Source organism: Enterococcus sp. AZ079 (assembly GCF_050547255.1).
In the GTDB taxonomy this organism is placed as follows: domain Bacteria; phylum Bacillota; class Bacilli; order Lactobacillales; family Enterococcaceae; genus Enterococcus_D; species Enterococcus_D casseliflavus.
Window position 1 is genome coordinate 1,550,172 of sequence record NZ_CP172955.1, and the last position, 57,671, is coordinate 1,607,842.

A 57,671-nucleotide genomic window follows, 5' to 3' on the forward strand; every position below is an offset into this window, starting at 1 on the left:
CAGTTTTTTTGGTACAACTTTTTTAAACACTGGCGAGGTTGAAAAAAAGGATTTTCTAATCCGCATTTTATGAGGTTATTTTTTAGGACAGCTCTCTTGATTTTTGTGCAAGAAACAGCATCAAATCAAATTACACAAAGTGTCAGTCTGGGGAGGAAGGTTCTCGTGAAATCTCACACAGAGTTGACACATAGGTTTTGTATGAAAGAATTCATTCCGATTTGTAAACGAAAAAACAAGCCGTAAAGGCTTGTTTTTTTAGGCAAAGTAATTGATGCCCATTGCATTTTTGACTTCAGCTAACGTTTGGGCGGCAACTTGTTCTGCTTTTTCACTACCAATTTTTAATAAGTTCATCACTTCACCGGGATCTTTTGCAAAAGCTTCACGGCGTTCACGAATCGGTGCAAATTCGGCTTCTAAAACATCGATCAAATAGCGTTTGATTTTGACATCGCCTAATCCACCACGGGTGTAATGTTCTTTTAATTCAGCAATTTTTTCTTTTTCAGTGCCAAATACATCAAGATACGTAAAGACCATATTGCCTTCAACTTGTCCAGGATCGTTGACATGAATGTGATTTGGGTCCGTGTACATACTCATCACTTTCTTTTGTAATACATCGGCTGGATCAGCTAAGTAAATACCATTGTTCAGTGATTTGCTCATTTTCCCGTTCCCATCGATCCCCGCTAAACGTCCCATGCCTTTTGGCGGTAAAACCGCTTTTGGTTCGACTAATACTTCACTATACGTAGAATTAAAACTATGCACGATTTCTTGCGTTTGTTCCAGCATTGGTTTTTGATCTTCTCCAACGGGGACTAAATTTGCTTTAAAAGCGGTGATATCCGCTGCTTGAGAGACAGGATAGATGAAGAAACCTGAAGGGACGCCTTCACCAAATTTTTTTTGTTCAATTTCGGCTTTAACGGTTGGATTGCGTCGTACTCGAGCAACACTGACTAGATTGAGATAATACATCGTCAATTCAGAGAGCTGAGGGATTTGCGATTGAATAAACATCGTTGTTTTTGCTGGATCCAATCCAACGGCTAAATAATCCAAAGCAACTTCTAGAATATTCGCTGAGACCTTCTCAGGTGTTTTCGCATTATCTGTTAGTGCCTGCATGTCAGCGACCATGATATAAAGCTGATTTTCAGGGTCAGCTTGCATTTCGACCCGTTTTTTTAAAGACCCCACATAATGGCCAAGATGCAATTTGCCAGTTGGGCGGTCGCCAGTTAAAATCGTATTCACTTTTTTTCCACCTTTTCCTTTGTTATATGGTTTATCTTACCTTTTTTTAGCAAAAGAAACAACCGGTTCTCCTTGTGATCTGATGGGGTGAGAAAAATTTTCATGGACAAAAACCTCACATCAAAGTAAAATAGCACTTGTCTTTTCAGAAATAAGGGGGGAACATTGGAAAAGCACCTTTACAAATGAAAAAAGATTGAGCTATAATATGAATCAAATCTTTCCAATTACTCATTTAATTTTAAAAAAAGCTAGGAGTGTGAATCAATGGCAATGATCGAATTTAAGAACGTAGAGAAATATTACGGAAAGTTCCATGCATTAAAAAATATCAACCTTGAATTTGAAAAAGGTGAGGTCGTTGTTGTTATCGGACCTTCAGGATCTGGTAAAAGTACAATGCTCCGTACGATTAATGGTCTAGAAACCATTTCAGGTGGTCAATTATTGGTCAATGGCAAGAACTTGTTTGACAAAGATGTCAAAATGACAGAAATTAGAAAAAACATCGGTATGGTGTTTCAACATTTCAATTTGTATCCAAATAAAACCGTGTTAGAAAACATTACGTTGGCACCGGTTAAAGTATTAAAACAAAATGAGCAAGAAGCCATCAATTTGGCGGAAAAGCTTCTTGATCGGGTAGGGATGTTAGATAAAAAAGATTCCTATCCTTCCATGTTATCCGGCGGACAACAGCAGCGGGTCGCAATTGCCAGAGGGCTTGCGATGAAACCAGAGATGCTGCTTTTTGATGAGCCAACGTCTGCATTGGATCCAGAAATGATTGGTGATGTCTTGGATGTCATGAAAAAAATTGCCAGTGAAGGCATGTCCATGATCGTTGTTACCCATGAAATGAGCTTTGCCCGTGAAGTAGCAGATCGAATCGTCTTTATGGCGGAAGGACAAGTACTAGAGGATCGGCGCGATGTCGATGGATTCTTTGATGCACCAAGAGACGAACGTGCAAAACAATTCTTGAGCAAAGTCAGCAATCATTAAGCAATAGGAGGAACCCTTATGAGAAAGAAAATATTTTCCTTTCTAGTCTTAGCCTTTGCCCTTGTGACTTTCTCAGGTTGTAAAGGACAAAGTGCCGCAGAGATCGATATTTTAGAAAACAGCAAAGAGACGAATCAGATCGTTTGGGGCGTAAAAAACGATACCCGTCTTTTTGGATTAATGGATATCGCGACCAGAGAAGTACGAGGATTCGATATTGATATCGCTCGTGCAATCACTGAGAAAATTTTAGGTCGTGATGGCAATGCCATCTTTGTTGAAGTAACCTCAAAAACTCGGATTCCTCTTTTGAAAAACGGCAACATCGATGCAATTATCGCCACGATGACTATCACGGAAGAACGTAAAAAACAGGTCGATTTTTCCGATGTCTACTTTGATGCAGGCCAATCGTTATTAGTTGCCAAAGACAGCCCTATTCAAGGGATCGAAGATTTGACCGCAGATACCACTGTATTGGTCGTGAAAGGCTCTACTTCCGCTGTGAACATTCGTGAAGCAGCACCAGAAGCGCAAATTTTGGAACTTGAGAATTATGCGGAAGCCTTTACCGCTTTACAATCTGGTCAAGGGGATGCTATGACCACGGATAATGCGATCCTATTAGGGATGGCGAGTGAAAATCCCAATTACCATTTAGTTGGCGAAACTTTTACAGAAGAACCTTATGGTATTGCTATCAATAAAGGACAAAAGCCGTTTCTTGATGCAGTGAATCAAGCGTTGCGGGAAATGCGTGAAGATGGAACCTATGATGAGATTTACAACAAGTGGTTCCCTGAAGACGAATCAGGAAAAGTAGAGTAGGAGGAAACTGAATGGTTGAATTATTTCAAACGTATACCGGTCAGTTTATTGAAGGCTTTAAGTACACAGTCATGGCGAGTTTGATCGCACTGTTTTTTAGTCTTTTGATCGGAACCTTAATGGCAATTTTTCAGTTGTCAGACAATCGCCTCATCAAAGGGATTGCCAAAGCGTATGTTGAGTTTTTTAGAAATATTCCCTTATTGATCATCGTGATGTTCTTTTATGTCGTTGTGCCAATGTATTGGGTTTCTTTTGACGGCTTTCAAGCAGGAACGATCGGCTTAACGATCTATACATCGGCATTTATCGCTGAGACGATCCGTTCAGGGATTCAAACGGTCCCTAAAGGCCAGATGGAAGCTTCCTTGTCTTCTGGTTTTACTTACAGCCAAGCGATGCGCTACATTATTCTGCCACAAGCATTTAAGATCGTCGTACCGCCGTTAGGCAATCAATTTATCAATCTTGTCAAAAATTCATCAATTTTGGCGATGGTCGCAGGATTAGATATTATGTATCAAGGCGATTTGATCGCAAGTGAGACCTTCAATACATTTGATACGTATATCATTGTTGGTCTTTTCTATTTGATCATTACCCTACCATTGTCTTATTTGATGATTTACTTGGAACGGCGTTGGGCTGTCCGCTCATAGAAAGGAGCTAACGAACTATGGACTTTTTTGAAGCTTTTTCAGCGATTAACATTCGCTTCTTGATCGATGGCTTGCGGGTAACAGTTGAAGTGTCGATCCTATCGATTTTATTTAGCTTTATAATCGGAGGGATCGCCGGTATTTTGCGATTCAGCTCGATCCCAGTCTTTTCCAAAGTATTAGGTGTCGTGATCGATGTTATTCGTAACTTGCCTTTGCTCTTGATCATCTTTTTCACTTACTTTGCATTGCCGCAGATCGGTATCCGCTTTAATATTTTTTGGTCAGCGGTTGTGGCGTTGACGATTTTTGAATCAGCGATGCTCTCTGAAATCTTTCGTGCTGGTTTGAATTCTGTGCCAAAAGGGCAGATGGAAGCTGGTTTGTCTACAGGGCTAAGCTATGTCGAAGTATTGCGGAGCATCGTCGTGCCGCAGGCATTTAAAGCGATGCTGCCAGCGATCGTCAGTCAGTTGATCTCTTTGATCAAAGATACGTCATTAGCCGTGATTATTTCTTTACCAGAGCTGACTCATCATGCTCGAATCATTTATGGCCAAAATACAAACTATGTTTTGCCTATGTTTTTGGCAATGACTGTTTTATACTTTTTGGTTTGTTATGCCTTGTCATTGCTTTCTGGCTTTTTGGAAAAACGTCAGTACGATTACTAAAAAGAATAATCGTCAAAAAAATCCCCACGATCGGTCTTACACCCATGCAAGTGCAACTTGTGGGGTGTAAGCCAATCGTTGGGGATTTTTTCTTTTTGACCGTTTCGTGTTTTTGGGGAAAGCTTTTTTAGCAAACGAAAGGAATACTTGAAAAATAGTCAAAAAAAGTCCAAAATGAATAAGAGAGAAAAATGCACCAAACTCTTTCTTTCATGTAAAGGATGGAAACTATGACAAACAACAGACCAATTGGTTTTATCGATTCTGGTGTTGGTGGGTTGACGGTCGTCAAAGAAGCAATCAAGCAATTACCCAACGAATCGATTCTTTATCTGGGAGATACAGCCAGATGCCCGTATGGTCCGAGACCTGCTGAGCAAGTCATCGAGTATACGTGGCAAATGACCCGTTTTTTATTAGAAAAAAACATTAAAATGTTGGTGATCGCTTGTAATACAGCGACAGCGGTCGCCCTTGAAGAAATCAAAGAACAACTAGCGATCCCAGTGATCGGCGTGATCCTGCCTGGCAGTCGAGCAGCAGTCAAAGCAAGCAAAAACCAACGCATCGGTGTCATCGGGACAAACGGAACGATCAAAAGTGACTCTTACAAGCGCGCGCTTCATGGCAAAGCGCCCCATGCGTCCGTCGTCAGTTTGGCTTGCCCGAAGTTTGTGCCGATCGTAGAAAGCAAACAATACCATAGCTCGGTCGCCAAGAAAATCGTGGCAGAAACGTTGCGTCCATTGAAAAACAAACGGCTAGATACAGTGATTTTGGGTTGTACCCATTATCCTTTATTGCGTCCTTTGATTCAAAATGAATTGGGCGCTCATATCCAGCTGATTGATTCAGGGGCAGAAACGGTGGGGGAAGTCAGTACCTTGTTGGACTATTTTTCCATTGCTGCAACGAGTCAGGACGATCCGCATCCGCAACATGCATTTTTTACTACTGGTTCACCGAAAATGTTTGATGAGATTGCCAATGATTGGCTTGATTTAGACACGATCTCATCGATTCACACTGATTTAGGAGGCTTTTAAATGCGACATGATGGCAGAAAAGAAACAATGTTAAGACCAGTTAAAATTCAAACCAACGTCTACAAACACCCCGAAGGATCGGTTGTGATCTCTTTTGGTGACACAACCGTGATCTGTTCGGCAACGATTGAAGATCGGGTCCCTCCGTTTTTACGAGATACGGGAAAAGGCTGGGTCACAGCCGAATACAGTATGCTCCCACGAGCGACCAACACTCGTAATCGTCGAGAAAGTGCCAAAGGCAAGCTTTCTGGTCGGACGATGGAGATCCAACGGCTGATCGCTCGTTCCTTGCGCGCAGTAGTCGATTTAGAAAAATTAGGGGAGCGCAGTATCGTGGTCGATTGTGATGTCGTTCAAGCAGATGGCGGTACCCGAACAGCTAGTATTACCGGCGCATTTGTCGCGTTGCGTTTAGCTATCGATACCTTGTTGCGTGACAAAGCGTTGACGGAAGATCCAATCAAGGAGCATTTGGCAGCAATTAGTGTCGGGATCTTACCAGATGGCACCTGTGTGACCGATCTTGATTATCAAGAAGATTCTTCAGCTGCTGTTGACATGAATTTGGTGATGACGGAATCTGGTCGATTTGTCGAATTGCAAGGAACTGGGGAAGAAGCGACCTTTGATGGTCAGCAGTTGAATGAGATGCTGATTTACGGAAAAACGGCTATCGAAGAATTGATTGCCTATCAAAAAGAGGCACTGTTTTTACCAGATGAACCCCCTTATGAGATTCCCGAAAAAACGATTGTCATTGCTACAGGCAATCCAGGAAAAGCCAAGGAGTTTAAAGCCGTATTTGGCGCAGCAGGTTACGATGTCCGTACCTTAAAAGACTATCCTTCCTTGCCAGATGTTGAAGAAACCGGCACCACCTTTGAAGAAAATGCCCGCCTTAAAGCCGAAACCATCGCCAGAATTTTGGGAAGACCGGTGTTAGCTGATGACTCAGGACTGAAAGTCGATGCACTAGGGGGGCGACCAGGGGTGTACTCTGCTCGATTTGCTGGTGAGCAAAAAAGTGACGCTGCCAATAATGCAAAATTGCTCTATGAATTGACGGATGTCGAAGATGACAAACGCAGTGCCCAATTTCACTGTACGTTAGTTTTTGCAGCGCCAGGAAAAGAGAGTTTGGTGGTTGAAGCTCAATGGCCGGGGAGAATCGGTCGCATCCCTCGCGGAGAAAATGGGTTCGGCTACGATCCATTGTTTATTCCTGATGGTTCAGAGCAAAGCGCAGCCCAAATGAGTCAAGAAGAAAAGAACCGAGTGAGCCACCGTGGTCTAGCAATCAAAAAACTGCAGGAACAGTGGCAGGAGTGGTTAGAAGGAGAAAATGTATGAAATACTTAGTTGTCAGTGACAATCATTCAGATCGTGAGATTCTTGTTGATCTTAAAAATGAATTCGAAAATCAAGTCGATTTGTTCCTTCACTGTGGGGATTCAGAACTTCCTGAAACGGATCCTTTATGGGAAACATTCCAAGTCGTTTGTGGGAATTGCGATTACGGTGGTGGTTTTCCGAATGAGCGTATCGTTAAAACGCCGCTGGATATCATCTATATGACCCATGGCCATTTGGCGGATGTTCGTTTTGGCGTAACCAAATTAGGCTTAAAAGCGCAACAAGCAGATGCCTCGATCGCTTTGTTTGGTCATACGCATCAAATTGCTTGTGAGAAAGTCGGGAATCGACTTTTCTTGAATCCCGGCAGTATTTCCCAACCGCGAGGGCAAATTCAAATCAAAAGTTTTGCGATTATTGAAAGTACGCCAGAACAATGGGCAATCCAATACTATGATCGTTCCTTTCATAAAGTCCCAGAGCTAGCTTTCGTTTTTACACGTTAAGTAAGCGGAATCAAAAAGTAAAAATTTCATTATAATTTTGCAGGTTTCTACTTTCTATTCTCATTTTCAAGTAAAATAGAAGAGTAGCTGTGAAATGGAGGCAATTAGATTGATAGGACAGACCGTAGAAAAAATATTACTCGAGAATCAAGAAAATTTCTTGGTGCCGGCAGAGAATGTGGCATCGGTATTTTATAACCACCCTTTGAGTCACGCATTGCTTGTTTTATCAAAAGTGGGCTATTCAAAGATCCCAGTACTAGATAGTGAGGACCATTTAGTCGGCTTAATCAGCCTCTCAAACATCGTAGAACGAATGATGGATCTCACTGGCTTCAGTATGGAAAATATTGAAGGGCTGACTGTGGCAGATGTCATGGAAGTCAATGTGAATTGCATCAAAGAAAACGATGAGTTGGAAAGTATGCTGCATCTGTTAGTGGATCAAGCATTCTTGCCGATCGTTGATGATGACAATGTCTTTGTTGGGATTATCACCCGCAAAGAGATTTTAAAATCCGTCAATCATTTGGCGCATGAAATCGAAAGACGCTATTTGCTGATTTCGAAAGAAGATGCCCCAAAGATGACAGATGAACTACATGTGGTATAGAAAAAAGGTTATCCCAGTTTCGGGATAACCTTTTTTTAAATACCGACGATCGGCGCATTGGGGATCGTATAGCCTTTGGCAGTTAATGCATCGATCGATGCGGCCAAAAATTCCTCTTTGATTTTCCATTGCGTACCGTTGGTCACATACATGGTCGTGCGAATTGCAAAGTTGTTGTTTCCTAGATCCACCAGACCGAAGACCGTAGGGGCCGTTTGAATCTCTTCTTCGTGCTGCTGAGCAATCTGTTCATTGACTTCTTCAATGATGGCACGTATTTCATCTAAGCCTTCAGATGGTAAGATACGTACGTCTACCACGACTTGCATATTGGCTCTGGATGTATTACTGATGGTTGTGATGTTACGATTTGGGATATAATGAACGGTTCCATCAACGGATTTTAATTGAACAGTCCGAATACCGACGGCCGTCACTGTACCTTCAAGCGTCAGATTGGTCAAGCGGACGTAATCACCAACGTTGATTTGTTGTTCGGTAATAATAAAGAAGCCAGTAATCAAGTCATTCATAAAGCCTTGGGCACCGAGACCGAGGGCGACACCGACGACTCCGGCACCGGCTAGTAGCGAGCCTACAGGTACACCGATGGTAGAAAGGAGTGCATAGACAAAAAAGAAGCCTAATGTGTAATGAACCGTATTGCGGATCAGAGTATGGATCGTGTTGATTCGACTCACATTGAAGGTGGCTTTTTTTTCATAGGACCGATAGATCCGGTCAATGATCATGTTGCTTATTTTTAATAAAATTCCGAATAAGATACACAAAAAAAGCAGCATCAGTGCTTTTTGGATCAGTAGGCCAATGATCGATTCCCAGTCGATCGATGCCCACCATTTTTGTAATGCATTGAGCTGAGCAGCTGCTGGTTCGGTAATGCTGGAACCACTTGAATCGGTCGTGCTAGCTGCAAGTAGCAGTTGTTTCATAAAATCCCTCCAAGTCTTACTGCATCTATTTTAACGAAGATAAAATAGAAATGCAAAGGAGGTTTTCTGAAATACCTGTTTTTTTCAGAAAAAGCCTGCTTAGCCAACGGGTAGGCAGGCTTTTCTATGACAATCATTGATTAAGATAAATGAACGCCTTTATCAACGAAAATCACTTCGCCGATAATCCCGCTTGATAATGGACTGATCAAGAAGGCACAAGTATTGCCCACTTCTTCAATCGTCACACCAATATGATCAGGTGTTCGATCCTCTGACAATTGGATCAGTTTTTGATAGTCTTTTACACCAGTTACTGCCAGCGTCTTGATGGCACCAGCTGAAATCGCATTGACGCGGATTTTTTGCGGTGAAAGTTCGGCAGCTAAATAGCGAACGCTTGATTCTAAAGCGGCTTTTGCAATCCCCATCATATTGTAGTTCGGTACTGCCCGTTCGGCACCTAAGTAGGAAAGGGTAACGATTCCAGCATTTTCAGCTAAGATTGGTTTGGCATATTTAGTGACGGCAATCAATGAATAACTGCTGATGTCTTGCGCCAAAGCATAACCGTCACGAGAAATATTCAAAATATCGCCAGATAGATCTTCTTTATTGGCATAAGCAACGGCATGGACAACACCATGGATCTCACCTGCATATTCTTTGATCGTTTCAAAGGCGGAAGCAATGCTTTCGTCATTGGCGACGTCACATTCCACTACAAATTCATCAGATTCCAATAAGCGCTCTAAAGGCTTTTTCATGCGGTCGTTTTGATACGTGTAGATCACTTCGGCTCCTTGTGCTTTTAATGCTTGTGCACAGCCCCAAGCGATACTGCGTTTGTTAGCAACGCCCATGACGACAACTTTTTTACCGGTTAAAAAACTCATAATTCCACTCCTTAATAAATTCAACAATAATAAAATACGTATAATGACAAATAGTAAATCAAACTATCTTGATTTCTAATTATTAAGCATAATTGTTTGATTGTCAAACTATTTTTTTCTTAATAAATATTTAGTTGCGAATTTCGCTGAACTATGATACTTTGATAATCAAACTATAATAAATTCTTAAGCAAGGAAGGGAAACCATGAAAAAACTATTGACTGAAACAGAAGTCATGGATTTGATTCCAAATCGCTATCCAATTATATATATTGATTACGTCGATGAAATCGAGTCTGGCAAAAAGATTATCGCAACGAAAAATGTCACCATCAACGAAGACTTTTTCCAAGGACATTTCCCAGGAAATCCAGTAATGCCAGGTGCCTTGATTTTAGAAACATTGGCACAAGCAGGATCGATCCTGATCTTGAAATCCGAGGAATTCCAAGGTAGAACGGCGTATATCGGCGGCATCAACAAAGCCAAATTCCGTCAAAAAGTTGTTCCGGGAGATACCATGAAACTTGTTTTCGAGATCACTAAAATCAAAGGCTCTGTAGGAACTGCTGATGCGGTCGCTACAGTGGACGGCAAAAAAGCTGCGGAATGCGAATTCACCTTTATCGTTGGCGACCAAAAATAAAAGAAAACCGCTGAAATTCCCGAATATCGGAGACTTCAGCGGTTTTTTATTTATTCTTTGGCTTCTTGTAAGACCTTGATCGTTTCGATCTTCACTGGCTCAACCGGTTGAGAATTCTCACCATTGCCAGAGTCTTGGGTTTCTGCTTGTGCAATTTTATCTACGACATCCATGCCTTCAATCACTTGACCAAAAACGGTATAGCTGCCGTCCAATTGTGGTGTTCCACCATTTTTGTAGGCTTCGATGATTTTTTCAGGATAGTGTTGGATCGCTAGACCGTCAGATACATCTTGATCATTTTGAACGATGTAGAATTGACTGCCTTGGCTGTTTGGCGCACTTGATTTTGCCATTGCTAATGCGCCTCGCAAGTGATAAAGCTGGTTCGAGTATTCTTCGCCGAATCCTTCGCCCCAAATGCTTTCTCCGCCAGTGCCATCACCATTAGGGTCGCCCCCTTGGATCATAAACTCTTCTACGACACGATGGAAAGTCAAGCCGTCATAATACCCATCTTTGGCATGGGTCAAAAAGTTTTCGACTGCTTTGGGCGCGATCTCTGGGAAAAGTTTGATTTTGATCGAGCCTTCTTCCGTTACCATTTCAACTAAAGCTTCATTCTCTTGCACATCCGTTGATAATTGCGGCAATTCCAGGGCATTCAAGTCAACAGATTCTGAGGTTGACGTGCTTTCTGCCGAATTGCTTGATGAGGGATCGGTGGTACTTGAACCTGTACAAGCAGCTAGTAATAAAAGGCTAGCAGCTGCTGTCAGTGTGAATAGGATTTTTTTCATTCTTTCATTCCTTCCAGTTTTCTTAATGATAATCATAACAAAAAAGAGACATAGAAGAAAGCGCAGATTTTGTGGAATGAGAAAGAAACAGACGGAAAGGTGTAGACCACTTTTTAGATGTTTGCTATAATGAAAGAGGATTCATTATAATAAACGGATAGAATTTACAGGAGGTTTTTTTGATGGGAAAATTAGGGATATCGATTTATCCAGAGCGCTCAACGTTTGAAAAGGACAAAGCGTATCTAGACTTGGCACACAAATACGGCTTTAAACGGGTATTTACCAGTTTGCTGCAAATCAACGATGATAAAGAAAAAGTCTTGGCAGACTTTAAACAAGTCGTGGATTATGCCAATCAGTTAGGAATGGAAGTCATGGTAGATATCAATCCTGGTTTATTCGAACAGTTAGGTATTTCTTATGATGATTTATCCTTCTTTGATGAGATGGGGGCTTACGGTGTTCGGTTAGATATTGGTTTCACTGGTTCAGAAGAAGCCAAAATGACCCGTAATCCTTACGGGATCAAAATCGAAATCAATATGAGCAGCGGCACGAGCTACGTGGATAACATCATGAGTTATTCACCTAATACTGAAAATTTACTCGGTTCGCATAACTTCTATCCTCATCGCTATTCAGGGTTAGGCTATGACCATTTTGTTTTTTGTTCGGAAAAATTCCGCAAATACAATTTAAATACGATGGCTTTCGTGAATTCTCACGAAGCTGATTTCGGTCCATGGCCAACACAAGATGGTTTGTGCTCTTTGGAAGACCATCGTGATCTGCCACTAGCTACACAAGTCAAACATTTAGTGTTGACTGGTTTGATCGATGATATCTCTATTGGAAATGCCTATGCTTCAGAAGCAGAATTGGCAGCAATGGCTGAAGCGTTTCATGCTGATTATCCGACATTAAGAGTCGATGTCGTTGACGGAATCACTGAAGATGAACGAATTTGTCTCTTCGATAATCTGCACAGCTATCGAGGAGATCGCTCAGAGTACATCTTGCGTTCAACGATGACGCGGATCTATTATAAAGACAAGGAATTTCCACCTCATGATACCCGTGATATGGTAAGAGGGGATGTCTTGATCGATAATGCTGGCTATGGACAATACAAAGGTGAGACGCAAATCGCCTTGAAAGCAATGAAAAATGATGGCCGCGTCAATGTCGTTGGGAAAATCGCTGATGAGGAACTATTCTTATTAGAATTTTTGAAACCTTGGTCAAGTTTTAAATTGGTCGAAAATAACTAATTATCACGAGAAATCAACCATTGCCAACAAAGCGTGTTGGCAATGGTTTTCTTTTTGGGCGCTTGCAATTGACAAACACGAGCAAAAAACGGTAATTTATGTAGGGGGTTCTTTCCATGAAGAACGATGAAACCATAATAATATTATGTAAACTATATAACAAGAGGACGTGACAAGTGTGAAATTGCGCTGGAAGATTGCCATCGGAGTGGCTGTATTAGCAATTGCAGGATTAGGGTATGCAGGAAATTATTTTTACGATTATGCGGTGGTTCCTTCAGAAAAAGATTTTTTGGAAGGAGATACCCCTGGTACGGATGAAAATCAGACAGGAAATGAATCGCAAAATTGGTTTACAGATCCAGCAAATCGTGAGATGTGGCAGCTGACTTCTGAAGACGATTTAAAATTATCCGCCATTTATCTACCGGCAGAGGAGAAGAATCGAGGAAAAACGGCGATCATCGCGCATGGCTACATGGGGAATGCAGAAACGATGGCGGACTATGCTAAGATGTATCATGATTTAGGCTATAATGTCTTGGTTCCAGACGCTCGAGGGCATGGTCAAAGTGAAGGAGATTATATTGGTTTTGGGTGGCACGAACGTAAGGATTATCTGCAATGGATTGATGAAGTACTCGCAAAAAATGGTCCTGAAGAGACGATCACTTTGTATGGCATCAGTATGGGGGCTGCCACGGTAATGATGACCAGTGGGGAAGACTTGCCGAAAAATGTCACTTCTATCATTGAAGATTGTGGGTATACCAACGTCAATGAAGAATTGGGGTATCAACTCGATCAATTGTTTGGTCTACCGGCCTTTCCATTGATGAATGTCACTAGTCTTGTCACAAAAATCCGAGCGGGGTATTTCTTTGGTGAAGCAGATGCAGTCAAACAACTGCAAAAGAATACGCGTCCAATCTTTTTTATCCATGGCGATGCGGATACGTTTGTTCCTTATTCGATGCTGGAAATTTTGTATAACGCGACCGATGCACCAAAAGAAAAGTGGGTTGTTTCAGGTGCCGAGCATGCGAAAAGCTACAAAACAGATCCAGCGCTTTACAAAGAAAAAATCGCGGCTTTCTTGGAAAAATACGATCATCCAGCAAGTGAATAAAAAAAGTGCCGGTTCTTTTTTCAGAACCGGCACTTTTTGCCTACTCATTGACTTACAAACGAGCAAATTCTTCTAGTAAACGAATCATTTGGCAAGTAAAGCCATATTCATTATCATACCAAGCGACGGTTTTCACCAGTTGGAAATCGCCAGCCGTGGTTACTTCTGTTTGTGTCGGATCAAAGATAGAACCTTGGGTGGTACCAATCACATCTCCAGAGACGATCTCACGGTCATCGTAACCGAATGACGGATTATCGACGGTGTGTTTTCTGATCGCTTCATTGACTTCATCGGCGGTTACTTTGGTTTTCAAAATTGAGACTAATTCTGTTAAAGAACCATCGACGACAGGAACCCGTTGGGCGTGTCCTTGTAATTTGCCATTTAATTCTGGGATAACTAGACCGATCGCTTTAGCAGCACCCGTCGAGTGAGGGATCGTGTTATCTGCAGCGGACCGAGCGGCTCTTAAGTTTCCGCCTTTTACCGGACCATCCAATAGCATTTGTGTAGAAGTATAGGCATGTACCGTCGTCATCGTACCAACTTCGATCCCGAATTCCTCATTTAAAAAGTAGGCCATCGGAGCTAAGCAGTTGGTCGTACAAGAACCTGCGGATATTATAGTATCCTCTGGTGTTAACGTGTCGGAGTTGACATTGTAAACGATCGTTTTCATATTACCAGCTGGTGCGGAGATAACGACGCGTTTGACACCCGCATCAAGATGGGCTTGTGCTTTTTCTGCGGAAGTGTAAAAACCCGTGCATTCTAAAACGATATCGACGCCATTTTCTTTTGCCCAAGGGATTTTGCTTGCGTCTGGTTCAGCGTACACACGGGTCTCTTTGCCATCGACAACAATAGCATTATCCGTTGCAGTAACAGTTCCAGGGTACGTGCCGTGGGTCGAGTCAAATTGCAATAAGTGTGCTAACATGACTGGACTCGTTAAATCATTGATTGCCACAACTTCAATATCGGCAGAAACTTCTTTGATCCTACGAAAAGCCAAACGTCCAATTCGTCCAAAACCATTGATTCCAACTTTTACTGTCATTTCTTGTTTCCTCCTTTGATTGTGTCTGGTACACTTAAAAGTTTGCTACGATTTCAAGTGACTGTCAAAGAATAACCCTTAAGAATTCGCGATTTCTTACGGAAACCCATGAGAAAAGATAGACAAAAGACGTTTCGGTCGTTACAATAAAATAGACTTTCTTATTAGAGAAATAGTAACCACTTAAGGTGAGATAACTGATAATCAAAAAGTATAGAAGGTAGTAAAAAAAGAATGGAGGACAAATAATGTCCATGTTTTTAGATCAAGTGACAATCGATGTCAAAGCAGGAAAAGGCGGCGACGGAATGGTTGCTTTTCGCCGAGAGAAATATGTCCCAGACGGCGGACCCGCAGGTGGTGACGGTGGACGTGGTGGTGATGTCATTTTAGTCGTAGACGAGGGTCTGCGTACATTAATGGATTTCCGTTTTAATCGTCATTTTAAAGCGCAACCCGGGGAAAACGGCATGAGTAAAGGAATGCACGGTCGTGGCTCAGATGATACCTACATCAAAGTACCACAGGGAACGACCGTTCGTGACGCTGAAACAGGTGCCTTATTAGGTGATTTGATTGAGCAAGGCCAAACATTAGTGATTGCTAAAGGTGGCCGTGGCGGCCGTGGCAACATTCGGTTTGCCTCTCCGAAAAACCCAGCCCCAGAATTAGCTGAGAATGGAGAACCTGGTCAAGAAAGAAAAATCGAGCTCGAATTGAAAGTTTTAGCAGATGTTGGTCTAGTTGGTTTCCCTTCAGTTGGGAAGTCTACATTACTCTCTGTGATTTCCTCTGCTCGACCAAAAATTGGTGCGTATCATTTTACCACGCTGGTACCAAATTTAGGTATGGTAACAACTACTGATGGCCGTAGTTTTGCGGTCGCTGATCTACCTGGTCTGATCGAAGGAGCCTCACAAGGGGTTGGTTTAGGGACTCAGTTTTTACGCCATATCGAACGGACCCGCGTCATTTTACATGTGATCGATATGAGTGGCATGGAAGGACGCGATCCATACGAGGACTATTTGTCCATCAACAATGAATTGTCGACCCATAACTTGCGCTTACTAGAGCGACCACAAATCATCGTTGCCAATAAGATGGATATGCCGGATGCTGAAGAAAACCTAGCCCTTTTCAAAGAGCAGCTGGCAAAAGAAAAAACGGATGAGTTCGCGGATGAACCAATGATTTTCCCAATCTCTGGTGTCACTCGTAAGGGAATCGATGCCTTGTTGAATGCGACAGCGGATCTATTGGAAGTCACCCCTGAGTTTCTTTTATACGATGAAGAAATGGAAGAAGATGTTGTTCATTATGGCTTCCAATCGGATGAACCAGAGTTCTCAATTGATCGCGATCCTGATGCAACTTGGATCTTGAGCGGTGAAAAAATCGAAAAACTATTCCAGATGACGAATTTTGATCATGATGAGACCGTGATGCGTTTTGCTCGTCAGCTGCGTGGTTTAGGTGTCGATGAAGCATTACGGGCGCGCGGTGCCAAAGACGGCGATATCGTTCGGATCGGCAACTTCGAGTTCGAGTTTGTCGAATAATCGTTTAAAAGAACATCATTTGCCTAAAAAATACCTTTTTAGCTGCAGTGGATTTGACTACCGATCATTGATTTTCACTAAGAAATCAATGATCGGTAGTCTTTTTGGTTTCTTTTTTCATTTAAATGATTTACTGTTAAAATAAAGAAGAGAACAAATAAACCAAAGGGAGCGATTTTTATGTCAAAACGTGTCATTGTAATGAATTTTGATGCCAGTGCCAAAGCGTACCAAGCCTTTTCGGAAGTGAAACGGATGCATATGGAACGGAAGATCAAAGGGGAACAAATGGCAGTTCTTACCCACACCAATGAAGGCGTGCATCAATTTAAAGTCGAGGACTTTCTCGATTTTACTGGGAACAATAAGACATCAACGGGTGGATTGATCGGGATGCTCGTTGGCGTGCTAGGCGGACCTTTAGGAATCATGCTGGGCTGGTTTGGTGGCAGTATGATCGGTGCTACTCGTGATGCAAAAGAGATCCAAAATGCGCAAATGCTTTTTGAACATGTCGGAAACCAAATTGGTGTTGGTGATACGGGGTTATTATTGATCGCAGATGAAGAAGACAATCGTCCTTTGAATCAATTGATCATGAATGAATTAGGCGGTGACATCACGCGCTTTGACTACGATGAAGTGGAAGCAGAGATTGAAACGGCTAAGAAAGTCGAAGAATCCACCAAAGCACGCGTTCAAGAAGACTGGAAAAACTCTCATAACGACGCAGAAGATCGCCAATCTGAGAAATAAAATCCACAAGCTTCAATTGCAACTTGATTTCTTTTCCGCTAAAATTGGAAAGAGATGAAAGGAAAGAAGCTTATGGAATTAGAATTTTTAGGAACAGGCGCGGGTGTGCCTGCGAAACATCGAAACGTGACCAGCATTGCGTTACGACTTTTAGATGAACGGAATGCCGTTTGGCTTTTTGATTGTGGCGAAGGGACGCAAATGCAGATTTTGCATTCTACGATTCGTCCACGAAAGATTGAAAAAATCTTTATCACTCATCTTCATGGTGACCATATCTATGGGTTGCCAGGATTGATCAGCAGCCGCTCCTTTCAAGGAGGCGACACGCCTCTAGAGATTTATGGACCCAAGGGGATCAAAGCATACGTTCAAACCGTTTTGCGGATTTCTCAGACCAAAGTCAGCTACCCCTTACATTTTTTCGAGATTGAAGAAGAAGGGATTCTTTTTAAAGATCAGCAATTTGAAGTATCGTGTCTGCGTCTTGATCATGGCATTGACAGTTTTGGTTATCGGATTGTTGAAGCAAGCCATCAAGGGGAATTGCAAGTGCAGGCTTTACTGGAACTTGGGTTGAAACCTGGGCCGCTCTTCGGTCGTTTGAAAAAAGGTGAAGTAGTTACCCTTGACGATGGACGTCAAATCAATGGGGCTGATTTCTTGGGCCAAGCGAAAAAAGGTCGGATCGTGGCGATATTAGGTGATACGCGTAAATGTCAAAACGCCGTACTGCTAGCAGAAGATGCGGATGTATTGGTGCATGAAAGTACCTTTAACAAAGAAGAAGCCAAGTTGGCTCGCGCTTATTTTCACTCGACGACGCGGCAAGCTGCCGAAGTGGCACAAGAAGCTCAAGCGAAGCGTTTGCTGTTGACCCATATCAGTGCGCGTTACGTTGGCAAAGATATTACAAATTTAGTAAATGAAGCAAAAGAAGTATTTCCGAATACGTTGATCGTCAAAGATTTTGATATTGTCGAGATCCCTTTTGCCGGAGAGGAAGAAACAGATGAATTTAGAGAATAAAGTTGTCGTTGTAACAGGTGGCTCTGCTGGACTTGGAGAACAAATCTGTTATGAAGCCGCAAAACGTGGTGCGATCGTCGTGACTTGTGCCCGAAGAACGAATCTGATTGGGAAAGTCAAAGAACAATGTATGGAATTAAGCGGCAAAGAAGCGTATGCGTTTCAATTGGATGTAGCAAATCCTGAAAGTGTGGAGCGCTTACTAGAAAAAATCAATGAAAAAGTTGGTAAGATCGATGTCTTCGTCAATAATGCTGGCTACGGGATCTTTCAAGAATTTACAGAGATGGACCCGGCGGTCATCCGAAATATGTTCGAAGTCAATGTGCTTGGCATGATGGTTTTGACCCAGCAAGTAGCGATCCAAATGGCTGAACAAAAGCATGGTCATATCATAAATGTTGCTTCGATCGCAGGTAAGATCGCTACGCCAAAAACGGCCGTCTACTCTGCAACAAAATTTGCTGTGCTCGGTTTTTCTAACGCATTACGTTTAGAACTAAAACCATTAGGGATCAACGTAACAACGGTCAATCCTGGACCGATCGAAACGGCATTCTTTGACCAAGCAGACCCAAGCGGTAGTTACTTATCGTCGGTGGGCAGCCTAGTGCTCGAACCGAACAAATTAGCGCAAACGATCGTCAAAGCGATGATCCATCCAAAACGAGAAATCAATCGCCCACATATTTTAGGCGCTGCTGCGAAACTATATACGCTGTTTCCTTCAATCGGCGATTATATGGCGGGAACGATGTTCAACAAAAAATAGGAGTTGAAGCCCATGAAAAATCAATGGCGTGTTATCGTTGGTATTTTACTGATTTTAGTGATCGTTTTATTTGCCGTTGCAAACAATATGACTGTCCCGATCAACTTTGGCTTCACAACGATTCAATCGCCACTGATCTTAGTCATTATTGGTTCTGCTTTGTTAGGCGCATTGATTTTGCTGCTGGTTTCCACAAGCGCAATGTTCCGCCAAAAAAAAGAACTAAAGCAATTGAGAAAAGAGCTCTCAGATTATCGTTCGAATAACGAGAAGGTTCTCCAAGAACAGCGAGAAGCTTTGGAACGGGAATACACGAACAAGCAGGCGGAGTTAGCGGCAAGACAGCAGCAGCTCGATGATCAAGAAGCCCAGCTTTCCTCACGTGCTGCGGGCGCATCCACGCCGCCAACGATCGATGAGGAAATGAAGTCTTTTGAATCGCAAGCCTAAAAGAACGACGTTTCACAAAAAAAGAGTTTGCTAGTGCAAGATTTGCTGCAAGCTCTTTTTTTGTGTTGTAAAACGAGTGCTGTTTCTCTCGTTGTTTTTCTTTTTTGCATAAACTTTGCTATAATATCCTAGTTAGGAGTGATTTGGTGAAACGTGCAAATTTTCATTGGGTGCGTCCGCAAGAAAGCGAAACGACCCCAGTATTTAAAGAGCTGATCCAAGAAAGAAAGATCCCTGAGCGGATCGGCGCGTTGCTATGGCAGCGAAATATTCGAACAGCAGAGGCGCTCGATGCTTTTTTATCAACGGACCTGCAATATCTTCATGATCCGTTTTTGTTTCATGATATGGCTAAAGCCGTGGAACGAATCCATGAAGCGATTTTAAATGGCGAACGAATCTTGATTTATGGTGATTACGATGCGGATGGGATTACGAGCACTACCGTGTTAAAGGAAACGTTGGAATTGCTAGGGGCGGAAGCTGAGTATTATTTGCCTAATCGTTTTACAGATGGATATGGGCCCAATCTAACTGTCTATCAAGATAAAATTGCAGCAGGGACGCAATTGATCATCACCGTCGACAATGGGGTGTCTGGTCATGAGGCGATTGCTTATGCTCAAGGACAAGGAGTTGACGTGATCGTCACAGATCACCATGAACTACCTGCAGAACTACCGGAGGCGTTTGCTATTGTCCATCCCCGTCACCCTCAAGGAAACTATCCTTTTGGTGATTTGGCTGGAGTCGGCGTTGCATTTAAAGTGGCTTGCGCTTTGTTAGAAGAAGTGCCAGTGGAATTGCTTGATCTTGTTGCGATTGGGACGATCGCTGATATGGTTTCTTTAACCGATGAGAATCGGCTATTAGTCAGCAACGGGTTGAAAATGATTCAGCAATCGGATCGCATCGGACTGAATGAGTTGCTGTCAGTCAGCGGTTTAAAAAAACAAACAGTCAACGAAACAGATATTGGCTTCGCCGTTGGACCACGGTTAAATGCGATCGGTCGTTTGGAGGATCCCAATCCGGCTGTTCGCTTGTTGACTACCTTCGATGAAGAAGAGGCAGTAAGCTTAGCGAAAACCTTAGATACAATCAATCAGCAGCGAAAAACCTTTGTTGAAGAAATCATGAAAGAAGCACAAGTAAAAATCGATCCTGCGAACCATGTTCATTTGGTGGTGGGAGATCATTGGCACGAAGGCGTTTTAGGGATCGTGGCAGGGCGAATCATGCAAAGTACAGGACAACCAGTGATCGTTTTGACCAAAAAAGAAAATGGCTTAGCCAAAGGGTCGGGAAGAAGCATTGCTGCGTTGAATCTGTTTGAAATGCTGTCGACGATGAAAGACATGTTTACTAGCTTTGGCGGCCATCATGCAGCAGTTGGATTAAGTATCCCCATCGATCATTTAGATATGCTGCAAGCCCAAATGAATCGTTACGTTGAAGAAAATGCCATTGACCTCAGTCAGGGCATCCCCTTAGCGATCGATGAGGAGCTACCGTTAACAGAAGTTTCGATCAGTTTTATTGAATCATTAAAAGTCTTAGCGCCTTTTGGAACGGACAACCCCTTACCGAAATTTTTATTTTCTAATCTGATGACTCAAAGTGCTCGCCAGATTGGTTCAGAAAATCAGCATTTGAAGTTAGTGATGAGCGATGAGTCTAACACGCAGCTGGATGTCATTGGGTTTGGTTTTGGAAAAGATTTAGTAGCGTTTGAAAACGACCGCTTATCGATCGTTGGTCAGCTTTCCATCAATGAATGGAATGGCAACAAAAAACCGCAGCTCATGTTGGATGATTTTGCAGTGGAAGGGATTCAGCTATTTGATTATCGTTCGAAAAGAAGCCGTCAAGGTGTCTCTCTGGGCAGTCAAACACTAGGCGTTCTTTTCAAGCAGAAACTTCCTCGGGAATTGCAAGGCTTTTGTGGGCAAACCACCATATTTGACTCAGTTACAGCCTTGGAAGATACTTTTCGTGCTGGTCAGTTCCAAGAGATTGCATTTTTAGATTGTCCTGCTGACCCTGCAGTGATCAAAGAGATCGTTCAAGCGCTCCAGGCGTCAAGAGTTGCTTTTGTTTTCTACTCGACAGAAGATGCTTATTTAGATGGGGTAGGGACAAGAGAGCAATACAGTCGTCTCTTTCAACTGATCAAACAGCAGCCTCGTTTGGACATTCGTTACAAACTAAAGATGGTCGCTGACTATCTAAAAATTCCACAAAAATTACTTATTTTCATGATTCAGGTGTTTTCTGAGCTGGAATTTGTTACAATACAAGATGGTGTTTTGAATAAAACTGCTGATCCTGTTTCCCGTCCATTGACGGAGAGTCATTTGTATCAGCAACGACAAAAACTGATCAAAACAGAAGAATTTTTATTAATGAGTGATTTATCAACCCTTCGTCAGTGGTTGACAGTCTAGGAGGAAAGAAAATGGATTTAAAAGAGTATATTGCTAGTATTCCTGATTATCCCCAAGAGGGAATTATTTTTCGGGACATCTCGCCATTGATGGCAGATGGAGAAGCGTATCGGTATGCGACACAACAAATCGTTGAGTATGCACAAGAAAAAGGCATCGATATGGTGGTAGGACCTGAAGCCCGTGGCTTTATCGTTGGTTGTCCAGTTGCCTATCAATTAGGTGTCGGCTTTGCCCCAGTACGTAAAAAAGGCAAATTGCCACGGGAAACGATTGAAGCAGAATATGAAAAAGAGTACGGTGTGGATGTCTTGACGCTGCACGCCGATGCCATCAAACCAGGTCAACGTGTCTTGATCTGTGATGATCTACTAGCAACTGGTGGAACGATCAAAGCAACGATCGAACTCGTAGAAAAACTAGGTGGTATCGTTGTTGGCTGTGCCTTCTTGATCGAACTGATGGATCTACATGGAAGAGACAAGATCCAAGGTGTCGAAATCAAGACGTTAATGGAATACTAAAAAAGCAGAAACAAAAAAGGACTCGCTGGAGTCCTTTTTTGTTTCTGCTGCCTTATGGGCGTATGTAGGGGAAGGATCATGGTTCATAACGATAAAAATCATGATCGTGATAATAATGGCGGTTACGTTTGCGCTCTGCTTGGCGGAATTTCTTTTCATCCCAAAGCATGAACCAAAGCATCATTAGAGGGCAAAAAATCAGAACAGCACTTAAAACGCCAAAATAGCCAATAACAATTCCCATCAATAATACCCACAACATAAAACCAAATCGACGAACTGCTTTCATCTCATTCACTCCTTAAATAATACGAACATATGTTTGTATACTTATTATACGAATGTTTGTTCGCTTTGTAAAGAGGAAAGAAAAAAAATCTTCGTAAAAACGAAGATTTCCTAGTCAGCTCGTTGAGCATCAAAGCAGATGGCGATACAATCCAACAACCAATCCTAAAATCGTTACGTCAGGCAAAATGATTGGTTCTAAATAATCATTTTCTGGTTGTAAACGAATGTAATTCTTTTCTTTATAGAATCGTTTGCACGTAGCTTCGTCTTCATCTGTCATAGCAATCACGATATCGCCATTTTGAGCACTTTGTTGTTTACGAACGATTACTTGATCACCGTCGAGAATGCCAGCATTGATCATACTTTCTCCTCGGATCGTCAACATGAATAAACTTCCTGTGCTATTCGCTAAATCTGGCGGAATCGGAAAGAAATCGGATGCATCTTCCACGGCTAAAATCGGTTCTCCAGCAGTTACGACACCAAGCATCGGAATGGATGCTGGTTGAACATCGATTTTTTCAAGACCGGAAGCAGTTAATTCAATGGCTCTGGGTTTTGTAGGATCTCGTAAGATCAGCCCTTTTTTTTCAAGTCGGGACAAATGGCCATGAACAGTTGAGGTAGAAGATAACTGAACGGCTTCGCCAATTTCGCGAACAGTCGGCGGATAGCCTTTTTCAGTGACACGTGTATGAATGAACTTAAGAATTTCGATTTGTCGATTTTCTGTTCGTTTTGCCAAAACTGACACCTTCTTTCATTTGATAACCTTAGTGTACCATAGCTATATCGATTATTCAAACAAATGTTCGCTTTTTGTGCTATTGTTTTTGCTCGCTAGTTTGTAGTAAAATCAAGAGGGAAAAGGAGGAACAACTATGCTATCTCAAGAAAAATTAGCTCGAATCAATGAACTTGCCAACAAGAAAAAAACAGAAGGCTTGACTGAGGCTGAGACCCACGAACAAAAAGTTCTGCGTGAAGAGTATTTAACCGCCTTTCGTGGAGGGATGCGACACCATATCGAAGGAATGAAAATCGTTGACCCTGAAGGTGCTGATGTAACACCAGAGAAGTTAAAAGAGATTCAAAAGAAAAAAGGTCTCCACGGCAGATAATTGTGAATTCCTTTTCATTGCTATTGAAATAAGCTTCTGAATCACGTATAATGAAAGATGTAATAAAGGTAAAAAAAACCTAAATTAGGAGGAACTACCATTGTTTGATAAAATCGATCAATTAGGAGTGAACACCCTTCGTACATTAAGTATCGAAGCCGTACAAAAAGCCAATTCAGGACATCCAGGATTACCGATGGGGGCAGCACCCATGGCCTATGCCTTGTGGACGAAACACTTGAAAGTCAATCCAACGACTTCTCGCAACTGGGTGGATCGTGACCGCTTTGTTTTGTCTGCTGGACACGGTTCGGCGTTATTGTACAGCTTGTTGCACGTGTCTGGTTACGATGTGACCATTGAGGATCTAAAAAACTTCCGTCAATGGGATAGCCGCACGCCAGGACATCCAGAAGTCGATCACACAGACGGCGTGGAAGCAACCACTGGACCTTTAGGACAAGGGATCGCCATGGCAGTCGGTATGGCAATGGCCGAAGCCCACTTGGCTGCAACCTACAATCGCGACAAGTATCAAGTCATTGATCACTATACCTACGCTTTATGTGGCGATGGCGACTTGATGGAAGGTGTTTCGCAAGAAGCTGCATCCATGGCTGGTCACATGAAATTAGACAAACTGATCGTCTTGTACGATTCAAATGACATCTCCCTAGATGGCCCAACTTCAAAAGCCTTTACAGAAAATGTCGGTGCGCGTTTTGAAGCGTATGGCTGGCAACACATTCTCGTTGAAGACGGCAATGATTTAGAAGCGATCTCGAAAGCGATCGACGAAGCAAAAGCTGAAAGCGACAAACCAACCTTGATCGAAATCAAGACTGTGATCGGATACGGTGCGCCAAATCAAGGCACCTCTGCCGTTCATGGTGCGCCGATCGGTGCCGAAGGCATTTCTGCAGCCAAAGCGATTTATGGTTGGGAATACCCAGAATTTACCGTACCTGAAGAAGTTGCCGCGCGCTTCAAAGAAACCATGATCGATGAAGGGCAAAAAGCTGAAGCAGCTTGGAACGAAACCTTCCTTGCCTATGAAGCAGCCTACCCAGAACTTGCTGCGCAATTCAAACAAGCCTTTGCGGGTGAATTGCCAGCAGATTGGGATGCAGCATTACCAAGCTACGAAGTTGGCAGCTCACAAGCTAGTCGAGTATCTAGCAAAGAGATGATCCAAGCCTTATCCAAAGCCGTCCCTAGTCTCTGGGGTGGATCGGCTGACCTTTCTGGATCCAACAACACGATGGTGGCAGCAGAAAAAGACTTTGAACCTGGCCAATACGAAGGCCGCAACATTTGGTTTGGCGTCCGAGAATTTGCGATGGCGGCAGCGATGAACGGCATCCAATTGCATGGCGGTACGCGAATCTATGGCGGAACCTTCTTCGTCTTCGTTGATTACTTACGTCCAGCGGTGCGCTTGTCTGCGATCCAGCATGCACCTGTGATCTATGTCTTGACGCATGACTCCGTGGCGGTGGGAGAAGATGGACCGACGCATGAGCCAATCGAGCAATTAGCCAGCGTCCGTTGCATGCCAAATGTCCAAGTGATTCGTCCAGCAGACGGCAATGAAACCCGTGCTGCCTGGAAATTGGCCATGACAACAACGGATAAACCTACGGTCTTAGTCTTAAGCCGACAAAATCTACCAGTGATCGAAGGCACGCAAACCGGTGCGGATGAAAATGTCGCAAAAGGTGGCTACGTGATTTCAAAACAAGCTGGTGAAACACCAGCGGGGATTTTGATCGCCACAGGTTCTGAAGTGAATCTTGCGGTCCAAGCACAAGCTAAATTGGCAGAAGAAGGCATCGATGTATCGGTGGTTTCCTTACCAAGCTTTGATCTGTTTGAAGCACAAAGCTCAGAATACAAAGAAAGCGTCTTGCCAAAAGCAGTGAAGAAACGGGTAGCGATCGAAGCAGCTTCCCCATTTGGTTGGGAACGTTACACCGGTTGCCATGGAAAAGTGATCGCGATCGATCATTTCGGTGCATCGGCACCTGGTGACAAAGTCTTAGCGGAATTCGGCTTCAGTGTTGAGAATGTCGTGAATACTTTCAAATCAATCGATTAATTGATCGACAATCAATCAAAAATAGCACGTTCGAGAATCTTTTCGATTTTCGAGCGTGTTTTTTTGTCTGGATTCTTGCCACTTTAAACGTGTTAGAGTGACTTATTTAAAGTAATAGTGGCTAAGATTTCCAAAAAATGGTTGTACCGCAAGGCACAAGCACTTGTGAATAGTAAGAGGGAATCGATAAAATAGCAATCTAACAGTTTTTAAAAAAACTTATCAGTAGTTAGCAATCCAAGCGGGATACCCATACAGTTTTTTAAAAGTCTTTTGTTGTTTGCAAAGTGATCATTGTTTGCACTGTTAGATGTTTTTCCGTATAATAGCTGTATTGATTTATTTGAAAAAACGTACAGTTACTGGAGGAAAAAAATGGGAAGTTATCAAACAAGAAGTGAAAGACATCATCAACCAAAGAAGACGATAAAAAGACCTACTAAAAAGGCGGTGGTCTCTTTGATGGGGGCAGGAATGATGTTAGCGCCAATGACGGTCACTTTCGTTCCTCAACAGGTACAAGCTGCTGAGAATCAATACGCGACGCAGGACATCTCAGGTTTTATTGAGCAAATTGGCTGGTCAGCACAAGATGTTGCTGCCAACAATGATCTCTATGCTTCTGTGATGATTGCTCAAGCGATTTTGGAAAGCGGCTATGGTTCTTCCGCGTTATCCAATGCACCCTATTACAATTTGTTTGGGGTCAAAGGCAGTTACAACGGACAAAGTGTCTATATGCCTACACAAGAGTATTTGAATGGTCAGTGGGTAGAGATGAATGAACCGTTTCGTCAATATAACTCTTACTGGGAATCGTTTCAGGATCATGCGAATGTCTTGCTCAGCACGAGTTTCGCGACAGGAACTGCTCATTACAGTGGTGTTTGGAAAAGCCAAACAACCTCATTTTATGATGCAACGAATTACTTGACGGGGCGCTATGCTACCGATCCAGGGTATGCACAAAAACTGAACTGGTTAATTGAAACGTATCAGCTCACACGCTTTGATACTGGGACAACGCAAAGTACCGCATGGACAAGTACAACGAGCACGACTAGCACGAGTACTACGCAAACTACAACGACGACTCAGGTAAACAGCGGATCTACAGCGCAGAGCTATCACGTTGCTTCAGGCGATACACTTTGGGATATCGCCAATAAATTTGGCACAACGGTCGACGCTCTAATGGCAACAAATGGGTTATCTAGTGAGGTCATTGTTGTTGGCCAAGAATTAATCGTTTAATTATCTGATACCGCCTTAAGAATGATTGCTCTAAATGGCATCATTCTTAAGGTTTTTTTGTAATGGAAAAACAAAATCAAGAAAGTGAATACAAACAAATATAAAAAAATAAGAAAAAACTTGAAATTGCTTACTTTTTATTCGCAACTCGGGGTTATTTTAGGTAGAATGGAAGAATAAGAACGGGAGGGATTTTCAATGACAAAAATCTATCAATCGGTCAATGAGTTAGTTGGGCATACGCCAATCGTCAAATTAAATCACATCGTAGAAGAAGGTTCTGCGGATGTGTATCTGAAATTAGAGTTCTTCAATCCTGGGGGAAGTGTCAAGGACAGAATTGCTTTAGCCATGATTGAAAAAGCAGAAAAAAATGGCTTGTTAAAAGCTGGTGATACCATCATCGAACCAACATCTGGGAATACTGGGATCGGCTTAGCCATGATCGGTACGGCAAAAGGCTATCGTGTCGTGCTGGTTATGCCAGAAACCATGAGTATTGAAAGACGTAAAATTGTTCAAGCTTATGGCGCAGAGTTGATTTTGACCCCTGGGTCTGAAGGAATCACTGGTTCTATCAATAAAGCAAAAGAATTAGCAGAACAAGACGGCTATTATATGCCATTACAATTTGAAAACCCAGCCAATCCAGAAGTCCATGAAAAAACGACAGGGAAAGAAATTGAGGATGCGTTTGAATCTAAAGGGTTAGACGCTTTTGTTGCTGGGATCGGCACAGGTGGCACGATCACTGGTGCGGGGAAGGAATTGAAGCGCGTCTATCCTAATTTGAAGATCGTGGGCGTTGAGCCTGCAGAATCAGCTATTTTAGGAGGTGGCAAACCTGGTCCCCATAAGATCCAAGGGATCGGCACGGGATTTGTTCCTAAAGTACTAGACACTGAGATTTATGATCAGGTCATTGCCATCGCTAGTGAGGATGCCATGGAAACTGCGCGTCAAGTTGGGATGAAAGAAGGAATCTTAGTAGGAATTTCTTCTGGTGCAGCGATCAAAGCGGCATTAGAGGTTGCTAAGGACTTAGGAAAAGGCAAAAAAGTCTTAGCGATCGTACCAGATAATGGTGAACGCTATTTGTCTACGGCACTGTATCAGTTTGAAGACTAACAAAGAGGGGGAAAGCAGGCATTCGTTTGTCTGCTTTTCTTTCTCGAAAAACTGAGGGAAGACGGGCTGGGCAAATGCGTTATTCCTTTAAAAAAACAAGGAAAGCTGTTTGAATTTTTAGGTTTTACATAGTATGATAGGTAAGATAAGAGAAATGGAGGAACTCCTGTGAGTACGATCTACGATGAAGCGATCAAACGATTAAAACATGAAAATATTCGTATTACACCGCAGCGAGTAGCGATATTAGAATTTTTAGCCAGTCACGATGCCCATCCGACCGCTGAAGAGATTTATCGGGCGATCGAAGTTCATTTTCCTGGTATAAGTGTCGCAACGGTATACAATAACTTACGTTTGTTCACAGAAATTGGCTTTGTAAAAGAAATGAATTATGGAGATGCCTCCAGTCGTTTTGATTTTACAACGGAGCCTCATTATCATGCTATCTGCCAAAAGTGTGGAAAGATCGCTGATTTTTACTATCCAGGATTGGAAGATGTCGAAATGGCGGCTTCGAAATTAACTGGGTATCAAATAAATAACCATCGACTAGAAGTTTATGGCCTATGTCCCGAATGCCAAGTGAAAGAGGAGGAAACAAAATGAAGATAATTTCTACAGATCAAGCACCACAAGCAATCGGTCCTTATGTTCAAGCAAAAATCGCAAACGGCTTTTTGTTTGCTTCTGGTCAAGTGCCATTAGATCCTGTTTCGGGGGAAGTTGTCGGTACGACGATTGAAGTACAGACTCAGCAAGTATTGAAAAATATCAACGCGATTCTTGAAGCGGCGGAACTTACGCCAGATGACATCGTTAAGACGACATGTTTTTTAAAAAATATGAATGATTTCGTTCCTTTCAATAATACGTATAGCACATTGTTCAATGAAGCGTTACCTGCACGTTCTGCTGTCGAAGTTGCTCGCTTACCAAAAGATGTTTTGGTTGAAGTTGAGATCATCGCAGCAGTCAAAGAAAAAGCGTAACCAACAAAGAATCGTGGGACGTCCGCATTTGCGTCGTCCCCTTTTTATTGATTCGATCCTGATAGGATGAATCTTTATGTTTCAGATGAGCCAAGGAGAAGAGGATGTAGTATGGTTTCATTAAAGGAATATTTGGCAAAAGGGCAAACGACGATTTCAAATTTGCTTTTAGAGAATTACCATCATCTTGGTTTGACGAATGATGAATTTTTGTTATGGCTGCAACTGTATCGCAGCCATGAGCAAGGCAATGATTTTCCAGATTTACGTGAGATCGCCTCGGTGATGGGCAGCGACCAAAAAGAGATCTATCATTGGTTGAATCAATTGCTGAAAAAAGATGTGCTGCGAATGGGTTCAAAAAAAGACGACGCAGGAAAAATGGTGGATTATTATGATTTCACTGGCATTTATGAACGGCTCGAGTTTCTTTTGAAGCAGCAATCTAAAAAGGAATCCGCTGAAACAAATGAAGAGAAGATACGCGAGTTGTATCGCTTATTTGAAGGAGAATTTGGTCGCCCCTTATCGGCGATCGAATACCAACGGATCGGGCAGTGGTTGGATGAGGACCACTATGATCCCGAGCTGGTCCAGTTTGCTTTGCGAGAAGCGGTCTTGAATCAAGCGTATAGTTTAAACTATATCGATCGTATTTTGCTTTCGTGGGAACGCAAGAATATTACCTCAAAAGCGCAAGTAGAAGAAGAGCAAAAAAGAAGAAAAAAACAGTTTCTTCAAAATGAAACTACGCCACAAGAAGATGGCCCAATGCCCAAAATCCCTATGCATAATTGGTTAGAAGGAGAGTAAGATACAAGGAGTTTAATTCGTCCAATGATCAGTAAAGAAAAAACAATGACTGCGATAGAAATAATGTATGAGATGTTTCCTGATGCACATGGAGAACTAGTGTCAAAAAATGCCTTTGAATTGCTGATTGCTGTCATCCTAAGCGCACAGGCAACGGATGTGTCAGTCAATAAAGTGACACCGGCACTTTTTGAAGCATATCCAACGCCGCAGGCTCTCAGCGAGGCGCCGTTAGAAGACATTATTGAAAAAATCAAATCGATTGGCCTCTATCGAAACAAAGCGAAAAATATCAAAGCTTGTGCCTCTGAATTGTTGCTGCGTTTTGGAGGCGAAGTGCCTCAAACCAGAGAAGACTTAATTTCTTTGCCAGGTGTCGGCAGAAAAACAGCGAACGTCGTTCTTGGCGATGCATTTGGCATTCCAGCAATCGCTGTCGATACGCATGTCGAGCGGGTATCAAAAAGGCTGCGCATCTGTAAACTAGACGCCAACGTATTAGAAGTCGAACAAACATTGATGAAAAAGATTCCAGATACGTTGTGGGTCAAAACGCATCACACGTTAATTTTCTTTGGTCGTTATCATTGCACAGCACGGGCACCTAAGTGTGAGGTTTGTCCATTGTTGACAATGTGCCAAGAAGGAAAACTTCGGATGAAGGGGAAGAAAACCATTTAATGGTGAACATAAACCAAAAGTAACTAGGATCAAGACGCTAAGCGAAATCGCTTAGCGTTTTTTTTGCATAAGTTGATAAAAGAACAGGTGATTAACGTAACAACCTTTGATAAAGCCGTTTCAAGTAACTGGAAAAACATAAGCTTACTGAACTTTTTTGATTACACCACTCAAAAACAGGTGGTTTTTCACAAAGAGCGCGTGTGACGATTGTTGCTCGATACGAGATTAAACCTTCCAATACGCCTTTTTATGAAAGTATTTGTAGGCTTAATATGATGGGATTCTTTCGCAAAAATTTTAACTTCTCTTTTTTATAAAATCCTATTTTTGGTCAATAATAAGTAACGTTAATAAGAAAATTCACCTATTGGTGAAAAATAGTATTTCAAATCTGTGGAAATCATCAGTATAGTGAACTTTGTCAAAGGTTATAAGTCTTTCTCTGCTATTTTGCTAATGACAGAAAAAGCGTTGCAAATTTCGAAATGATTCTTTAACAATCTCATAATCATTTTTGTTACGGATACTAGACAAACGCAGTTTTGAAAAGATCACTTATAAGATGTGGCAAGTATAGAGGAGGAGGGAGAATGAAAGGAGAAAAGGTATGGAAATTAGTTCGTATGGTTCTGTTTTGCACTCTTTTTTATGGGATAACTATTTCTACGGCAGCGGTGAATGCTCAGGAAGTGCAGTCGGTTGAAACAGAAAGCTCTGTGCTTTTTACCGGTGTTTATGAGCCTATTGGCCAACCCAAACCAGCACCGCCAGCAGGCCCTACAGAGAATATCTCGCCACCAAAAGAGGTAGCAAAACCAGGTGGCATTTTACCAAAGACCAACGAGACAAAAACTTACGGCGTAATCTTGCTTGGATTACTGCTCGTACTGGTTGCATTGTATGCGCAATATACCAAACATCGATCAAAATTTATGATGGTTAAAAAGAAAAGACAAATAATTTGAAAGCAGGGATGAATTTGAAATTCGTACGATTTGCATCGGCAGCTGTTTTAGCTGCAACTTTATTTACTATTAGCGCGGAAGCCTTCGCTACTGAAAGTGTAACAAACCATGATACAGAAGGGAAAGTTCTCTTTGTACCAAACGATAGCGAAGCGACAGTGGTTCAACCACCAAATCCTGGTCCTAATGGTCCAGATGTAGAGATCAATCCAGTCGGCCCTGAAGGACAAACAGGACCATTGACGATTGCTTACGCACCTACGCTTAATTTCGGTGAGCAAGTGATTTCTAATACCGATCAAGAATATAAGCTAGTGGCTGAATTACACAAGCTAAAAGACGCGGAAGATAGTGAAGAAAGAGTTCCGTATGTTTCATTTGCCCAAGTCCAAGATACGCGCGGGACAAATGCTGGTTGGGATTTAAAAGTTTCATTAAGTGCTTTTGAATCAGGAACACAAAATAATGAACTGACTGGAGCAAGAATTCGTTTTAATTCGCCGAAATTGGAATATAACGGAAGCAACCAAGAAAATGAACCACAAATTCATGCGGATGGATTGATTTTAGATGCTACAAATAGTGAGCGTTCGGTTCTGACCGCCGCTCAAACAAAAGGTGCCGGCGTTTCGTCAGTCGTTTGGGGCGATCAGGAAGAAATCAATCGACAAGTGGAAGCAGGCGCAGAGGTTGTTGAAAATGCCGGAATCGAATTACTTGTTCCTGGATCAACAGCAAAAGACGCTGCTCTTTATGAAGCAACCCTTACTTGGACATTGGCTGCAACAGCCGGACCGGACGGAGAAACGGTTCAATAACTTGGTTTTGTACTGAATAAAAAAGAAAGAAGGAACTAGAAATGCAAAAGATTCGTTTAGCTACGGTCGCTGTATTATCCACCACTTTACTAGCCGGAGGCGTTCAAGCCTTTGCCCAATCTTCATTAGAAACGACTACCGATAACGTTATAGGATTTACCTCAGACGGAAGCGATCTAACAGAGGTACAGCCTCCAGTCGTAAACCCAGAAGTAGAAACAATCGAACCAACACCGCCAGGGCAAACGGGTCCGTTTACCATTGCTTATGCACCAAAAACTTTTGATTTTGGTCAGAATGCTATCTCTACCAGTGATCGTTGGTATTCAATGGTTGCAGATGAGCGTAATTTGGCTGATCAATCAGGTACGACACCGTATGTATCATTTGCCCAAGTGCAAGATACCCGAGGAACGCATGCTGGTTGGACATTAAATGTTAGTCTAACTGATTTTACTTCTGAATCAGGGGATGTTTTGACTGGGGCAAAAATCAAGTTGGCAAACCCTGAGATCGTGTTCAACAAAGGCGAAGGTGATCGAGACTTACAGCCAAGTGCCGTTATCAATAGTGAAGAACAAAATGCGTTGATCCTAGATGTCAACGATCAAGACATTCCTGTCATGCGTGCTTCGGTCGGTCAAGGCGCGGGCGCTTCATCGATTTACTGGGGAGATCAAGAAAAATTGACGGAACAAAATCTTAATAAACAAGAAGACGAAATTATCAGAAATGATGATATTCAACTATTTGTACCAGGCTCTACCACGCAGCTAGCAACCAACTATACTGCGGAAATGACATGGACGCTAACTGCTTCTGTTGATAGTGGCGGCGAAACAGTAAATCCGTAAGAAGGATCATAGCTTGCAACAAGAAACAACTGGCAGGAATAGTAAATTATTCCTGCCTTTTTTGGAAGGAGAACCACTTTTGACTGAACAACGTATAAGAATGAAATGGATAAAAACGGTTACCTGTGCGGTCATCCTGCTATCATTCTTTTTTTCGCCAAGATTGAGCTATGCTCAGACAGAATCAGAATTAAACTTCTATGTGACGCCTATCTTACCAGAAAGTCAGCTGGAAGGAGGGGCGTTGGGGTATTTCGATTTAAATCTTGGGGCAGGAGAACGTGATGAATTGGCTTTAGAGATCGAAAATGGTTCTGATCAAGCGATCGAAATAGAAATTTCTGCCCATACGGCATTTACGAATGTGAATGGTGTTGTGGAATATGGCCGGGATGCAGAATCCCCTGATCCGACTTTACCTGCATCAATTGATGAACTGGTAGAGGTGCCGGAAACCATATCGTTAGATCCATTAGAAAAACGAATCATTTCTTTACCGATTGCGATGCCAGAAGAGGAATTCAAAGGGGTTTTGGCAGGTGGCATTCGAATCAATGAAGTTATTTCTAAAGAGGAGCAAACACAATCTGCTGAAGAAGGATTAGGCATACGGAATGCATTTTCCTATGTCATTGGTGTGGTAGTAAGCAACAATCGGTCCGCAATGGATCCGGGATTGGAACTGCTTGATGTTTTTGCCGATCAAGTAAATTACCGAAACGTATTTAGTGCTGTTATCCAAAATTATACATCGACATTTGTCAATCAATTGGAAGTAACAGCTGAAATTCGATCTGTTGGCAGTGAGACGATCTTATATGAAGCAAGTCAAGCAGCGATGCAAATGGCTCCTAATTCACATATGCATTTCCCAATTCCCTTGAATGGCGATCGTTTTCGTAATGGGGAGTATGTATTAAATCTTACTGCACGGTCAGGAGAGGAAGAGTGGTCTTGGGAACAGACATTTAGCGTGGAGGCAGAAGATGCTCGCCGCTTAAATGAACTCGATGTCAATGTAGATACGTCGCTCAATTGGTGGATGATCGCCACGGCTGGTCTAATCAGCTTGTTTTTATTGCTTGTGATCATCCTAATTGTTCATAAGAAAAAAAAGGCAAAGGAAGGTGGGAATAGTTGAAATGAAGAATACCCCACACAAGGTAATAATTGCGATCATTATTGGATTACTAAGTGTGCAAACTTTTTTTCCAAGTCTGAGTAGTTTACTATTGCCAGAAATCCACGCCATCGATCACACGATTGAACCATTGGACGAAACGCAGAACATGTCCTTGCTTGATAAAGCAACACAACCGATCCAAACAAAAGAATTTGACATCCATAATCCTTTTTTTCAGTTTCCAGTTAGTGTGATTGAAGGTATCGTGGATCAACCGATCGATGTTTTCGTCGTATCAAGCCAACCGTTAGATGAGATTACGCTAGTTGTAGCGAAAGAAGCATTGATCGTGGAAGAAGAATTTGCTGCAGAAGTGAAGAGTAAAAAGCTGTCTGAAGAAGAACAGGAATGGAAGCTTACCTTTGATGAAGAGCTAATGGAGTTCGAGATTCCTATCGTCTTTAATAAAATAGGCGATTATCAACTGATTATAGGTGAAGCGGAACTAACGATCGAAGTACAGGCAGAAGATGACGGGGAAGAGGACTCGGATGATGATGCAGATAATGAAACGATCGAGACAGAAGTCTCACCATCAGAGACGCCGCAGGAAGGGGAACGAACCACGCAACCTTCCAATGACGCGAACCTAAACGAGAATCAGCAAGACACAGAAGCTGATCAAGCAGAAGCGATTGCCCAATTGACAGAACCGGTCACACCGTTAAACGAAATCAGTCACCGAGATGTTTCCAATTGGCAAGAATTTATGGCGGCAATCGTGAACAAAGATGTAAATTATATCAATATCGTAAACGACTTTGAATCTTCGGATAATCCTACTCAAGGAGTTTCTGGAGTGGCTGTGGGAAGTGCAACTTCCAACCCAACAAATGGATTAGCCTATATTTGGACCAATGCTTCTGGAATTTCAAGAACGCTTGTGATCGAAGGCAATGGGTATCAAATCGACTTTAGAGCTGTTGCTGTCGGATTTTATGATAGTACCGTCAATAGTGCAACGCCGTGGGACATTACGTATCAAAATATCGATGTCGTTCATGGCAACTGGTATGGGTTTATGAACTTTACGAATATGAGTATTCCTCAGCAAAATCTATCCAGAATGCGTTACCACAATTTAACCAACGCGGGCAATCAGTTGATCCACTCGTTAGCGACACCTGTTATTATGTCTGGCGAAGTAATATCGCATCAAACTCCGACATATACTTCCAGATCTGGACGTGTGCAAACGATCAATGCAACCAACCAAGCGAATATGGAAGTAACACAATTGGAAATTCTTGATAACGCAACAGTTGACATGTCGACAATAAATTCCGGCAATATCTATTTATATTATGCAACGGGGCGTATGACTATTGGCAATGATGCAAAGATGTCCCTGCGTGCAGCTGGAACAGCCGGTGAGGCTTTTGGAGCAAATATTTATATTGCGAATGGACGGATCAATATCGGTAATCGATCAGAGCTGCATTTGAATGCCCGAGCCAACTCCCCCGCAATCAGTATGTATGCAAGCGGCGCCCACTTTGAAATGTCTGAGGATAGCAAAGTGGTAATCAAAGCTGACGGACGTACCACAAGCCTCAATGGATGGTCCTATAACATTATCTACATGGGTGCTGGAAGCACGATGCTTATTGGAAATAAAAGCAGTGTCGAAATTGATGCAGTGAATCAAGGGACCACCACATCCGGAGTGATCCATGTAGCCGGTGCCGCCACATTTATTGTTGCTAAAGAAGGAATCTTGGATATTAAGTCAGACGGAACCAATCCCTCTCATTCCTTGATGACATTTTTGAGCTCGGCCTCAACCTTCACTTTTGCGGATGCACAACGCATCAATTTAGAGAAAACAAGGGCGGTTACCGGAAATGCAGCAAATAGTAGCCTTATTTCGATTTCCGGCAGCGGCGGGCTATTAGATGTGGATATTCAAGCAGCGAAGCAATGGCGGCATGGAAACTTGACGGAGGAACCAGACTTCAGTTGGAGTCCAATCTTCAATTTAAAAGTGAATTTTTCCTCTACCTTGTCATCGATTTCGAATGTTTCTTCCATCTCACAAGAGATCGTTGATCATTTTCGCGCGAATTTTACCACAAGAGCACAACGTATCCTATTTGAATATATTCCAGATGTCGAAGTTCATTTAGAACCATTAACGGAAGACCCGGCACTAGATGGATCAAGAATCATTAGAGGAAAAGCCACACCTTATAGTGTGATTCGTTTTGACGGAGATCCAGTTATTCCCGCACCGCAACTGCAATCACCTTCTTTTGATGATAACAGCTTGTTTCATCTTCAAGCAGATGCCAATGGTGATTTCAGCTTGACCTTAGCCGAGGGGGATCGGTTTACAAAACATAATACGGTGACGGCTTACGCTTTCTTAAATGGAAAATTCGATACAGATGAAACAGTTGTTCAAGAGATTGCCACAATGAATCCACGAGATCCGATCGCGCCAGATATTGAAGTGAACCCAGAAAATAAACCGGATATACCAGACCATTTAGGGTTTATCAGTGTCGATTTCATCTCCCAGTATAGCTTTGGAGATGTATCAATAAGTGCAGATACCAAACAGTACAAGGCATTGCCGCAACGTCTTAGCAGTGCAGATGGCTCAGTAACTGAGGAACGGCCAAATTACGTGCAGATTTCTGACCGGCGCGCTCAATTTACCGGTTGGGAACTTAACGCGACATTATCCGCTGCAGGATTTCGTAATGATCGAGGAGAAGAACTTCGGGGTGCACGAATTATTTTAGAAAATGCAGTTATGCTGACGAATGCTGCCAATTCAGCAATTCCTCCCACTTATAGTGAATCAATGATCCTTGATCCTGGGGTACCCGCTTTGATCGCTGAAGCAGATGCAAATGAAGGAAGCGGTACCTGGATTCAGCGCTACGGGGATATGGGGACGATGGGGGATAGTGTCAAACTTGAAGTTCCCATTGGATCAAATCCGCGTAACATGACCTACCAAGCAACGATTGAATGGGAGTTAAGTTTTGTCCCATCTACCGAATGATCAATGCTCAATCTTATCAAATGGAAGCTGTTGACACCTATGACAGCTTCCATTCTTGATAGGAAGATAGTGAGTAAATCGCTTGAAAAGCAGTGGGTTTTACCGTTTTTTTGCGGTAGATCACGCTTACTTCATAATAACCGCGAAGATATAGAGTTCACCTAAACTCGTGCAAAAACTATTCAAGCAGCTTTGAATCAGTTCGTCAGGTTTTGTTCAAAACCAATGATGCCAGCTGAAACAAGAGAAAGGAAACTGTATGAAGAGTAAAAAAAAGAAGTCATATCTGACATTATTCAGTGCTGGGATTTTAGCAAGCCAACTTTTTGTTTCTCCCGTATTGCTGGCGAAAGAAAGCCCTCAGCCTGATAACTATTCAGAAAATACAAATGTCGAACAGGAACTTGATGATCAAGATTCATCGGCAGCAGAAGACCAAGAGAGTCAAGAAGACGTCAGCAAAGAGCAAACGGAGGGCTCGACCGAGCTATCCACCGAATCAAATGAGACGCTTATGGATTCAGAAACAGCAGATACCGTTGTAGAAACTCCCGATTCGTCTGAAGAAGTAGACTCAACGCAAACGACCGAGTCAGCGGAAACGACCGAAATAGAGGAATCAGAGTCCACGGAACCTTCCGAGGAAGAGGAAAAAATAGATGCTGAAACGGACGATCTAGAAGTAGAAACAGAGAACAAGCCAAAAGAGACCGACTTGATTGATGAGTCATTGGCACCAAAAGAAAATGAAATTTCAACTGATAGCAACGAAAATACTGAAAATGCAAAAAAAGAGGAGCCGAAAACACCTCCGATTATTGCACCTGAGCAAGTAATAAACCCTGTCGTTCAAACACCAGATGCTACTTCTGACTTGAAAAATTCTTTTTATGATGGACGTACTATTGATTTACCAGAGAGTTTTCGGGCAGCAAAGATCGCAGATTCGAATCTGTTAGATTTCACCTTGCCGATATTAGCTGATTATGATGCGCAATGGCAAGCGGCATTCGTCTACGAGATCATCGGACAAATTGGTGAACTAGAAGAACCATTGACGATGGACGAATGGATCAATGAACGGATCAAAGCGGTTATAAATGGGGAAGCTAGCTGGATAGAAAAAGAACAGCAGGTTGAACAATTACAACCGGGGGATCTTTTATATGACGCAAATAAGTTAATCGGTATCTACCTCGCAGATGGTTACCAAGCAAGTTTAGTGACAAATCAAGAAGAGCCAATGAAAACTGCCATCGAAGTTCAGCGGGTTTCTATCGAAGAGCCGCTATCGATCAGACGGCTATCAAATCCTGAATTGGCTACATATGGCGAAAAGCTAGTTGCTGAATATCCAGCCCCTTACGAATTTACAGTGAATCAAAAGACCCAGATGTTTATTGAAACATTGGCACAAGAAGCCCAAAGCTTAGGGCAAGAATACGATGTCTTTGCTTCTGTTTTGATCGCGCAAGCGATCCTTGAAAGCGGCAGTGGCGACAGCGGGCTTTCCAGCAGTCCCCATTATAACCTTTTTGGCATCAAAGGCAGTTATCAAGGAAACAGCGTGACTTTACCAACAATGGAAGATAAAGGCAACGGGGAACTTTTCCAAATTCAAGCCGCCTTTCGTTCCTATTCAAGTTATCGAGATTCCATGGCAGATTATGTCAAATTGATTCGCGGAGGAATCACTGGAAATCCAACCTTTTATCAAGACGTGTGGCGCTCTGAATCAAAAAACTATCTTCGGGCAGCAGATGCTTTGACGGGCACTTATGCGACTGATGTTAATTATAGTAAAAAAATCAATTCACTGATTGCGGTCTATGGATTGACGCAATATGACCAAGTGATCGCAACAGAAACAGGCTTGTTTATCCAAGGAAAAGAACAAATTCCAGAAGAGTATCGCTCCCTTATGACATTCCCAGAATACAACGGTCGTGACTACAATCTTTCTGGTTCGTATCCTGTTGGACAATGTACTTGGTATGTGTTCAATCGCGTGAGTCAATTAGGCGGTCAAGTAGATGACTACATGGGAAATGGTGGTCAATGGGGCAATACCGGACGACGTTTAGGTTACAACGTCAGTCAAACGCCTAAAGCAGGCAGTATGATCTCTTTTGCACCTGGAACAGCTGGATCTGATCCTCGTTATGGTCATGTCGCTTTTGTTGAAGCCGTTGGTCCAAATGGTATTTTGGTTTCAGAAGGAAATGTCTATGGTGGAACCACAATCTCTTATCGCGTGATCAGCAATGAATTGGCGCACTCATCAAGTGTTTCATATATTATGCCAAAATAAGGATGGAGGGCTGGCAATATGAGTAAAAGGCATAGACAAATAGGTCTTCCTATCAGTGGTATCTTTTTGATGGTCCTTTTGCTTATTGTGTTTCTTCAGCCGTATCGACTGGCGTTAGTCAGAGGAACATCCATGCTGCCGACGATCGAGGATCGACAAGTTGTGCTGGTTCATAAAAAGCGCCAGCCAAATCGCTATCAGCTGATCGCTTTCGAACAGGAAGGAAAATTTTTGATCAAGAGAGTGATTGGTGTGCCAGGGGATTCCTTCGTTCGTACACAGAAGCGGTTGTTGATTGGGGCGGAGGATACTGACTTTGATTTTTCATTTATGATCACTGTGAAGGATGAAGCCGTTGAGGCGTTGCCGATTCGGGGGTACCTCAAAGAAGATGAGTACTTTGTCGTTGGCGATGCACTGCTCACTTCAAGTGATAGTAGAGAATTTGGAATCATTTCAAGTAAAACTTTTTATGGTGTGGTGACCACGTTCTTCTGACACATCAGCTTTTTGAAAGGAAGTTTGCGATGATTCATTTCTTGCAACATATCAACGAGACTAAGTTTGTATCAAAATGGATGAATAAAACGAATTTTAGTTTTGATGGAAGGAAGAGACTGTGATTTTTATCTATATTGGGATGATACTACTTGCCATTGGAGCAGGTAGTATCATCGGTTGGCGATTGTATCGAGAATATTTATTAAGAAAAGTTGAAAAGCAGCTGTCGTCAGATGCTTTAGCCAAAAGGAAACTTCGTTTATTTAAGCACAACCTCCGCAGTGGGCACCTGCTGATTGTATTGGGCTGCAGTAGTGCCATAATCGTAAGTGTCTTGCTACTAACAGTTTTTCAGCTGACAGGCGGCATTCATTTGCAAAAGCTGCATGAAGAAACCAATCAATTAAAAGAGGAAGTCTTCGCGCTTAGAACTGAGCAAACGGAATGGATGCGGATGCCGATTTTTGCATATCCTGAGAACGGCTTTTCTTTTGAAGCGATTGATTGGGAGCATTTACTCGTCTCCAATGATCGTGAAGCACAGTTTGCAGCTGAATATGAGTTGGCCTATCAGTTATCACCATATCTAGGTCGCACTGTAGCGATGATTTTTGTTGATCAGCCTTTGCAAGAAATCTCGATTGTTCTATCTAGCAAATTACCATCAATTGATGACTTAAACGGATGGGAAGAGAATTTTTCTCGTCTACTCCATGATATGCAGAACGTTCCCCTGATCACCCAAGGAACCTTCTCTGTCCAATTTTCCAAGGATTCTGATCAGTCCTTTGAGCAGACGATCATTCGTGACGAGAATGGGGTCTGGACCCTTTTAGAACGCAGATTCCCAAACACTGATGCTCAAGAAGTAGCCAACAACGAGAGGAGCGAGAGCATATCGTCTACTCCTCAAACGGATCAAAGTGAAACGATCAATACAAATGAACAAAAAGGCAGTGTGAAAAATTAATGATGAAAAAGAAAAACAAAGGTTGGTTTTCTGCCCAAAAGCTAATGGATGAAGTGAATCAATTATCCATAGAAGAGCTGAATGAATTTGAGGAGACAAATCAAGAAGAGGGAATCGTTGAGGATCAAGGGTCCGCAAAGGCTACCCCTGAAAAAAATGAGGACGAGACCAATCGACCAGCAGACAATGAACTCCCTAAAACCCAGAAAGAAGCAGTAAAACCTGTCGCACAAACTTTCGCAAAACCGATTTCTCACCAAAGAGTGGCTGGAGATCAGCAGAAAGAGCAAAGTGTCAAAAAGATAGCAGTGCAGCAAAAGTCCTCTGGCAACCGTGATAGCTACGCCAAGGATAGTCAACTCGTTGAAGATAAAGGAGAACGTATGGAGAAAGAATTGAGTACAAACCAAACAAATAAGCAAGAATCAAAAGAACAAGAAAAGGATCATATGATTGAAAATTTATCTTTTGAAATCAAAGAATTGATTTTAGAAAATGAGCAACTACAGGAAGAAAAAAATCAGTTGAAAAAACAGCAGAAGATAATGGTTCAACAAGAAGCAGAGGCAAAAGAATTAAAAGCTTCGCTAGTAGAAGCAAATAAGAAAGTCAAAGACCTAGAAGAACAGTTTGCAAAAGTAGATACAGAAAAACTTGAAGCAAAAATCCAGCAATTAGAGGCCAAGTTAGCTGTTCAGCAAGAAAAAGAGCAACAAGAGAAACAAACTTACGAAAAGGAACGCGCTGAATGGACCTTGAAGCGGCAAGAAATCCAGCAGCTGCAAGAGGTAATTGCTGATTTGAAACAGCAATTGGCAGAAAAAGAAGAGCTTGCTGCAAATGTATCAGCTAGCGAATCAAATGAAGAAGTCGCAGAGCTTCAGGCGACAATCGAAGCATTAAGGGAAGAAAATGCAGCCCTACAAATCGAAAACGAGCAGTTCCAAACAGAAATCAGTGAGGTCTTAGTCTTTGCTAGAAGAAAAGCGAATCGCACGATTCAAGAAGCGAAAATCGAATCTGAACGAATGATCCGTACAACAGAAATGCGGATCGATGGGATTCATGATCGTGCCAAAGAGATTCTTTTTGAAGTGAACGAGACGAAAGAAAATGTGATTCATTTATTTGACGATCTGCATAATCAAGTTTATCAGCTTTCCGATAAAAAATTGCTGTTTGAAGAGCTTGAAAAGTAAGCTTCTACATTTATATGACAGGAATTAAAAAAAAACAGTAGATCAGATTTTGATCTACTGTTTTTTTGCGATTCTCCATTATTCGACACTACCATCGTTTGGTTCCGGCGGGTCCGGTGGTGAGGAAGGATTATCCTCACTGCTGGAAGGTGTTGTTGAACCGGGATCCTGACTAGAAGCAGGAGGCGTAACGACCGATGATGAATCATCCTCATCAGGTGTTGTCACTGGTGGTGTTACTTCGCTTGATGATTCTGTGGTACTTGATGGTGTTGATTCGCTACTTTCTGTAGAAGGTGTCGTTGGTTCAACGTAGGAACTGCTGCTGGACGAACTTGGTGCTGAATAGCTTGGTTGGGTGTACGTCCCTTCAAGATAAAGCTCTCTTCCGATCCGTGTTAATCCGTCAGGCATTGTCCAGTCCGTGTTTTCTACAGAAGCAGAAACATAGCGCATCAATTCACGATAGACATCTGAAGCCACATGGGTACTACTATCAGTGATCGGTGTCATTTTGTCATTGTAGCCTGTCCAAACCGCCAATGAGTAGGAGGGAGTATAGCCGGCAAAGGTAATATCAGGGTAGGCACCATTCGATGTATCCAGTTGTGCTAACTGGTCATCGGTGTAGTTGGACGTTCCCGTTTTCCCTGCTTGGTACAATCCATCGATTTGCGCGTTGGTTCCAGTTCCGACAGAAATAACATCTTTCAAGATATCGGTCACCATGTAAGCTGTCGTATCATCCATTGCTTCTTGACCAGAAACTTTAAAGGATTCTTCGTCTTCTGTACCATCTTGCATGACGATCTTATTGACGTACTGTGGTTCGTAATAGGTACCACCATTTGAAAACGCAGCATAAGCAGCGGCCATTTTCAGGCTGGAGATCCCATATTTTGTGCCATCTAATTTATCCGTATTGCTCGAAATTGCATTAGATTGAGTAATCGTGTGGTATTCGATACCTAAACCGCTAAGAAAGTCTGCGATATTGTCCGCGCCGACTTCATCAAACAATTTCACTGCCGGCACATTTCTAGACTCTGCTAGAGCGGTCCGCAAGGTGATATTGCCCATGTATTGGCGATCCCAATTGTATACAGGGATATCGGTTCCTTTGTAAGTATAAGGTTCATCTAAAATCATTCTACCGGTAGAGTCTTGTAGAAATTGGAAGGCAGGGCCGTAGTCTGTGATCGGTTTAACGGTCGATCCAAAGTCCCGAGCGACGTTGACAGCCAGGTTGTTTGCTAGAACGTCATCAACGTTGCGGGCACCAATTTGAGCCGTGACTTTGCCCGTATTGACATCAACTAAAGTAGCGGCAACTTGCATCTTGTCGTCTGGATAATTAACATAATCATCGCTGTTGACGATGTCATATAACCGTTTTTGCGCATCGATATCGACATTGGTGTAAATATCTAAGCCATCGGTATAAACATCTTTGCCGGTTTTTTCTTTGACTTCTGCGATCACTTCGTTGAAGTAATTATCAAAGTACTTCCACTCTTGGTTTTCTCGCGGGTTTTCTTGCAATCCTTCTTGAATATCTTCGGCAACGGCTGTATCATATTCCGCTTGCGTGATTTTCTCGTTTTCAAGCATTGCGCCTAAAACCACATCTCGACGACTTTTCGCATTATCAGGATGAGCGAAAGGATCAAACGCAGAAGGGGCATTTGGTAAACCAGCAATCAAAGCGGTTTGGGCAAGGTCTAGTTCAGCTAACGGCTTGCCGTAAAACTTCATTGCGGCCGTTTGCATCCCATATACACCATTGGACATATATACTTTATTGATGTAGTAAGTGAGGATCTCTTGTTTTGATTTCATTTGTTCAAGACGAACCGCCATCCATGCTTCTTGTGCTTTACGACGTAATGTTTGGTCTTCAGCGCTGGTAGAAAAGAAGGATAGCTTGATCAATTGCTGTGTCAACGTACTTCCGCCTTGCATACCGCCGGTTGTGGCATTGGATAATGCGGAACCGACGATCCGAATCGGATCGACTCCGATATGCTGGTAGAAGCGGCGATCTTCGACAGAGACGATCGCGTCTTCCAGCAGTTGAGGAATCTCACTTGCTGTAATTTTTTCTCTGGTTTCACTACCGAATTCAGTGATCAATTCGCCATTTGACGCATAGAAACGAGAAGAAACCGTTGAATCCAAACGTGTTTCATCAAGTGCAGGCGCATCTTTGGCATACCACCAGAATAGCCCCATCCCGGATAGAATCCCGATACAGCCTAAGAAAAACAGCCCCATAAATACTTTTAAAAGAATACTCCCAATGCTTCGTTTGCCTTTTGCCTTAGGAGGCTTTGGTGCTTTTTTAGCTGTACCTTTTTTAGAATCATGCCGAGAGGTCCTCGATTGTGATCCATTTGCCATACTAATCATTCTCCTTCATCGTTAAAAATTGATCAACTGCTTTTAAATAGGGAATACGCGGCGCAATTGAAGGGATGATTTCAATCCCATTCGTTTCAATATAGGCCAGTGTCATTGATTTTTTTCCCGTTTCTTTTTGCAGGTGCCATTGAGAAACTAAGCACTTGCTATCGAGAAAAAAGCAGCGTTGTAGACAAGAAAACCATAAAAGAACGAAACATAAACCCGCTTGTTCCAAACAGTCTTCCATATGCTTGATTTGGTGTGGATGAAAATTTTTAAAGGGAAATGACGTTTTGTTTTGAGTCTCTTTCGCTTCAAAGTCGATATATTGCCCTTGATAAACCCCATTGTAATCAGTGGTGGATGCCTCACGGAAATAGGCTTCTTTGATTACGGCGGCGCTTCTTCTTGGATAATCTACTTTCACGATTTGAATTGGTGTCGGTTTCTTATGAATGACAGCAAGTTTCCGATTCAAATAATAAAGGTTGCTTTCATTGATCGCTTCTTCAAAACGCATCCCACGATTGGCATACGTTTTTGGCTTTATTAGTTTCTCTTGCATTTTTTGTTTTTTGCCGTCATCATAGGTAGTAGATTGTCCATTCGGGTAACGAATAACCATGTTGTTCACACTCCTAGGCAACATTATACCAAAAAGTCGTTTGGAAAGAAAAGAGATGACCAGAGAAACAATGAAAACCTTATACTTTACTGGCTATCGTAATTATGAATTAGGTGTCTTTCAAGCAAAAGATCCCAAGATTGCAGTTATTAAGAAAGTAATAATGTCGACTTTGACCAATTATGTCGAAGAAGGGTTAGAATGGCTCTTGATCAGCGGGAATCTTGGCGCGGAGCTGTGGTGTGCCGAAGCCGTTGAACAATTAAAACAAACATACCCAGAACTGAAACTAGGAATTATTTTTCCTTTTGAAGGGTTTGGTGAAAATTGGAACGAAACAAATCAGCAGGCACTGCAAACAGCGAAGTCATTTGCCGATTATGTCAATGCCACCAGCCATAAGCCTTACCAAGACCCCAGTCAATTAAGAAATCACACGGCATTTTTACTGGAGCATACCGAAGGCGCACTTGTGTTATATGATGACGAATTTCCAGGAAAACCTAATTATTTCTTAAGAGATGCCAAAGCTTATAGTGAGCAAAATCCCTACTTTATTCATCAAATAACAATGGATGACCTACAAAACGCAACATTTGATAGTAATTTACTTTGATTTTCGTATATTTTTTGATAGAATGGTCTAGAAAGTGAAAACCATTTGGAATAAACAATGAGGTGTAAATAATGGCAAATTTAATTTATAGTCCAAAAGATATTCTGCAACAAGAATTCAAAACAAAAATGCGCGGGTATGATCCAGTTGAAGTGGATGAGTTTTTAGATAATATCATTAAAGACTACGAAAGCTACAATAAAGAGATCTTAGCCCTGCAAGAAGAAAATGACCGTCTGACAGCGAAAATCGATCAATTGTCGAAAAACCAAGCGATCGCATCTCGTGTTCAACAAGAAGCGCCGAAAAGCCAAACCGTTACAAACTTTGATATTTTGAAACGTTTGTCTAATCTTGAAAAAGAAGTGTTTGGCAAAAAGCTTGATCGTGAATCAGAACCTGTCACTCGTTCTTCTTCCTACAACAGCAACTATACAAATGCTGATTTTGAAGATGACAACGAAAAAACCCGTCAATTCTAATCTATTTTAGAAAAGATAGTTGTGGTTTTCGGGTAATTGCGGCATAACTCGATTATGCTGAGGAAAGTCCATGCTCGCACAAGCTGAGATGCTTGTAGTGTTCGTGCCTAGCGAAACCATAAGCTAGGGTACTTGAGAAAGTAACGGCAGGAAAAATGGCTAAGGTGTAAGCTATGCCAAAGTATCCTTGAAAGTGCCACAGTGACGAAGCAAGGCGGGAAACCGTCTTGGTGGAACGCGGTAAACCCCTCGAGCGAGCAACCCAAACAATGGTAGGGGCACTTTTTGCACGGAAATGAACGGAGCAAGAAGGCAAGTAATTGCAGATAGATAATTACCCAGTGTTTTCTTCTCCCTGAGGAAAATACGGACAAAACATGGCTTATAGAAAATCACAACCTATCAGGGAATCCTTCCAGCAACGGAAGGTTTTTTTATACCAAGAAGGAGAGCGTTATGACTGAAAAAACATTTAATTGTATTGCCACCGCTGCGAGCGGTTTAGAAGCACTAGTGGGCAAAGAATTACGGGATTTAGGGATCGAGTGTGAGGTTGAAAACGGCCGAGCGCGTTTTAAAGGGACGATGGAGACCATTGCTACCGCGAACTTGTGGCTCCGTACAGCGGACCGTATCAAAATTGTCGTCGGGGAATTTGACGTATTGACTTTCGATCAGCTGTTTGAAGAAGTTAAAGCGTTACCGTGGGAAGACTTTTTACCTTTAGATGCTGAATTTCCAGTAGCTGGAAAATCAATCAAATCAAAATTGTATAGTGTACCTGATTGTCAAGCGATTACCAAAAAAGCAATCGTCAATCGCTTAAGAGAAGTATACCATCGTCCAGCAAGTGTGCCGCTGACTGAAACGGGCGCTTTTTTCCAATTAGAAGTGGCTTTATTGAAAGACCATGCGATGATCACATTGGATACGACTGGCCCTAGTTTGTTTAAACGTGGCTATCGTTTAGAAAAAGGAGGCGCGCCGCTGAAAGAAAACATGGCTGCGGCTTTAGTGATGCTGACAAATTGGTACAAAGACAAGCCGTTTGTCGATCCCGTTTGTGGATCAGGCACGTTGTGCATTGAAGCAGCGTTGATCGGTCACAATATCGCCCCTGGCTTTAATCGGGAATTTGTTTGCGAAACGTGGGATTGGTTCCCAGCAGAAGTATTTGAAAAAGTACGGAAAGAAGCAGATGAAGCAGCAGATTATGATGTCGAATTAGATATTATCGGTTCGGATATCAATGGTCGAATGATTGAGATCGCCCGCAGAAATGCGGAAGAAATCGGTCTAGGAGACTCGATCACCTTCAAACAACAAGCCGTTAAAGACTTTAAAACAGAAAAAGAGTATGGTGTCGTTGTGGCTAACCCTCCTTATGGCGAACGCTTAGGAGAAGAAGCGTCCGTTCAGCGACTGTATCAGGAAATGGGCCAAGTGTTTCGGCCGCTAAAAACCTGGAGCAAGTACTTTTTGACCAGTGACTTGACTTTTGAGACCCATTACGGCGAAAAAGCGACAAAAAAACGCAAATTATACAACGGTGCGATTCGTACCGATCTCTTCCAATACTGGGGACAACGTCCGCCACGCAAAAAGGAGTCTGCTGAATGAAAGAACAAGAATTTCTGAAAGAATTAAAAGAAATCGATCTATTACAACAAGCAATGGGGATCTTAGGCTGGGATAATCAAACAGGGATGCCAGAAAAAGCCAGTGATTACCGTGCCGAAGTTGACAGCTATTTATATGGTCTATACTTTGATAAAAAAGTGGGGGAACCAATCCAAGAAGCGATCAGCTATTTCGGGAAACACCCAGATGAATTATCAGAAGTAGGGAAAGCTGCGTATCAATTAGTCAAAGAAGAATATGAATTGCAAAAAGATGTACCCAATGAGTTGGCGATGGCGGCTTCCGCAGCTACGTCAAAAGCACATACTGCTTGGCTCAAAGCCCGTAAAGAAAAAGATTTTTCTTTATTTAAAGACGCTCTTTCTGAAAACATTCGCTTGACAAAAGAATTGATTCCTTATTGGAAGAAAAATGAGCTGACGAACTATGACGTCTTGTTAAACCAATACGAACCGAATATGACGGTTGAGATCTTGGATAACGTATTCTCACAAGTGAGAGACGGTATCATGGATATTCGTCGTCAATTGGCTGAAAAAGGAACAGCGCCAGATACTTCGATCCTTTCACGTAAGATGACCGAAGCGCAACAACGTAAATTTATCTCAAAAGTGATCGCCGACTTAGGCTATGACTTTTCTCGCGGCCGTTTGGATAATACGGTCCACCCATTCGCTACGGGGATCAACCACAATGATGTACGGTTGACCACACGCTGGAGCGAAACTGACTTTTCGATGGGACTGTTCGGTGTGATTCATGAAGCTGGTCACGGGATGTACGAGCAAAACATCGATGAGAAATACGAAGGCACGCCTGTTCATGAAGGGGCGTCCATGGGAATCCACGAATCCCAATCGCTGTTTAATGAAATCATTATCGGCAGCAACCGCAATTTCTGGGCAAAGCAATACCCATTTTTCCAAGAATGTGCGGAAGGCACGTTTGATGATGTGTCTTTTGACACTTTCTATGACTCCTTAAAGCATTCAAAAGCTAGCTTGATCCGTATTGAAGCTGATAGTCTGACATATGTCATTCATATTATTATTCGTTACGAGATCGAAAAAATGATCTTTAACGAAACCGTATCGATCGATGAACTGCCAAAAATCTGGAATGACAAATACGAGGAATATTTAGGGATTCGTCCAGAAAATGACTTGGAAGGGATCTTACAAGACGTTCATTGGTCAGGTTCAAGCTTCGGGTATTTCCCATCCTATGCTCTAGGATATATGTATGCAGCGCAATTACTCCATGCCATGGAAAAAGAAATCAATGTCGATGAAGTGTTGGCTTCGGATGATTATTCACCGATTCGTAAATGGTTGACTGAAAATATCCATCAATATGGCGCATCCAAGAAACCAAATGAATTGATTTTAGATGCAACGGATGAATTATTGAATCCTCAATATCTATTAGACTATTTACGCAAGATCTATTTTAGCGTCTATAAAATCAGCGAGACGCAAGATTTCGCTTAAAAGTAACGAGTGGAAAGAAGCTTCGCAAGACGTTGCCGCCCCAATTATTTCATGGGGTGCTCGTCTTGTTGAACTTCTTTTCCTTTTGTATCAAACACCATCGAAAAAAGAAGGCTAGCTGCTTTCATATCGAAAGAAGGAAAAAAATGAAGGAAGAATACAATGTTGCCGATCTTAGCAAAGTAATTGCTTATGCCGAAAGTATTCTGGGGAATGATTACACAGGACATGGGTTTGATCATGTCAAACGAGTGGCTGGGTTAAGTCAAGCCATCATTGATGCCGACGAATTGGCAGTTGATTGCTTTGTCGTACAGGCGGCAGCCTATCTCCATGATACGGTGGATGACAAAGTTGTGGCGGATGTCACAGCGGCGTCTAATGAAGTGCGAGCTTGTTTGACCACAGCGGGAGCCAGTGAAGCACAAACGAAAGAAATTTTTTCTATTATCGAGAATCTGTCTTTTTCAAAAGAACTTTTGCAAGGCGCGCAAGTTGTCTCAGTAGAAGGCCGCGTCGTTCGTGATGCAGATCGTCTCGATGCTTTAGGTGCGATCGGTATTTTACGGACGAGTTATTTTGGTGGCAGTCATCAACACCCGATCCATGTCAGTGACTTAGCCCCAAAGACGTTTCAAAATCATGAAGATTACCGAAAAGGAACGACGGTGATCAATCATTTTTATGAGAAACTATTTTTGCTTCCTGAAAAGATGACCACGGCGTATGGCAAAAAAGAAGCCCAACGACGTGTGGCTTTCATGAAGGATTTTTTAGAAGAATTCTATGCAGAGTGGGATGTTTAACTTTGTTTAGAGTTTTTTAAACTGAAATTCGATTATTTCCTTTTTCCTCCATTGTTCTTTATAATAATAAGTACAAAGGAGGGATGGAAATGTACTACCAACAGGCATTACAACCGAATGAACTATTGCCAGCGATTTCCAATTCAGGGGAATGCTTTTTTGTCATTCGGGCTGAGCTACCCATCCGGCAATATCAAATCGCAGTCTATCTTTACGACGATCAATTCTTTTTGTTGCAAGATGATCGCTTGTTTGATCAAATCGACCAAATCTCTAGTGAAACATTAGGGGATGAAGAAGAGATTTTACCATTTATCGAAGAAGCGCTGGAAGAAAACCATTATTTATTAGTGGAAAAAGCGTTTATTCGTTTAGATCTATCTACTTTACAAAAGATGACCGATCTTACTAGTTTCGATATCTTGTTTTATGAATTTTTTGACTCATGGGGGGAAGAAGGATGAAACGGACTGAATACGTAACGCTACAAGACCAAACATTGATCGACCTATTCCAGCAGTTAGGAGAGGATGTTTCGAATCTCGAGCTGATCGATGAAGAAAAGAATATCGATGTGGTGGTTGTGTCGAATAGTGATTGGCAATATTTATTGGAGCAAGTCAATGATGATGTGAAAGAGTCTTTTGCTGATACCTCAGAGACAGACCTGGATGAAGAACTAGCCGACGAATAAACCTTTTTTTAGTTGATAAACTGTTTTACTACGAAAGTGGCGGATGGATCTTTAGAAGGGGTCTAGCAATCTAGGCAGCTTACCAAAAAAATACGAAGCGATCTCATTTCCCGTCAAGAGGAGCAGGATCAATTCGTATTTCTAGGTAAGTTGTTTTTATTTTGTCCGCAGACGAACGTTTTTGACTTTTAAATAGCCGCGAATCAAGTTGACAATCAGTAAAAGAATGCCCACAATCAATGGAATCGCTAATAAGTAAGGCGAGTAAAGGTGGGTTTCTTGCACGTGTTCAAGAGATGTTTTCTCCACTTCATTGATGGCTTGTTGAATGACTTGTAAACTAAATCCTGTCAGAAAACCAGCAATGATGAAAAGGACGAAGCCTAAATAGGGAATATCGGAAGACCGGCGAAAAAGAGCAAAAGCTGCATATAAAACCAAAAGGAATGCCGGTACGCCAAAGGCAAAATAGGGATTTAACATGGTTTTTTAACCTCCTTTTCTTTTATGATACTCCAAAATTTACGTTTTGGGAAATAGCGTGTAAGATAAAAAGAAAACGTGAAGGAGTTCTTTATGTCCGCTTATATTACCCCAATAAAGGTTGCCTTGCTGGTTTTTCCTTTCCTAGCATTGGCGATATCAATGATTTTTTTTGTTATCCAATATCGAAAATACGGTCGTTTTATCTTGTCACGCGCACTGGTTTTGTATTCATTTGTCTTCTATTTATTGTGCGCCTATTTCTTAGTTATCCTACCATTGCCCTCGATCGAAGAGGTAGCACAGATGACTGGTCCTAAGATGGAATTGCAGTTAGGGGCATCGTGGCAACATTTTGTCCAACAGACCGTCTTAAACATTCACGATCCGCAAACCTATCTTCCCGCTATGAAGCAGGGGGTCTTCCTTGAGCCACTCTTTAATTTATTGTTGACCTTACCATTTGGGGTCTATTTGCGTTATTACTTCAAATGTTCCTTTTTAAAAACACTCGTTATTACGTTTTGCTTGACGTTGTTTTTTGAATTAACGCAGTTGACGGGACTGTATTTTATTTATCCTCGTCCGTATCGCTTATTCGATGTCAATGATCTCTTTGTCAATACAGTTGGAGGGCTTGTGGGCTGGACGATCGCCCCACTTTTTACGTTCTTATTGCCATCAAGGGAAGAGATGGATGCGGATTCTTACGCCAAAGGTACTCGGGTGACTGTGACACGAAGGGTGTTTGCTTGGTTGATCGACTGGGGAATACTGAAAGTGGTCAGTTTTATTGTGGTGATCGCTGTTCGTTTGCTCACTCAACAGACGGTACGGGACTTTAGTGGGGACTATTGGTACTTTGCTCTTGAAGTGTTGCTGTACTTTGTGTTGTTGGCTTACCTTGCCAAAGGACAAACGATTGGAAAAAAACTCGTACGAATCAAAATCATGCAAGAAGGCCGTGAGCGTGTCAGCTTGGGGGCTTTATTGAAACGCTATGGTTTGTTTTATCTGATTTATGCCAGCATCAGTCGGGTCAATATCTTTTTCGCACCGTTTCTTGAGTCCAACAATCTGCTGCTTTTAGTCGTTAGTTTGTTGATGGTAGTTATTTTTGGGTTGATCCAGTTTGGTTTTTACTTGAATCTCTTGTGGGCAGCAATAAAAAAAGAAAGCCGCTTTTTCTATGAACGCCGCAGTGCAACGTATACTATCAGTACGATCGATCCTCAATCGATTACAAAAGAAAGTTAGGAAAACAAGGCAACATATGCTATAATCCAAAGGATGCTAAAAGAAAGAAGGTGTTTGAATGTCTTTTGAGTCATTTAAATTTCAACCATTTATTTATGAAGCACTTGCTGATAAAAAGTTCTCTAAGCCAACAGAAGTGCAAGAAAAACTGATACCTGTTATCCAAAAAGGACGCAGTGTTGTAGGGCAATCACAGACCGGAAGTGGTAAGACCCACACATTTTTACTGCCATTGATGGATAAAATCGATGCCGAAAAAGATGAAGTGCAAGTAGTGATCACTGCACCGAGTCGTGAATTAGCCACGCAAATCTATCACGCCGCAAAACAAATCGGCGGATTTCATGATCCTGAAATTCGAGTGTCAAATTTCGTCGGAGGAACGGATAAGCAACGTCAATTAAGCCGTCTGCAAAATCAACAGCCCCATGTCGTGATTGGGACACCTGGTCGTATCCTGGATATGATCAACGAACAAGCGTTAGGGGTTCACACTGCCAATGTATTTGTCGTGGATGAAGCAGACATGACCTTGGATATGGGCTTTTTAGAAGAAGTCGATCAAATTGCGGGACGTTTGCCTGAGAAACTACAAATGCTGGTTTTCTCCGCAACGATTCCAGAGAAATTGCGCCCATTCTTGAAAAAATACATGGCCAATCCATTGATCGAAGAAATCAAATCGAAAGCAGTCATCTCTGATACGATCGAGAATTGGTTGATTTCTACCAAAGGGAAAAATACCAATAAATTGATCTACCAATTATTGACTACAGGCCATCCCTATCTTGCCATCGTTTTTGCCAACACGAAGAGCCGTGTGGATGAAATTACGGATTACTTAAAGGAACAAGGCTTAAAAGTAGCGAAGATCCACGGCGACATCAGTCCTCGTGAAAGAAAACGGATCATGCGCCAAGTGCAAAATTTGGACTACCAATATGTTGTCGCAACAGATTTAGCTGCGCGAGGAATTGATATTGAAGGGGTTTCTCATGTCATCAATGCTGAGATTCCAGCTGATTTAGACTTCTTTATCCACCGTGTTGGTCGGACCGGTCGAAACCAAATGGATGGGACCGCGATCACGTTATATGATCCAAGCGATGAAGGAGCAATCCAAGCCATCGAAGATTTAGGGGTTGTTTTCCAACCGAAGGAAATCAAAAATGGCGAGATCGTTGCGACTTACGATCGGAATCGTCGGCAAAAGCGGGAAAAATCTCGTGACGAATTAGACCCAACCTTGATTGGCTTAGTCAAGAAAAAGAAGAAAAAAATCAAGCCTGGCTACAAGAAAAAAATTCAATGGGCTGTTGATAAGAAGAACAAAGAAAAACGGAAGATCGAACGTCGTCAAACGACTCGAACTGCCCGCAAAAACAAGAAAAATTCGAATAGTTAATGGTTACCAAAACAGCAGTCATGTAAGGGGTGTTCTCTTACTTGACTGCTGTTTTTAATTGTTTGGTCATTTCTACACACAATACACCATCTTCAGTATAGGGCTCGGATGTTTTTTGATACCCACAGGATTCATAAAACGCACAAGCGTCGATCTCTGCGGATAACACTGATTGGAGGGCACCCTCTTGGACACCACGCATTTCGAGATAATGCAATAATTTGGTGCCGTATCCTTGGTGCCGATAGGCCTTGGCTACGCAAAAGCGATCAGGTTGCAGAGTGTTCGGTGAAGAGAATTGATAGCGAATGGTCGCGATCGGGATGCGTCCATCTAGCCAAAGAAAGTATGGGCAAGATTGGTCTTTTTCATCAAATTCCCATTCTATAGGGATGTGCTGTTCTTCCACAAAAACGGCTTGCCGCAGGGCGAAAACCGCTTGTAGCATCCACGGACTGCGTCCAAAATAAAGCATCAGTCGTTTTCCTCCTTTTTCGTGGTATACTCGTTATATAGTAATTGTAGCAGATGAGAGGAGAAATGACGTGGATTTTTTTGAGGCGTTACAATGGTCAAATTGGAAGACACTGTCCTTTGAAATCAAAGAACAGCTGATCCAGCAAATTTTAATGTATTTTGTCAGTCCTTTAAAGGAGATCACCGATGTCCATTTTAGTCAGTTGACGTATGCAGGGTTGAAATGTGCGACCTTTGAATTAACGATCGATGGCGAAGACTTTGTCTTTATACCAGGGAACTCTGAGGCGATCTTAGGTTGGGATCTCGGTGTGCAAGGATTACCAGCTACTTGCTGGAGTAAAAATTGGCAGTCAGCCCCCAACGAGATCATTCGCCAGCTGGAAACAATCTATGAGTTAGAAACCAGCCAGGATTGGGGGATTTTTGTCAATGAGTCTACGAGCCCTTTGCGCAAAGCTGTGATTGATCCTATGCTAGTCCAAAAAAGTTCTCTGCCTGCTGGCGCAAGGTATATCGGGCAGTTAAATACAATCACTGGGGAGTTTCACGGGTTAGTCGATCAATTCAGTGTTTTCGAAAAAGAGCTAAAGGCACAATTCACAGCACCAGCGTCCTTTGAGGAAAGCTTGCGTTGGGAATTACCCGCTTTTTACCACGAAGAGAATCGCTATTTTGCTGCACTAGAGCCGTTATCGGAAACCTATCAGTTATTTACCCACGAATCCGTCAGTCAAACAGAATTGAAACAGCAGTTAGATAAACAAGGCTTTCAGCTACTATCAGAGGATCAATGGGAATACGTTTGCGGTGCTGCGACTCGGCGACTTTTTCGCTGGGGCAATGAAAAGTCCTGCGACGATGGTGTCTCTTTGTCAACCGCTGAATTGCTTGAACCGAATTTATTTGGCTGCACCTATGGGCTTGCGGATGCGTGGGAGCTGACAGATGGCTTGTCTTTAAAAATGGAGAACTGGCAGATTTGTGGGCATCCTTTATTCGATGCCTTGCCATATGCCAGTTATTACCGTTCACGGAAAATGCTGCAGCCAGATCAAAAGCTTTCTCCGCAAAGCTATCGTTACCGCAAAGCGATTCTGATCAACAAAGAACGGATTTGAGGATTGACTTTTTCGACACATTTCCTTATACTTTGAATGACGAAGGATATGGTCGGTTTGATGATTCATTACAGAAAGTTTTTCATTGCTGAGAGAAAAACATGAATTCAGACGGATTGCTCCCTTTGGTGCTCAACTGTAGCAGAAATGTTGCCGTCCACTCCGCGTTAACGAGTCTAAGAGGTAATGAGTCACATCATTGCAAGCAAGGTGGTACCGCGTATCGACGTCCTTGCTCTGCAATGGTGTTTTTTTTCGTCAAAATGACTCGACAGGCATAAGAGCGCCTTACCAGCAATTTTGTCAGCCCCTGTATCTTAAGCGAACACAGAAGAAAGTAGGAGAATAACGTGAAACAATTATCCAGTGCAGAAGTACGCCAAATGTTTTTGGACTTCTTTCAATCAAAAGGTCATTCAATTGAACCAAGTGCGTCCCTTGTCCCAGTCAACGATCCAACCCTATTATGGATCAATTCAGGAGTGGCAACGCTAAAAAAATATTTTGATGGCAGTGTTGTTCCTGAAAACCCAAGAATTACCAATGCGCAAAAATCGATTCGGACCAACGATATTGAAAATGTTGGGAAAACAGCGAGACACCATACGATGTTTGAAATGCTAGGCAACTTTTCGATCGGCGATTACTTTAAAAATGAAGCGATTCATTGGGCCTGGGAGTTTTTGACATCACCAGAATGGATGGCTTTTGATCCAGAAAAATTATATGTCACGGTTTATCCAAAAGACACAGAAGCAAAACGGATCTGGGCAGAAGAAGTCGGCTTGACACCAGAGCATATCGTTGAGATTGAAGACAACTTTTGGGACATCGGTGCAGGACCATGTGGACCAGATTCAGAGATTTTCTATGACCGTGGTCCTGAGTTTAATGACGTAGCGGAAGATGATCCCGAAAACTATCCTGGTGGCGAAAATGAACGCTATTTGGAAATCTGGAATCTGGTCTTTTCAGAATTCAATCATCAACCAGATGGCTCCTATGAACCACTACCACATAAAAACATTGATACGGGGATGGGGCTGGAACGAATGGTTTCCATCGTTCAAAATGCACCAACCAATTTTGAAACAGACTTGTTTCTGCCGATCATTAATGCAGTGGCAGATTTAAGCGGTCGTGTGAACTACGGCGACAGCAAAACGACAGATATCTCCTTTAAAGTGATTGCAGACCATATCCGCGCGCTTTCTTTTGCGATCGGCGATGGGGCACTTCCTTCAAATGAAGGCCGTGGCTATGTTTTACGTCGTTTATTACGTCGTGCAGTCATGCATGGGAAAAAATTAGGGATCGATGCTGCCTTCTTATACAAATTAGTACCGATCGTTGGCGAGATCATGGAAAGCTACTATCCTGAAGTACTAGAGCAGCAAGAATTTATTGAGAAAGTGATCCGCAACGAGGAAGAACGTTTCCATGAAACCATCAATGAAGGGTTAGATATTTTAAATCAAGTGATCGCCCAAGTAAAAGCAGACGGTCAAGATACGTTAGCTGGTCAAGATATTTTCAAATTGTATGACACTTACGGCTTCCCAGTTGAATTGACAGAAGAAGTGGCGGAAGACGAAGGGTTGAAAGTGGACCACCAAGGGTTTGAACAAGAAATGGATGCACAACGTGCCCGTGCTCGTGCAGCTCGACAAACGGAGCTTTCAATGGGCGTACAATCCGCTTTATTGACAGATATCAAA

At 42.4% G+C, this 57,671-nt stretch carries 57 protein-coding genes and 1 other RNA gene (1 of these 58 only partly in view); 47 read left to right on the plus strand and 11 right to left on the minus strand.

The window, feature by feature from the left end:
• Positions 1 to 258 precede the first annotated feature (258 nt).
• Positions 259 to 1,266 carry a tryptophan--tRNA ligase gene (trpS, locus tag IGJ15_RS07455; protein ID WP_005226189.1) on the minus strand — a complete coding sequence of 336 codons (1,008 nt, stop codon included), beginning with the start codon at positions 1,264 to 1,266 and terminating at the stop codon, positions 259 to 261.
• Positions 1,267 to 1,533: 267 nt separating this feature from the next.
• On the opposite strand from trpS, the gene IGJ15_RS07460 reads away from it, so the two are divergent.
• The 8 genes from IGJ15_RS07460 (at position 1,534) to cbpB (ending at position 7,953) form a co-directional block, all read left to right on the plus strand.
• Positions 1,534 to 2,271 carry an amino acid ABC transporter ATP-binding protein gene (locus IGJ15_RS07460; protein ID WP_430599424.1) on the plus strand — a complete coding sequence of 246 codons (738 nt, stop codon included), beginning with the start codon at positions 1,534 to 1,536 and terminating at the stop codon, positions 2,269 to 2,271.
• 18 nt (positions 2,272 to 2,289) lie between these two features.
• Positions 2,290 to 3,099 (plus strand): transporter substrate-binding domain-containing protein, encoded by an 810-nt coding sequence (locus IGJ15_RS07465; protein ID WP_005226187.1) that lies wholly within the window; start codon positions 2,290 to 2,292, stop codon positions 3,097 to 3,099.
• A gap of 11 nt (positions 3,100 to 3,110) precedes the next feature.
• Positions 3,111 to 3,758, plus strand: a complete 648-nt coding sequence (locus IGJ15_RS07470) for an amino acid ABC transporter permease (RefSeq protein ID WP_333719184.1) — start codon at positions 3,111 to 3,113, stop codon at positions 3,756 to 3,758.
• Between the two features lie 17 nt (positions 3,759 to 3,775).
• A complete protein-coding gene (locus tag IGJ15_RS07475) occupies positions 3,776 to 4,432 on the plus strand; it encodes an amino acid ABC transporter permease (RefSeq protein WP_005226185.1) in 657 nt (218 codons plus the stop codon).
• 230 nt (positions 4,433 to 4,662) lie between these two features.
• Positions 4,663 to 5,478: a glutamate racemase gene (racE, locus tag IGJ15_RS07480; RefSeq protein ID WP_015509769.1), complete on the plus strand. Its 816-nt coding sequence runs from the start codon at positions 4,663 to 4,665 to the stop codon at positions 5,476 to 5,478.
• A complete protein-coding gene (gene rph / locus IGJ15_RS07485) occupies positions 5,479 to 6,831 on the plus strand; it encodes a ribonuclease PH (RefSeq protein ID WP_005226183.1) in 1,353 nt (450 codons plus the stop codon).
• Positions 6,828 to 7,340, plus strand: coding sequence for a metallophosphoesterase (locus tag IGJ15_RS07490; protein WP_074536749.1), 513 nt, complete (start codon positions 6,828 to 6,830; stop codon positions 7,338 to 7,340). The genes rph and IGJ15_RS07490 overlap by 4 nt, the downstream gene beginning before the upstream one ends.
• Before the next feature lie 109 nt (positions 7,341 to 7,449).
• Entirely contained in the window at positions 7,450 to 7,953 is a 504-nt protein-coding gene (gene cbpB / locus IGJ15_RS07495) for a cyclic-di-AMP-binding protein CbpB (protein WP_005226181.1), read from the plus strand.
• 35 nt (positions 7,954 to 7,988) lie between these two features.
• On the opposite strand, the gene IGJ15_RS07500 is transcribed toward cbpB, so the two are convergent.
• A complete protein-coding gene (locus IGJ15_RS07500) occupies positions 7,989 to 8,906 on the minus strand; it encodes a mechanosensitive ion channel family protein (protein ID WP_015509767.1) in 918 nt (305 codons plus the stop codon).
• A gap of 140 nt (positions 8,907 to 9,046) precedes the next feature.
• On the minus strand, positions 9,047 to 9,802 hold the full coding sequence (fabI, locus tag IGJ15_RS07505) for an enoyl-ACP reductase FabI (RefSeq protein ID WP_005226179.1): 756 nt from the start codon (positions 9,800 to 9,802) through the stop codon (positions 9,047 to 9,049).
• 206 nt (positions 9,803 to 10,008) lie between these two features.
• Between fabI and fabZ the strand changes: the two genes are divergently transcribed.
• Complete coding sequence (gene fabZ, locus IGJ15_RS07510; RefSeq protein ID WP_005226178.1) at positions 10,009 to 10,449, plus strand: 3-hydroxyacyl-ACP dehydratase FabZ; 441 nt, start codon at positions 10,009 to 10,011, stop codon at positions 10,447 to 10,449.
• A 50-nt stretch (positions 10,450 to 10,499) separates the two neighbouring features.
• Here the strand turns inward: fabZ and IGJ15_RS07515 are convergent, their stop codons facing one another.
• Positions 10,500 to 11,249, minus strand: coding sequence for a peptidylprolyl isomerase (locus tag IGJ15_RS07515; protein WP_008381897.1), 750 nt, complete (start codon positions 11,247 to 11,249; stop codon positions 10,500 to 10,502).
• Positions 11,250 to 11,431: 182 nt separating this feature from the next.
• Here IGJ15_RS07515 and IGJ15_RS07520 point away from each other — a divergent pair, with 182 nt between their 5' ends.
• Both IGJ15_RS07520 and IGJ15_RS07525 read left to right on the plus strand, forming a co-directional pair.
• The gene (locus IGJ15_RS07520; RefSeq protein WP_060791964.1) at positions 11,432 to 12,523 is read left to right on the plus strand and encodes a DUF871 domain-containing protein; all 1,092 of its coding nucleotides are present in this window, start codon (positions 11,432 to 11,434) and stop codon (positions 12,521 to 12,523) included.
• 178 nt (positions 12,524 to 12,701) lie between these two features.
• On the plus strand, positions 12,702 to 13,652 hold the full coding sequence (locus tag IGJ15_RS07525; RefSeq protein WP_074536925.1) for an alpha/beta hydrolase: 951 nt from the start codon (positions 12,702 to 12,704) through the stop codon (positions 13,650 to 13,652).
• A 52-nt stretch (positions 13,653 to 13,704) separates the two neighbouring features.
• Here the strand turns inward: IGJ15_RS07525 and gap are convergent, their stop codons facing one another.
• Entirely contained in the window at positions 13,705 to 14,715 is a 1,011-nt protein-coding gene (gap, locus tag IGJ15_RS07530) for a type I glyceraldehyde-3-phosphate dehydrogenase (protein ID WP_005226174.1), read from the minus strand.
• Between the two features lie 248 nt (positions 14,716 to 14,963).
• On the opposite strand from gap, the gene obgE reads away from it, so the two are divergent.
• The 7 genes from obgE (at position 14,964) to IGJ15_RS07565 (ending at position 22,255) form a co-directional block, all read left to right on the plus strand.
• Positions 14,964 to 16,277 carry a GTPase ObgE gene (gene obgE / locus IGJ15_RS07535; RefSeq protein WP_005226173.1) on the plus strand — a complete coding sequence of 438 codons (1,314 nt, stop codon included), beginning with the start codon at positions 14,964 to 14,966 and terminating at the stop codon, positions 16,275 to 16,277.
• 180 nt (positions 16,278 to 16,457) lie between these two features.
• On the plus strand, positions 16,458 to 17,033 hold the full coding sequence (locus IGJ15_RS07540; protein ID WP_010748409.1) for a DUF456 domain-containing protein: 576 nt from the start codon (positions 16,458 to 16,460) through the stop codon (positions 17,031 to 17,033).
• A 72-nt stretch (positions 17,034 to 17,105) separates the two neighbouring features.
• Positions 17,106 to 18,062, plus strand: coding sequence for a ribonuclease Z (gene rnz, locus IGJ15_RS07545; RefSeq protein ID WP_034857404.1), 957 nt, complete (start codon positions 17,106 to 17,108; stop codon positions 18,060 to 18,062).
• The gene (locus tag IGJ15_RS07550; protein ID WP_015509761.1) at positions 18,046 to 18,834 is read left to right on the plus strand and encodes an SDR family NAD(P)-dependent oxidoreductase; all 789 of its coding nucleotides are present in this window, start codon (positions 18,046 to 18,048) and stop codon (positions 18,832 to 18,834) included. Before rnz ends, IGJ15_RS07550 begins: the two co-directional genes overlap by 17 nt.
• A gap of 12 nt (positions 18,835 to 18,846) precedes the next feature.
• Complete coding sequence (locus IGJ15_RS07555) at positions 18,847 to 19,284, plus strand: lipopolysaccharide assembly protein LapA domain-containing protein (RefSeq protein WP_005226169.1); 438 nt, start codon at positions 18,847 to 18,849, stop codon at positions 19,282 to 19,284.
• A gap of 146 nt (positions 19,285 to 19,430) precedes the next feature.
• The gene (gene recJ, locus IGJ15_RS07560) at positions 19,431 to 21,731 is read left to right on the plus strand and encodes a single-stranded-DNA-specific exonuclease RecJ (protein WP_430599428.1); all 2,301 of its coding nucleotides are present in this window, start codon (positions 19,431 to 19,433) and stop codon (positions 21,729 to 21,731) included.
• An 11-nt stretch (positions 21,732 to 21,742) separates the two neighbouring features.
• Positions 21,743 to 22,255 carry an adenine phosphoribosyltransferase gene (locus IGJ15_RS07565; RefSeq protein ID WP_005226167.1) on the plus strand — a complete coding sequence of 171 codons (513 nt, stop codon included), beginning with the start codon at positions 21,743 to 21,745 and terminating at the stop codon, positions 22,253 to 22,255.
• Positions 22,256 to 22,331: 76 nt separating this feature from the next.
• Here the strand turns inward: IGJ15_RS07565 and IGJ15_RS07570 are convergent, their stop codons facing one another.
• Complete coding sequence (locus IGJ15_RS07570; protein ID WP_005236082.1) at positions 22,332 to 22,544, minus strand: hypothetical protein; 213 nt, start codon at positions 22,542 to 22,544, stop codon at positions 22,332 to 22,334.
• Between the two features lie 129 nt (positions 22,545 to 22,673).
• Entirely contained in the window at positions 22,674 to 23,294 is a 621-nt protein-coding gene (gene lexA / locus IGJ15_RS07575; RefSeq protein ID WP_005226165.1) for a transcriptional repressor LexA, read from the minus strand.
• 136 nt (positions 23,295 to 23,430) lie between these two features.
• On the opposite strand from lexA, the gene IGJ15_RS07580 reads away from it, so the two are divergent.
• The 17 genes from IGJ15_RS07580 to IGJ15_RS07660 all read left to right on the plus strand — a co-directional run bounded on the left by IGJ15_RS07580 (position 23,431) and on the right by IGJ15_RS07660 (position 42,453).
• Positions 23,431 to 23,670, plus strand: a complete 240-nt coding sequence (locus IGJ15_RS07580; protein ID WP_005226164.1) for a DUF896 family protein — start codon at positions 23,431 to 23,433, stop codon at positions 23,668 to 23,670.
• A 100-nt stretch (positions 23,671 to 23,770) separates the two neighbouring features.
• Positions 23,771 to 25,768 (plus strand): transketolase, encoded by a 1,998-nt coding sequence (tkt, locus tag IGJ15_RS07585; protein WP_086295431.1) that lies wholly within the window; start codon positions 23,771 to 23,773, stop codon positions 25,766 to 25,768.
• A 375-nt stretch (positions 25,769 to 26,143) separates the two neighbouring features.
• Positions 26,144 to 27,022, plus strand: a complete 879-nt coding sequence (locus tag IGJ15_RS07590) for a glucosaminidase domain-containing protein (RefSeq protein WP_074535762.1) — start codon at positions 26,144 to 26,146, stop codon at positions 27,020 to 27,022.
• A 198-nt stretch (positions 27,023 to 27,220) separates the two neighbouring features.
• Positions 27,221 to 28,150 carry a cysteine synthase A gene (cysK, locus tag IGJ15_RS07595; RefSeq protein WP_005226159.1) on the plus strand — a complete coding sequence of 310 codons (930 nt, stop codon included), beginning with the start codon at positions 27,221 to 27,223 and terminating at the stop codon, positions 28,148 to 28,150.
• Positions 28,151 to 28,318: 168 nt separating this feature from the next.
• The gene (locus tag IGJ15_RS07600) at positions 28,319 to 28,759 is read left to right on the plus strand and encodes a Fur family transcriptional regulator (RefSeq protein WP_005226158.1); all 441 of its coding nucleotides are present in this window, start codon (positions 28,319 to 28,321) and stop codon (positions 28,757 to 28,759) included.
• The gene (locus IGJ15_RS07605) at positions 28,756 to 29,142 is read left to right on the plus strand and encodes a RidA family protein (protein ID WP_015509753.1); all 387 of its coding nucleotides are present in this window, start codon (positions 28,756 to 28,758) and stop codon (positions 29,140 to 29,142) included. The genes IGJ15_RS07600 and IGJ15_RS07605 overlap by 4 nt, the downstream gene beginning before the upstream one ends.
• Positions 29,143 to 29,253: 111 nt before the next feature.
• Positions 29,254 to 29,955 (plus strand): DnaD domain protein, encoded by a 702-nt coding sequence (locus IGJ15_RS07610; RefSeq protein WP_074535763.1) that lies wholly within the window; start codon positions 29,254 to 29,256, stop codon positions 29,953 to 29,955.
• A 24-nt stretch (positions 29,956 to 29,979) separates the two neighbouring features.
• Positions 29,980 to 30,636: an endonuclease III gene (nth, locus tag IGJ15_RS07615; protein WP_074535765.1), complete on the plus strand. Its 657-nt coding sequence runs from the start codon at positions 29,980 to 29,982 to the stop codon at positions 30,634 to 30,636.
• A gap of 593 nt (positions 30,637 to 31,229) precedes the next feature.
• Positions 31,230 to 31,604, plus strand: a complete 375-nt coding sequence (locus IGJ15_RS07620) for an LPXTG cell wall anchor domain-containing protein (protein ID WP_121261285.1) — start codon at positions 31,230 to 31,232, stop codon at positions 31,602 to 31,604.
• A gap of 14 nt (positions 31,605 to 31,618) precedes the next feature.
• On the plus strand, positions 31,619 to 32,422 hold the full coding sequence (locus IGJ15_RS07625) for a WxL domain-containing protein (RefSeq protein ID WP_008379814.1): 804 nt from the start codon (positions 31,619 to 31,621) through the stop codon (positions 32,420 to 32,422).
• Between the two features lie 41 nt (positions 32,423 to 32,463).
• A complete protein-coding gene (locus IGJ15_RS07630; RefSeq protein WP_074535768.1) occupies positions 32,464 to 33,276 on the plus strand; it encodes a WxL domain-containing protein in 813 nt (270 codons plus the stop codon).
• Between the two features lie 13 nt (positions 33,277 to 33,289).
• Positions 33,290 to 34,417: a DUF916 and DUF3324 domain-containing protein gene (locus tag IGJ15_RS07635; RefSeq protein WP_167823262.1), complete on the plus strand. Its 1,128-nt coding sequence runs from the start codon at positions 33,290 to 33,292 to the stop codon at positions 34,415 to 34,417.
• Position 34,418: 1 nt separating this feature from the next.
• Entirely contained in the window at positions 34,419 to 37,472 is a 3,054-nt protein-coding gene (locus tag IGJ15_RS07640; RefSeq protein WP_086295427.1) for a WxL domain-containing protein, read from the plus strand.
• Positions 37,473 to 37,731: 259 nt separating this feature from the next.
• Positions 37,732 to 39,783: a glucosaminidase domain-containing protein gene (locus IGJ15_RS07645; protein WP_086295425.1), complete on the plus strand. Its 2,052-nt coding sequence runs from the start codon at positions 37,732 to 37,734 to the stop codon at positions 39,781 to 39,783.
• Positions 39,784 to 39,801: 18 nt separating this feature from the next.
• Positions 39,802 to 40,281, plus strand: a complete 480-nt coding sequence (gene lepB / locus IGJ15_RS07650; protein ID WP_333719179.1) for a signal peptidase I — start codon at positions 39,802 to 39,804, stop codon at positions 40,279 to 40,281.
• Between the two features lie 121 nt (positions 40,282 to 40,402).
• Positions 40,403 to 41,254 (plus strand): hypothetical protein, encoded by an 852-nt coding sequence (locus IGJ15_RS07655; protein WP_236598497.1) that lies wholly within the window; start codon positions 40,403 to 40,405, stop codon positions 41,252 to 41,254.
• A 2-nt stretch (positions 41,255 to 41,256) separates the two neighbouring features.
• Positions 41,257 to 42,453 (plus strand): hypothetical protein, encoded by a 1,197-nt coding sequence (locus tag IGJ15_RS07660; protein WP_430599433.1) that lies wholly within the window; start codon positions 41,257 to 41,259, stop codon positions 42,451 to 42,453.
• Positions 42,454 to 42,531: 78 nt separating this feature from the next.
• Here IGJ15_RS07660 and IGJ15_RS07665 read toward each other — a convergent pair whose 3' ends face one another.
• On the minus strand, positions 42,532 to 44,853 hold the full coding sequence (locus IGJ15_RS07665; protein ID WP_333719176.1) for a PBP1A family penicillin-binding protein: 2,322 nt from the start codon (positions 44,851 to 44,853) through the stop codon (positions 42,532 to 42,534).
• A 1-nt stretch (position 44,854) separates the two neighbouring features.
• Positions 44,855 to 45,481, minus strand: coding sequence for a Holliday junction resolvase RecU (gene recU / locus IGJ15_RS07670; protein ID WP_201689153.1), 627 nt, complete (start codon positions 45,479 to 45,481; stop codon positions 44,855 to 44,857).
• 70 nt (positions 45,482 to 45,551) lie between these two features.
• Between recU and IGJ15_RS07675 the strand changes: the two genes are divergently transcribed.
• From IGJ15_RS07675 to IGJ15_RS07710, 8 genes are all read left to right on the plus strand, one after another.
• Entirely contained in the window at positions 45,552 to 46,097 is a 546-nt protein-coding gene (locus IGJ15_RS07675; protein ID WP_005226143.1) for a DUF1273 domain-containing protein, read from the plus strand.
• A 71-nt stretch (positions 46,098 to 46,168) separates the two neighbouring features.
• On the plus strand, positions 46,169 to 46,579 hold the full coding sequence (gpsB, locus tag IGJ15_RS07680) for a cell division regulator GpsB (RefSeq protein WP_005226142.1): 411 nt from the start codon (positions 46,169 to 46,171) through the stop codon (positions 46,577 to 46,579).
• Positions 46,580 to 46,603: 24 nt separating this feature from the next.
• Positions 46,604 to 46,969: RNase P RNA component class B (gene rnpB / locus IGJ15_RS07685), an RNA gene on the plus strand.
• Between the two features lie 66 nt (positions 46,970 to 47,035).
• Entirely contained in the window at positions 47,036 to 48,199 is a 1,164-nt protein-coding gene (locus IGJ15_RS07690; protein ID WP_201689152.1) for a THUMP domain-containing class I SAM-dependent RNA methyltransferase, read from the plus strand.
• Complete coding sequence (locus IGJ15_RS07695) at positions 48,196 to 49,710, plus strand: carboxypeptidase M32 (RefSeq protein WP_015509741.1); 1,515 nt, start codon at positions 48,196 to 48,198, stop codon at positions 49,708 to 49,710. The genes IGJ15_RS07690 and IGJ15_RS07695 overlap by 4 nt, the downstream gene beginning before the upstream one ends.
• 146 nt (positions 49,711 to 49,856) lie before the next feature.
• A complete protein-coding gene (locus tag IGJ15_RS07700; RefSeq protein ID WP_005226139.1) occupies positions 49,857 to 50,516 on the plus strand; it encodes an HD domain-containing protein in 660 nt (219 codons plus the stop codon).
• A gap of 83 nt (positions 50,517 to 50,599) precedes the next feature.
• Complete coding sequence (locus IGJ15_RS07705) at positions 50,600 to 50,980, plus strand: hypothetical protein (RefSeq protein WP_005226138.1); 381 nt, start codon at positions 50,600 to 50,602, stop codon at positions 50,978 to 50,980.
• The gene (locus IGJ15_RS07710; protein WP_010748385.1) at positions 50,977 to 51,210 is read left to right on the plus strand and encodes a hypothetical protein; all 234 of its coding nucleotides are present in this window, start codon (positions 50,977 to 50,979) and stop codon (positions 51,208 to 51,210) included. The genes IGJ15_RS07705 and IGJ15_RS07710 overlap by 4 nt, the downstream gene beginning before the upstream one ends.
• A gap of 156 nt (positions 51,211 to 51,366) precedes the next feature.
• On the opposite strand, the gene IGJ15_RS07715 is transcribed toward IGJ15_RS07710, so the two are convergent.
• Positions 51,367 to 51,693 (minus strand): hypothetical protein, encoded by a 327-nt coding sequence (locus IGJ15_RS07715; protein WP_010748384.1) that lies wholly within the window; start codon positions 51,691 to 51,693, stop codon positions 51,367 to 51,369.
• A gap of 93 nt (positions 51,694 to 51,786) precedes the next feature.
• Here IGJ15_RS07715 and IGJ15_RS07720 point away from each other — a divergent pair, with 93 nt between their 5' ends.
• A complete protein-coding gene (locus IGJ15_RS07720) occupies positions 51,787 to 52,950 on the plus strand; it encodes a VanZ family protein (protein WP_142968454.1) in 1,164 nt (387 codons plus the stop codon).
• 58 nt (positions 52,951 to 53,008) lie between these two features.
• A complete protein-coding gene (locus IGJ15_RS07725; RefSeq protein ID WP_005226134.1) occupies positions 53,009 to 54,355 on the plus strand; it encodes a DEAD/DEAH box helicase in 1,347 nt (448 codons plus the stop codon).
• 37 nt (positions 54,356 to 54,392) lie between these two features.
• Here IGJ15_RS07725 and IGJ15_RS07730 read toward each other — a convergent pair whose 3' ends face one another.
• Entirely contained in the window at positions 54,393 to 54,830 is a 438-nt protein-coding gene (locus IGJ15_RS07730; RefSeq protein WP_142968453.1) for a GNAT family N-acetyltransferase, read from the minus strand.
• A 70-nt stretch (positions 54,831 to 54,900) separates the two neighbouring features.
• Between IGJ15_RS07730 and IGJ15_RS07735 the strand changes: the two genes are divergently transcribed.
• Positions 54,901 to 55,953, plus strand: coding sequence for a DUF7278 family profilin-like fold-containing protein (locus IGJ15_RS07735; RefSeq protein WP_074535777.1), 1,053 nt, complete (start codon positions 54,901 to 54,903; stop codon positions 55,951 to 55,953).
• 350 nt (positions 55,954 to 56,303) lie between these two features.
• Positions 56,304 to 57,671: the 5' portion of an alanine--tRNA ligase gene (gene alaS / locus IGJ15_RS07740; protein ID WP_074535779.1), read on the plus strand. It continues 1,275 nt past the right edge of the window; the window shows 1,368 of its 2,643 coding nt (coding positions 1-1,368); it begins with the start codon at positions 56,304 to 56,306; the stop codon falls past the right edge of the window.

Coding starts and splice junctions, on each gene's coding strand:
- IGJ15_RS07700 (WP_005226139.1), top strand. CDS start 49,857: ATGAAGGAAGAATACAATGTTGCCGATCTTAGCAAAGTAATTGCTTAT.
- IGJ15_RS07690 (WP_201689152.1), top strand. CDS start 47,036: ATGACTGAAAAAACATTTAATTGTATTGCCACCGCTGCGAGCGGTTTA.
- rph (WP_005226183.1), top strand. CDS start 5,479: ATGCGACATGATGGCAGAAAAGAAACAATGTTAAGACCAGTTAAAATT.
- IGJ15_RS07645 (WP_086295425.1), top strand. CDS start 37,732: ATGAAGAGTAAAAAAAAGAAGTCATATCTGACATTATTCAGTGCTGGG.
- IGJ15_RS07540 (WP_010748409.1), top strand. CDS start 16,458: ATGTCAAAACGTGTCATTGTAATGAATTTTGATGCCAGTGCCAAAGCG.
- IGJ15_RS07705 (WP_005226138.1), top strand. CDS start 50,600: ATGGAAATGTACTACCAACAGGCATTACAACCGAATGAACTATTGCCA.
- IGJ15_RS07665 (WP_333719176.1), bottom strand. CDS start 44,853: ATGGCAAATGGATCACAATCGAGGACCTCTCGGCATGATTCTAAAAAA.
- obgE (WP_005226173.1), top strand. CDS start 14,964: ATGTCCATGTTTTTAGATCAAGTGACAATCGATGTCAAAGCAGGAAAA.
- gpsB (WP_005226142.1), top strand. CDS start 46,169: ATGGCAAATTTAATTTATAGTCCAAAAGATATTCTGCAACAAGAATTC.
- IGJ15_RS07565 (WP_005226167.1), top strand. CDS start 21,743: ATGGATTTAAAAGAGTATATTGCTAGTATTCCTGATTATCCCCAAGAG.
- IGJ15_RS07710 (WP_010748385.1), top strand. CDS start 50,977: ATGAAACGGACTGAATACGTAACGCTACAAGACCAAACATTGATCGAC.
- IGJ15_RS07465 (WP_005226187.1), top strand. CDS start 2,290: ATGAGAAAGAAAATATTTTCCTTTCTAGTCTTAGCCTTTGCCCTTGTG.
- IGJ15_RS07580 (WP_005226164.1), top strand. CDS start 23,431: ATGCTATCTCAAGAAAAATTAGCTCGAATCAATGAACTTGCCAACAAG.
- IGJ15_RS07475 (WP_005226185.1), top strand. CDS start 3,776: ATGGACTTTTTTGAAGCTTTTTCAGCGATTAACATTCGCTTCTTGATC.
- IGJ15_RS07515 (WP_008381897.1), bottom strand. CDS start 11,249: ATGAAAAAAATCCTATTCACACTGACAGCAGCTGCTAGCCTTTTATTA.
- IGJ15_RS07675 (WP_005226143.1), top strand. CDS start 45,552: ATGAAAACCTTATACTTTACTGGCTATCGTAATTATGAATTAGGTGTC.
- lepB (WP_333719179.1), top strand. CDS start 39,802: ATGAGTAAAAGGCATAGACAAATAGGTCTTCCTATCAGTGGTATCTTT.
- IGJ15_RS07610 (WP_074535763.1), top strand. CDS start 29,254: ATGGTTTCATTAAAGGAATATTTGGCAAAAGGGCAAACGACGATTTCA.
- IGJ15_RS07630 (WP_074535768.1), top strand. CDS start 32,464: ATGCAAAAGATTCGTTTAGCTACGGTCGCTGTATTATCCACCACTTTA.
- IGJ15_RS07695 (WP_015509741.1), top strand. CDS start 48,196: ATGAAAGAACAAGAATTTCTGAAAGAATTAAAAGAAATCGATCTATTA.
- nth (WP_074535765.1), top strand. CDS start 29,980: ATGATCAGTAAAGAAAAAACAATGACTGCGATAGAAATAATGTATGAG.
- IGJ15_RS07500 (WP_015509767.1), bottom strand. CDS start 8,906: ATGAAACAACTGCTACTTGCAGCTAGCACGACCGATTCAAGTGGTTCC.
- IGJ15_RS07550 (WP_015509761.1), top strand. CDS start 18,046: ATGAATTTAGAGAATAAAGTTGTCGTTGTAACAGGTGGCTCTGCTGGA.
- IGJ15_RS07605 (WP_015509753.1), top strand. CDS start 28,756: ATGAAGATAATTTCTACAGATCAAGCACCACAAGCAATCGGTCCTTAT.
- IGJ15_RS07660 (WP_430599433.1), top strand. CDS start 41,257: ATGAAAAAGAAAAACAAAGGTTGGTTTTCTGCCCAAAAGCTAATGGAT.
- rnz (WP_034857404.1), top strand. CDS start 17,106: ATGGAATTAGAATTTTTAGGAACAGGCGCGGGTGTGCCTGCGAAACAT.
- gap (WP_005226174.1), bottom strand. CDS start 14,715: ATGACAGTAAAAGTTGGAATCAATGGTTTTGGACGAATTGGACGTTTG.
- IGJ15_RS07715 (WP_010748384.1), bottom strand. CDS start 51,693: ATGTTAAATCCCTATTTTGCCTTTGGCGTACCGGCATTCCTTTTGGTT.
- IGJ15_RS07570 (WP_005236082.1), bottom strand. CDS start 22,544: ATGAAAGCAGTTCGTCGATTTGGTTTTATGTTGTGGGTATTATTGATG.
- IGJ15_RS07520 (WP_060791964.1), top strand. CDS start 11,432: ATGGGAAAATTAGGGATATCGATTTATCCAGAGCGCTCAACGTTTGAA.
- IGJ15_RS07555 (WP_005226169.1), top strand. CDS start 18,847: ATGAAAAATCAATGGCGTGTTATCGTTGGTATTTTACTGATTTTAGTG.
- IGJ15_RS07490 (WP_074536749.1), top strand. CDS start 6,828: ATGAAATACTTAGTTGTCAGTGACAATCATTCAGATCGTGAGATTCTT.
- IGJ15_RS07470 (WP_333719184.1), top strand. CDS start 3,111: ATGGTTGAATTATTTCAAACGTATACCGGTCAGTTTATTGAAGGCTTT.
- IGJ15_RS07620 (WP_121261285.1), top strand. CDS start 31,230: ATGAAAGGAGAAAAGGTATGGAAATTAGTTCGTATGGTTCTGTTTTGC.
- IGJ15_RS07730 (WP_142968453.1), bottom strand. CDS start 54,830: ATGCTTTATTTTGGACGCAGTCCGTGGATGCTACAAGCGGTTTTCGCC.
- fabZ (WP_005226178.1), top strand. CDS start 10,009: ATGAAAAAACTATTGACTGAAACAGAAGTCATGGATTTGATTCCAAAT.
- IGJ15_RS07725 (WP_005226134.1), top strand. CDS start 53,009: ATGTCTTTTGAGTCATTTAAATTTCAACCATTTATTTATGAAGCACTT.
- cysK (WP_005226159.1), top strand. CDS start 27,221: ATGACAAAAATCTATCAATCGGTCAATGAGTTAGTTGGGCATACGCCA.
- fabI (WP_005226179.1), bottom strand. CDS start 9,802: ATGAGTTTTTTAACCGGTAAAAAAGTTGTCGTCATGGGCGTTGCTAAC.
- IGJ15_RS07640 (WP_086295427.1), top strand. CDS start 34,419: ATGAAGAATACCCCACACAAGGTAATAATTGCGATCATTATTGGATTA.
- recU (WP_201689153.1), bottom strand. CDS start 45,481: ATGGTTATTCGTTACCCGAATGGACAATCTACTACCTATGATGACGGC.
- IGJ15_RS07720 (WP_142968454.1), top strand. CDS start 51,787: ATGTCCGCTTATATTACCCCAATAAAGGTTGCCTTGCTGGTTTTTCCT.
- racE (WP_015509769.1), top strand. CDS start 4,663: ATGACAAACAACAGACCAATTGGTTTTATCGATTCTGGTGTTGGTGGG.
- IGJ15_RS07590 (WP_074535762.1), top strand. CDS start 26,144: ATGGGAAGTTATCAAACAAGAAGTGAAAGACATCATCAACCAAAGAAG.
- IGJ15_RS07460 (WP_430599424.1), top strand. CDS start 1,534: ATGGCAATGATCGAATTTAAGAACGTAGAGAAATATTACGGAAAGTTC.